General features: G+C 56.0%; 56 protein-coding genes and 1 rRNA gene (1 of these 57 only partly in view). 21 read left to right on the forward strand and 36 right to left on the reverse strand.

The window, feature by feature from the left end:
* The first annotated feature begins 24 nt into the window (after positions 1-24).
* Together rrf and OC597_RS24805 are read left to right on the forward strand one after the other, a co-directional pair.
* Positions 25-140, forward strand: a 5S ribosomal RNA gene (gene rrf, locus OC597_RS24800).
* A gap of 234 nt (positions 141-374) precedes the next feature.
* Positions 375-1,685 carry an MFS family transporter gene (locus OC597_RS24805; protein ID WP_261285987.1) on the forward strand — a complete coding sequence of 437 codons (1,311 nt, stop codon included), beginning with the start codon at positions 375-377 and terminating at the stop codon, positions 1,683-1,685.
* A gap of 1 nt (position 1,686) precedes the next feature.
* Here OC597_RS24805 and OC597_RS24810 read toward each other — a convergent pair whose 3' ends face one another.
* From OC597_RS24810 to trxC, 5 genes are all read right to left on the reverse strand, one after another.
* Positions 1,687-2,019, reverse strand: coding sequence for a YfiM family lipoprotein (locus OC597_RS24810; protein ID WP_261463782.1), 333 nt, complete (start codon positions 2,017-2,019; stop codon positions 1,687-1,689).
* A 79-nt stretch (positions 2,020-2,098) separates the two neighbouring features.
* Positions 2,099-3,454 carry a CDP-diacylglycerol--serine O-phosphatidyltransferase gene (pssA, locus tag OC597_RS24815; RefSeq protein WP_261285985.1) on the reverse strand — a complete coding sequence of 452 codons (1,356 nt, stop codon included), beginning with the start codon at positions 3,452-3,454 and terminating at the stop codon, positions 2,099-2,101.
* A gap of 153 nt (positions 3,455-3,607) precedes the next feature.
* Entirely contained in the window at positions 3,608-6,256 is a 2,649-nt protein-coding gene (locus tag OC597_RS24820; protein WP_262210938.1) for a bifunctional acetate--CoA ligase family protein/GNAT family N-acetyltransferase, read from the reverse strand.
* A 33-nt stretch (positions 6,257-6,289) separates the two neighbouring features.
* Positions 6,290-6,994 (reverse strand): tRNA-uridine aminocarboxypropyltransferase, encoded by a 705-nt coding sequence (locus OC597_RS24825; RefSeq protein ID WP_207979489.1) that lies wholly within the window; start codon positions 6,992-6,994, stop codon positions 6,290-6,292.
* A gap of 118 nt (positions 6,995-7,112) precedes the next feature.
* Positions 7,113-7,532 carry a thioredoxin TrxC gene (gene trxC, locus OC597_RS24830; RefSeq protein WP_261258827.1) on the reverse strand — a complete coding sequence of 140 codons (420 nt, stop codon included), beginning with the start codon at positions 7,530-7,532 and terminating at the stop codon, positions 7,113-7,115.
* Between the two features lie 208 nt (positions 7,533-7,740).
* Here trxC and OC597_RS24835 point away from each other — a divergent pair, with 208 nt between their 5' ends.
* The gene (locus OC597_RS24835) at positions 7,741-8,841 is read left to right on the forward strand and encodes a tRNA/rRNA methyltransferase (RefSeq protein WP_261258828.1); all 1,101 of its coding nucleotides are present in this window, start codon (positions 7,741-7,743) and stop codon (positions 8,839-8,841) included.
* Positions 8,842-9,023: 182 nt separating this feature from the next.
* On the opposite strand, the gene emrB is transcribed toward OC597_RS24835, so the two are convergent.
* The 7 genes from emrB to OC597_RS24870 all read right to left on the reverse strand — a co-directional run bounded on the left by emrB (position 9,024) and on the right by OC597_RS24870 (position 16,336).
* Positions 9,024-10,559: a multidrug efflux MFS transporter permease subunit EmrB gene (gene emrB, locus OC597_RS24840; protein ID WP_261258829.1), complete on the reverse strand. Its 1,536-nt coding sequence runs from the start codon at positions 10,557-10,559 to the stop codon at positions 9,024-9,026.
* Positions 10,560-10,576: 17 nt separating this feature from the next.
* Positions 10,577-11,749: a multidrug efflux MFS transporter periplasmic adaptor subunit EmrA gene (emrA, locus tag OC597_RS24845; protein WP_261258830.1), complete on the reverse strand. Its 1,173-nt coding sequence runs from the start codon at positions 11,747-11,749 to the stop codon at positions 10,577-10,579.
* Between the two features lie 25 nt (positions 11,750-11,774).
* Positions 11,775-13,226, reverse strand: a complete 1,452-nt coding sequence (locus tag OC597_RS24850) for an efflux transporter outer membrane subunit (RefSeq protein ID WP_261285983.1) — start codon at positions 13,224-13,226, stop codon at positions 11,775-11,777.
* 21 nt (positions 13,227-13,247) lie between these two features.
* The gene (gene mprA, locus OC597_RS24855) at positions 13,248-13,769 is read right to left on the reverse strand and encodes a transcriptional repressor MprA (protein ID WP_085118444.1); all 522 of its coding nucleotides are present in this window, start codon (positions 13,767-13,769) and stop codon (positions 13,248-13,250) included.
* A 159-nt stretch (positions 13,770-13,928) separates the two neighbouring features.
* A complete protein-coding gene (ygaH, locus tag OC597_RS24860) occupies positions 13,929-14,282 on the reverse strand; it encodes an L-valine transporter subunit YgaH (RefSeq protein WP_262210943.1) in 354 nt (117 codons plus the stop codon).
* Positions 14,272-15,018, reverse strand: a complete 747-nt coding sequence (locus OC597_RS24865) for an AzlC family ABC transporter permease (RefSeq protein ID WP_261258833.1) — start codon at positions 15,016-15,018, stop codon at positions 14,272-14,274. The genes ygaH and OC597_RS24865 overlap by 11 nt, the downstream gene beginning before the upstream one ends.
* Positions 15,019-15,136: 118 nt before the next feature.
* Positions 15,137-16,336: an MFS transporter gene (locus tag OC597_RS24870; protein WP_261258834.1), complete on the reverse strand. Its 1,200-nt coding sequence runs from the start codon at positions 16,334-16,336 to the stop codon at positions 15,137-15,139.
* Between the two features lie 104 nt (positions 16,337-16,440).
* Between OC597_RS24870 and OC597_RS24875 the strand changes: the two genes are divergently transcribed.
* Positions 16,441-17,319 carry a LysR family transcriptional regulator gene (locus OC597_RS24875; RefSeq protein WP_261285979.1) on the forward strand — a complete coding sequence of 293 codons (879 nt, stop codon included), beginning with the start codon at positions 16,441-16,443 and terminating at the stop codon, positions 17,317-17,319.
* 37 nt (positions 17,320-17,356) lie between these two features.
* Here OC597_RS24875 and proX (OC597_RS24880) read toward each other — a convergent pair whose 3' ends face one another.
* From proX (OC597_RS24880) to OC597_RS24905, 6 genes are all read right to left on the reverse strand, one after another.
* A complete protein-coding gene (gene proX, locus OC597_RS24880; protein WP_085118435.1) occupies positions 17,357-18,358 on the reverse strand; it encodes a glycine betaine/L-proline ABC transporter substrate-binding protein ProX in 1,002 nt (333 codons plus the stop codon).
* 51 nt (positions 18,359-18,409) lie between these two features.
* The gene (gene proX / locus OC597_RS24885) at positions 18,410-19,405 is read right to left on the reverse strand and encodes a glycine betaine/L-proline ABC transporter substrate-binding protein ProX (protein WP_262210947.1); all 996 of its coding nucleotides are present in this window, start codon (positions 19,403-19,405) and stop codon (positions 18,410-18,412) included.
* A gap of 62 nt (positions 19,406-19,467) precedes the next feature.
* Positions 19,468-20,586 (reverse strand): glycine betaine/L-proline ABC transporter permease ProW, encoded by a 1,119-nt coding sequence (gene proW, locus OC597_RS24890; protein ID WP_261258837.1) that lies wholly within the window; start codon positions 20,584-20,586, stop codon positions 19,468-19,470.
* Positions 20,579-21,781: a glycine betaine/L-proline ABC transporter ATP-binding protein ProV gene (gene proV / locus OC597_RS24895; protein ID WP_262211058.1), complete on the reverse strand. Its 1,203-nt coding sequence runs from the start codon at positions 21,779-21,781 to the stop codon at positions 20,579-20,581. The genes proW and proV overlap by 8 nt, the downstream gene beginning before the upstream one ends.
* A gap of 407 nt (positions 21,782-22,188) precedes the next feature.
* A complete protein-coding gene (locus tag OC597_RS24900; protein ID WP_261258838.1) occupies positions 22,189-22,875 on the reverse strand; it encodes a response regulator in 687 nt (228 codons plus the stop codon).
* Between the two features lie 11 nt (positions 22,876-22,886).
* On the reverse strand, positions 22,887-24,485 hold the full coding sequence (locus OC597_RS24905) for an ATP-binding protein (protein WP_261258839.1): 1,599 nt from the start codon (positions 24,483-24,485) through the stop codon (positions 22,887-22,889).
* A gap of 327 nt (positions 24,486-24,812) precedes the next feature.
* Between OC597_RS24905 and OC597_RS24910 the strand changes: the two genes are divergently transcribed.
* Both OC597_RS24910 and OC597_RS24915 read left to right on the forward strand, forming a co-directional pair.
* A complete protein-coding gene (locus OC597_RS24910; RefSeq protein WP_261258840.1) occupies positions 24,813-26,168 on the forward strand; it encodes a 2-hydroxycarboxylate transporter family protein in 1,356 nt (451 codons plus the stop codon).
* Positions 26,169-26,298: 130 nt separating this feature from the next.
* Positions 26,299-27,243 carry an MBL fold metallo-hydrolase gene (locus OC597_RS24915; RefSeq protein ID WP_262210950.1) on the forward strand — a complete coding sequence of 315 codons (945 nt, stop codon included), beginning with the start codon at positions 26,299-26,301 and terminating at the stop codon, positions 27,241-27,243.
* A gap of 28 nt (positions 27,244-27,271) precedes the next feature.
* On the opposite strand, the gene OC597_RS24920 is transcribed toward OC597_RS24915, so the two are convergent.
* The gene (locus OC597_RS24920; RefSeq protein WP_262210952.1) at positions 27,272-28,165 is read right to left on the reverse strand and encodes a LysR family transcriptional regulator; all 894 of its coding nucleotides are present in this window, start codon (positions 28,163-28,165) and stop codon (positions 27,272-27,274) included.
* Positions 28,166-28,289: 124 nt separating this feature from the next.
* Between OC597_RS24920 and OC597_RS24925 the strand changes: the two genes are divergently transcribed.
* The gene (locus OC597_RS24925) at positions 28,290-29,030 is read left to right on the forward strand and encodes an SDR family oxidoreductase (RefSeq protein ID WP_262210954.1); all 741 of its coding nucleotides are present in this window, start codon (positions 28,290-28,292) and stop codon (positions 29,028-29,030) included.
* Positions 29,031-29,102: 72 nt separating this feature from the next.
* Positions 29,103-29,315 carry a DUF1289 domain-containing protein gene (locus tag OC597_RS24930; protein WP_262210956.1) on the forward strand — a complete coding sequence of 71 codons (213 nt, stop codon included), beginning with the start codon at positions 29,103-29,105 and terminating at the stop codon, positions 29,313-29,315.
* Positions 29,316-29,354: 39 nt separating this feature from the next.
* Here OC597_RS24930 and nrdF read toward each other — a convergent pair whose 3' ends face one another.
* From nrdF to OC597_RS24955, 5 genes are all read right to left on the reverse strand, one after another.
* Positions 29,355-30,326 (reverse strand): class 1b ribonucleoside-diphosphate reductase subunit beta, encoded by a 972-nt coding sequence (gene nrdF, locus OC597_RS24935; RefSeq protein ID WP_262210958.1) that lies wholly within the window; start codon positions 30,324-30,326, stop codon positions 29,355-29,357.
* An 8-nt stretch (positions 30,327-30,334) separates the two neighbouring features.
* Positions 30,335-32,479: a class 1b ribonucleoside-diphosphate reductase subunit alpha gene (nrdE, locus tag OC597_RS24940; RefSeq protein WP_262210960.1), complete on the reverse strand. Its 2,145-nt coding sequence runs from the start codon at positions 32,477-32,479 to the stop codon at positions 30,335-30,337.
* Complete coding sequence (nrdI, locus tag OC597_RS24945; RefSeq protein WP_099062737.1) at positions 32,461-32,865, reverse strand: class Ib ribonucleoside-diphosphate reductase assembly flavoprotein NrdI; 405 nt, start codon at positions 32,863-32,865, stop codon at positions 32,461-32,463. Before nrdI ends, nrdE begins: the two co-directional genes overlap by 19 nt.
* Before the next feature lie 8 nt (positions 32,866-32,873).
* Positions 32,874-33,110 (reverse strand): glutaredoxin-like protein NrdH, encoded by a 237-nt coding sequence (gene nrdH, locus OC597_RS24950; RefSeq protein WP_262210963.1) that lies wholly within the window; start codon positions 33,108-33,110, stop codon positions 32,874-32,876.
* 280 nt (positions 33,111-33,390) lie between these two features.
* Complete coding sequence (locus tag OC597_RS24955) at positions 33,391-33,822, reverse strand: carboxymuconolactone decarboxylase family protein (protein ID WP_261425822.1); 432 nt, start codon at positions 33,820-33,822, stop codon at positions 33,391-33,393.
* 96 nt (positions 33,823-33,918) lie between these two features.
* On the opposite strand from OC597_RS24955, the gene pdxR reads away from it, so the two are divergent.
* Positions 33,919-35,352, forward strand: coding sequence for a MocR-like pyridoxine biosynthesis transcription factor PdxR (gene pdxR / locus OC597_RS24960; protein WP_262210965.1), 1,434 nt, complete (start codon positions 33,919-33,921; stop codon positions 35,350-35,352).
* A 63-nt stretch (positions 35,353-35,415) separates the two neighbouring features.
* Here pdxR and OC597_RS24965 read toward each other — a convergent pair whose 3' ends face one another.
* Both OC597_RS24965 and OC597_RS24970 read right to left on the reverse strand, forming a co-directional pair.
* On the reverse strand, positions 35,416-35,724 hold the full coding sequence (locus OC597_RS24965) for an ElaB/YgaM/YqjD family protein (protein WP_261258851.1): 309 nt from the start codon (positions 35,722-35,724) through the stop codon (positions 35,416-35,418).
* 123 nt (positions 35,725-35,847) lie between these two features.
* A complete protein-coding gene (locus tag OC597_RS24970; protein WP_262210967.1) occupies positions 35,848-36,828 on the reverse strand; it encodes a nickel/cobalt transporter in 981 nt (326 codons plus the stop codon).
* 188 nt (positions 36,829-37,016) lie between these two features.
* Between OC597_RS24970 and asr the strand changes: the two genes are divergently transcribed.
* Positions 37,017-37,490 (forward strand): acid resistance repetitive basic protein Asr, encoded by a 474-nt coding sequence (asr, locus tag OC597_RS24975; protein ID WP_262210970.1) that lies wholly within the window; start codon positions 37,017-37,019, stop codon positions 37,488-37,490.
* A 183-nt stretch (positions 37,491-37,673) separates the two neighbouring features.
* On the opposite strand, the gene OC597_RS24980 is transcribed toward asr, so the two are convergent.
* Together OC597_RS24980 and OC597_RS24985 are read right to left on the reverse strand one after the other, a co-directional pair.
* A complete protein-coding gene (locus OC597_RS24980) occupies positions 37,674-38,054 on the reverse strand; it encodes a DUF4440 domain-containing protein (RefSeq protein ID WP_262210972.1) in 381 nt (126 codons plus the stop codon).
* Positions 38,051-39,436 carry an MFS transporter gene (locus OC597_RS24985; protein ID WP_262211003.1) on the reverse strand — a complete coding sequence of 462 codons (1,386 nt, stop codon included), beginning with the start codon at positions 39,434-39,436 and terminating at the stop codon, positions 38,051-38,053. The genes OC597_RS24980 and OC597_RS24985 overlap by 4 nt, the downstream gene beginning before the upstream one ends.
* 106 nt (positions 39,437-39,542) lie before the next feature.
* On the opposite strand from OC597_RS24985, the gene OC597_RS24990 reads away from it, so the two are divergent.
* Positions 39,543-40,439, forward strand: coding sequence for a LysR family transcriptional regulator (locus tag OC597_RS24990; RefSeq protein ID WP_262211005.1), 897 nt, complete (start codon positions 39,543-39,545; stop codon positions 40,437-40,439).
* Here OC597_RS24990 and OC597_RS24995 read toward each other — a convergent pair.
* Positions 40,399-41,439 carry an alpha/beta hydrolase family protein gene (locus OC597_RS24995; protein WP_262211006.1) on the reverse strand — a complete coding sequence of 347 codons (1,041 nt, stop codon included), beginning with the start codon at positions 41,437-41,439 and terminating at the stop codon, positions 40,399-40,401. The genes OC597_RS24990 and OC597_RS24995 overlap by 41 nt on opposite strands.
* Positions 41,440-41,567: 128 nt before the next feature.
* On the opposite strand from OC597_RS24995, the gene OC597_RS25000 reads away from it, so the two are divergent.
* From OC597_RS25000 to OC597_RS25010, 3 genes are all read left to right on the forward strand, one after another.
* Entirely contained in the window at positions 41,568-42,581 is a 1,014-nt protein-coding gene (locus OC597_RS25000) for a helix-turn-helix domain-containing protein (protein WP_315902349.1), read from the forward strand.
* 94 nt (positions 42,582-42,675) lie between these two features.
* Positions 42,676-43,866 carry an MFS transporter gene (locus tag OC597_RS25005; RefSeq protein ID WP_261463763.1) on the forward strand — a complete coding sequence of 397 codons (1,191 nt, stop codon included), beginning with the start codon at positions 42,676-42,678 and terminating at the stop codon, positions 43,864-43,866.
* A gap of 102 nt (positions 43,867-43,968) precedes the next feature.
* Positions 43,969-44,307, forward strand: coding sequence for a DUF2002 family protein (locus OC597_RS25010; protein WP_261258860.1), 339 nt, complete (start codon positions 43,969-43,971; stop codon positions 44,305-44,307).
* 29 nt (positions 44,308-44,336) lie between these two features.
* On the opposite strand, the gene OC597_RS25015 is transcribed toward OC597_RS25010, so the two are convergent.
* Positions 44,337-44,783, reverse strand: a complete 447-nt coding sequence (locus OC597_RS25015; RefSeq protein WP_085118398.1) for a DUF1198 family protein — start codon at positions 44,781-44,783, stop codon at positions 44,337-44,339.
* A gap of 66 nt (positions 44,784-44,849) precedes the next feature.
* The gene (locus OC597_RS25020; protein WP_085118397.1) at positions 44,850-45,188 is read right to left on the reverse strand and encodes an MbeD/MobD family mobilization/exclusion family protein; all 339 of its coding nucleotides are present in this window, start codon (positions 45,186-45,188) and stop codon (positions 44,850-44,852) included.
* A gap of 172 nt (positions 45,189-45,360) precedes the next feature.
* Between OC597_RS25020 and smrA the strand changes: the two genes are divergently transcribed.
* The gene (gene smrA / locus OC597_RS25025; protein ID WP_261425813.1) at positions 45,361-45,933 is read left to right on the forward strand and encodes a DNA endonuclease SmrA; all 573 of its coding nucleotides are present in this window, start codon (positions 45,361-45,363) and stop codon (positions 45,931-45,933) included.
* Here the strand turns inward: smrA and OC597_RS25030 are convergent.
* On the reverse strand, positions 45,930-46,853 hold the full coding sequence (locus OC597_RS25030) for a LysR family transcriptional regulator (RefSeq protein WP_262211011.1): 924 nt from the start codon (positions 46,851-46,853) through the stop codon (positions 45,930-45,932). The genes smrA and OC597_RS25030 overlap by 4 nt on opposite strands.
* A gap of 136 nt (positions 46,854-46,989) precedes the next feature.
* On the opposite strand from OC597_RS25030, the gene OC597_RS25035 reads away from it, so the two are divergent.
* From OC597_RS25035 to maiA, 4 genes are read left to right on the forward strand one after another with little or no spacing between them, the layout of a single operon-like run.
* Positions 46,990-48,330: an MFS transporter gene (locus OC597_RS25035; RefSeq protein WP_262211013.1), complete on the forward strand. Its 1,341-nt coding sequence runs from the start codon at positions 46,990-46,992 to the stop codon at positions 48,328-48,330.
* A 27-nt stretch (positions 48,331-48,357) separates the two neighbouring features.
* Entirely contained in the window at positions 48,358-49,395 is a 1,038-nt protein-coding gene (gene gtdA, locus OC597_RS25040) for a gentisate 1,2-dioxygenase (RefSeq protein ID WP_261258866.1), read from the forward strand.
* Positions 49,396-49,427: 32 nt separating this feature from the next.
* A complete protein-coding gene (locus OC597_RS25045; protein ID WP_261258867.1) occupies positions 49,428-50,129 on the forward strand; it encodes a fumarylacetoacetate hydrolase family protein in 702 nt (233 codons plus the stop codon).
* A 10-nt stretch (positions 50,130-50,139) separates the two neighbouring features.
* Positions 50,140-50,784 carry a maleylacetoacetate isomerase gene (maiA, locus tag OC597_RS25050; RefSeq protein WP_262211016.1) on the forward strand — a complete coding sequence of 215 codons (645 nt, stop codon included), beginning with the start codon at positions 50,140-50,142 and terminating at the stop codon, positions 50,782-50,784.
* 110 nt (positions 50,785-50,894) lie between these two features.
* Here the strand turns inward: maiA and OC597_RS25055 are convergent, their stop codons facing one another.
* On the reverse strand, positions 50,895-51,308 hold the full coding sequence (locus OC597_RS25055; RefSeq protein WP_261258870.1) for a DoxX family protein: 414 nt from the start codon (positions 51,306-51,308) through the stop codon (positions 50,895-50,897).
* A 357-nt stretch (positions 51,309-51,665) separates the two neighbouring features.
* Here OC597_RS25055 and OC597_RS25060 point away from each other — a divergent pair, with 357 nt between their 5' ends.
* The gene (locus OC597_RS25060) at positions 51,666-51,944 is read left to right on the forward strand and encodes a GNAT family N-acetyltransferase (protein ID WP_261258872.1); all 279 of its coding nucleotides are present in this window, start codon (positions 51,666-51,668) and stop codon (positions 51,942-51,944) included.
* An 81-nt stretch (positions 51,945-52,025) separates the two neighbouring features.
* Here OC597_RS25060 and OC597_RS25065 read toward each other — a convergent pair whose 3' ends face one another.
* Together OC597_RS25065 and OC597_RS25070 are read right to left on the reverse strand one after the other, a co-directional pair.
* Entirely contained in the window at positions 52,026-52,760 is a 735-nt protein-coding gene (locus tag OC597_RS25065) for a class I SAM-dependent methyltransferase (RefSeq protein ID WP_262211019.1), read from the reverse strand.
* A gap of 120 nt (positions 52,761-52,880) precedes the next feature.
* Positions 52,881-53,744, reverse strand: a complete 864-nt coding sequence (locus OC597_RS25070; protein WP_262211021.1) for an aldo/keto reductase family oxidoreductase — start codon at positions 53,742-53,744, stop codon at positions 52,881-52,883.
* Between the two features lie 110 nt (positions 53,745-53,854).
* Between OC597_RS25070 and OC597_RS25075 the strand changes: the two genes are divergently transcribed.
* On the forward strand, positions 53,855-54,763 hold the full coding sequence (locus OC597_RS25075) for a LysR family transcriptional regulator (protein WP_262211023.1): 909 nt from the start codon (positions 53,855-53,857) through the stop codon (positions 54,761-54,763).
* A 12-nt stretch (positions 54,764-54,775) separates the two neighbouring features.
* Here the strand turns inward: OC597_RS25075 and OC597_RS25080 are convergent, their stop codons facing one another.
* On the reverse strand, positions 54,776-55,626 hold the 3' portion of the coding sequence (locus tag OC597_RS25080) for a LysR family transcriptional regulator (RefSeq protein WP_262211025.1). Its footprint extends 85 nt past the window's final position; only the last 851 of its 936 coding nucleotides appear in the window; its start codon lies off the right edge, out of view; the stop codon is at positions 54,776-54,778.

The following is a 55,626-nucleotide window of genomic DNA, read 5'->3' on the forward strand; positions in this document are numbered from 1 at the left end:
GCGGTTGGAATGAAACAGAATTTGCCTGGCGGCCATAGCGCGGTGGTCCCACCTGATCCCATGCCGAACTCAGAAGTGAAACGCCGTAGCGCCGATGGTAGTGTGGGGTCTCCCCATGCGAGAGTAGGACACTGCCAGGCATCAAATAAAGCAACAAGCCCTACGTGAAAGCGTAGGGCTTGTTGTTTTGTGCGCTATAAAGCATTGCCGCGATCCCACTCAATTTTCACCCCAGTCTTCAATGCGCATCACATAAATCACGCTATATTCTTCGCCCGCTATTTGTTTTAATCGTTAACTAAATACTAACAATTAAATTACATTTAAACGGCGGGACGCCGACTTCACGGTTTATCTGGCTCGGAGAATATAAAATGACAGAAACAACCTCGGCCATTGAGGGTGGGGATACCGCCGATCTGGCAGTTCAGGACAAAAAGAAACGTATTTTCGCGATTGTTGGGGCTTCATCAGGGAATCTGGTGGAGTGGTTTGATTTTTACGTCTATTCCTTTTGCTCTATCTACTTTGCCGCTTCGTTTTTCCCTGCCGGCAACAGCACTACTCAACTGCTGCAAACCGCCGGTGTGTTTGCCGCTGGTTTCTTTATGCGCCCGATCGGCGGCTGGTTATTCGGTTATATTGCCGATAAGCATGGCCGTAAAAACTCGATGTTGATTTCCGTCTGTATGATGTGCGCCGGATCCCTGGTGATCGCCTGCTTACCGACCTATGAGTCGATTGGCAGTTGGGCGCCGGTGCTGCTGCTGGTTGCCCGCCTGTTCCAGGGGCTGTCGGTTGGTGGCGAATATGGCACCAGCGCTACTTATATGAGTGAGGTGGCCATAAAGGGGCGGCGCGGCTTCTATGCATCTTTCCAATATGTCACGCTTATTGGCGGCCAGCTGTTGGCGCTGCTGGTTCTGGTGGCGTTACAGCAAATCCTTTCTACCGAAGAACTCAAAGCCTGGGGCTGGCGCGTTCCCTTTGCAATAGGGGCGGTATTGGCCGTAGTGGCGTTATATCTGCGCCGCTCACTAAATGAAACTTCCGATGCTAAAACCCGTAATCATAAGGATGCCGGTTCGCTGAAAGGGCTGTGGAAGAATCGCAAGGCCTTCCTGATGGTACTGGGCTTTACCGCTGCTGGTTCGCTGAGTTTCTATACGTTTACCACCTATATGCAAAAGTATCTGGTCAATACCTCTGGGATGGATGCCAAGCTGGCCAGCGGTATTATGACCGCTGCCCTGTTTATCTACATGTTGTTGCAGCCGTTGGTTGGGGCATTATCGGATAAGATTGGTCGTCGTAGTTCAATGCTGATCTTTGCTTCGTTCGCCACCTTACTGACGGTACCAATCCTGCTGACGCTGAAAAACGTCACCAACCCCTATGCGGCGTTTGGCCTGATCGTGCTGGCCTTATTCATCGTCAGTTTCTATACCTCGATCAGTGGGTTGCTGAAAGCCGAGATGTTCCCGCCAGAAGTGCGGGCGTTAGGGGTTGGTCTGTCTTATGCGGTGGCTAACGCGATGTTTGGCGGGTCTGCAGAATATGTTGCGCTGTCGCTGAAGTCGTACGGCATCGAAAACGCCTTCTTCTGGTATGTTTCCGGCATGTGTCTACTGGCGCTGATCGTTTCGCTCCGTTTGCATCGCAAGGGGAAAGAGATCCAACTGTGAATCAGCGGGTAGCGTGGTACAGGCTATAACCGGTAGCCGCGCCCGCTACGTCCCAGGCAAAATCCTTCCAGCTCCAGCCGGTGCCACCTTCGCGACTGTCATACAGTTCTTTGGCGGCACCGAGCCCGATTGAGAACATCAGGCCAAAGCTACGGCTGCGGGCCTCACTCCAGTTTTGATGGTCACCATAAGCGGCACCGGCGGCGGCAAAGACGGCGGAAGAGACAAAATGCTGAGCCTTGTCTTTCCCGGTCCAGCGGTCATTGGCCAGATGAGTACAACCACTGGTGAACAGTAAAAAGGGCAACACAGCCAGGCAGCGAAGTAGGCGCATAATGAAAACATCCTGTTGTCATGACACATAAAAAACCCCGGCATGGGCCGGGGTCTGCGATAGCTGAATTATAGCGCGGTTACAGTATACGGCTAATCAATCGGTCGATGCGGATACGGCGCAGACGACGGATCAACTTACGCACTTTGATCGGATATTCCTGGATGCTTTGCAAGTCCAGGTAGTTTCCCACCACGGTGGTATGGGTACGGATGCACTCTAGCTCTTTGTGCCGCTGCTCACGCAGTTCCTGCTTGGGATCGTGGATCAGAATGGCATTCTCCAGATCCAACCGCCAGGCGCGTGGGTTAAGGTTATTGCCGGTAATCAACTGCCATTCGTCATCTACCCACATGCCTTTCAGGTGGTAGCTGTTATCACCGTCTTTCCACAGCCGAACAATCAGCTGACCGGTATCGACATAACGCTGCAGGCGGCTGAGAAAGCGTCGCAGGTTGATTTCGTACAGATAAGGCAGCGCACCGATAATTTTGAACGGCTGATCTTCCGGAATATAGAAGTCATTAGCGGTTTTGTCACCGACAATGATTTCCACCTGTTTGCCCTGGCGCAGCAGATAGATGATATTACGCACCAGCAAGGCAGGTAGGTTGAAGTAGGGGGTACACAACGTCAGTTTCTGATCTGCGCTGGACATCAGGTGGTGAATGGTTTTATTCAGCACGCTTTGTTTACCCAGCCCAACCAGCGGTGTTACCGCCAGCTCATCGTTGCTCGCCTTGTTACTAAACTGATAGCCGGCGCGGCGCAGGCCAAAGCGGAACAGGCGAGTTTCGTTTTTGATCTCTGGGCTTTTGGGACGATCGTCACGATCCAAACGCTGTACGGCACCGGCAGTCAGCAGGTGTTGTTTGATGTAATCGATCAGGGTATTGGCCAACGGGTTGTTGGTGATCAACTGGTAGCGATCGTAGCGGTATTTCTCATGCTGATGCAGGTAAACGTCGTTGATACTGGCACCGCTGTAAATCACGGTATCGTCGACAACAAAACCTTTCAGATGCAACACGCCCAAGGCTTCACGGGTATTGACCGGCACGCCGTATATTGGCACGGGCAACCCCGGATGCTGGTCTGCCATGGCGCAGTACCAGTCAGCATTGGTATTGGCGGCCGCGGCACCGATGCGCCCACGCTGGGCGCGATGCCAGTCGACCAGAATGCAAATCTCCAGCTCGGGACACCGCTGCTTCGCCTGATAAAGTGCGTTGAGAATATCGCGCCCGGCGTCGTCGTGCTCCAGATACAGAGCGACCAGATAAATGCGTTGGGTGGCGTTAGCGATTAATTCCAGCAGGGTGGCGCGGTAATCAGACGGCGTGTACAAAGTGCGTACATCAGCTACCGTCTGGGGGAGTTTGGGCAGTTGTGCAAGGTGTTGTTGATGTTTGCTACGTTTAAATTTTGACAACATCACAGTGCGCTTCTTCTCTCATGATTAGATGGCCAGAACGCCAAATACGGAAAAACAATAAATCGAATAATCGGGCGATAATACCACTAGTTGCCTCGATTGTGCGTATGTTTTGGCGTTAAGTGGTGGATTCGTAGCGCATTGCGACACAGGTCACTGCGCTTCCTCCGTCTGCAGCGGCAGGGTCAAATTGACGATACCGTCCTCCAGTTGCACATCGATACCGAAGCCCAGCCGTTGTGCCAGTCCTATCATGCCGCGGTTGTTTGGCATGGTGATCCCGGTCAGACGGGTCAGCCCGTGGGCACGGGCATAGGCAATCATTTTTTCCAACAGTTGACGGCCCAGTCCCAGCCCTTTCAGGTCGGAGCGCACCAGCACGGCGAATTCCGCGTCGGTATTGTCCGGATCGGACAGGGCGCGCGTTACGCCGATAATCTGCTCATCGCGCACGGCGACAAAAGCCATCTCCCGATCGTAGTCGATCTGCGTCATGTTAGCCAAATCGTCATGGGTAAACTCGTTGATCTCACTGAAGTAGCGATAGTAGAGATCTTCCTTGGTTACGCGATCGATAAAGTGTTTCAGTGCAGGCTCATCCTCCGGCAGGATAGGCCGGAACAGGCATTGTGAACCGTCTTTCAAGCCAATGGTCTCTTCCAGCTCATGGGGATAGGGGCGGATGGCCAGCCGTGCCTGCGGGTCACCCTCAAACGGAGCAAGCTGCATGGAAACGTCCAACAGGGTGAATTCGCTGCCGGAAGCCAGTACCGGGTGGATATCCAGCCGGGTGATTTCCGGGCAGTCGAGGATCAGGTTGGATACCTGAACCAGCAGGCGGCTCAGTCCGGGAATATCCAGAGGCCTCAGGGCACTGCGCCCGCGGATCTTGCCACCTTTCACTGCCTGCAATACCAGATAGCGCGCCAGCGCCATATTCAGCGGCGGTAACGCCACTGCGACCTGATTTTCCTGCCGCCATTCGATGCCGCCTTCACCCAGCATGATCAGTGGGCCAAAAATGGCATCCTGTTCCACCGCTATACGCAATTCCTGAGCGCCGGCGCGGTTGGCCATGCTCTGTACCAGCAGGCCATGAATACGCGCCTGCGGATAGGTGCGTTTTACCCGATCCAGAATAGCCTCTGCGGCACGCTGCACCTCGGTGGCGGTGCGTAAATAGAGCATAACGCCCTGGACTTCAGACTTATGGGGAATATCCGGCGAACGCAGTTTCAAGGCGACCGGGTAGCCAATTTGTTCGGCTATATGCACCGCTTCGGCGCTGTCTTCGGCAATCCAGGTCGGCAGCGTCGTCAGGTCATAGGCCTGCAGAATGGATTGCACCTCGTGAGTATCGAGCTGCGTAGCGCCTTCGGCCAGCGCCTGCTGAATCAGCCTATGGGCATCGGCGGTGTTGGCGGTCAGGCCGACCGGCAGCGCCGGTGTCTCTTTTAGCTGTTTCTGATTACGGCGATATTCCACCATATGCATAAACGCGGTCACCGCGCCTTCCGGGGTACGGTAGGTTGGAATGCCGGCCTCGGTAAACAGTCGCCGGGCTTCCTGCGAAGAGTATTCGCCGCACCAGTTGGTGAGCAGCGTAATACGTTTACCACGCGGGTGTTGGCGCACCGCCTCGATAATCCGTTCGGCGGTGAGGGTGCCCGGGGCCGCTGCGCTTGGCGCGTGGATCAGCAGCAGGGCGTCGTAGTCATGACTGTCGAGCAGCGTTTTGACCGCCGCCAGATAACGTTGTGGCGTCGCATCATCACGCAGATCGATTGGATTCCCCGCGTGGATAAACTCGGGCAAGCTTTCGCCAAGCCGAGCCAGGATCTCATCCCCTAACTGCGCCAGCTTGCCGTTGCGGCCCAGCAGTTCGTCCAGGGCCATTGCGGCAGGAGCGGCACCGTTGCTGACGATCATCAACCGCTCTCCGCGCAGCGGGTGCATATGGCTTAGGGTTTCTACTGCCGAGAACAGCTCATGGGTATCCTGTACGCGCAACAAACCGGCGCGCTGGATGGCGGCATCGTAGGCGGCATCCAACCCCTGTTGGCTGTTGAGCAACAGCTGGGCCTGCTGGCTGCGGCCGCTTTTAACCACCAGAATCGGCTTGTTGCGTGAAGCGCTGCGCGAGGCGGATAAAAAGCGTCGTGCGTCGCTGATATTTTCCAGGTACAGCAGGATGGCGCTGGTTTTACTGTCGCGCGCCAGAAAATCCAGCAGGTCGTCGACGTCAATATCCAGGCTGTCGCCCAGCGCGATAAAATAGGAAAAGCCGACTTCACGCTGTTGCGCCCAGTCGAGAATGGTGTTGGCCACGGCGGCAGACTGGGAAATAAACGCCAGCTTGCCCTTGAGGATAGGCACCGGTGAAAAACTGGCGTTGATACCTTGCCACGGCGCCAGCAGACCCAGACTGTTTGGCCCCAGTAGGCGCATCGAATAACGCTGCGCGCAGGCTTTCAGCTCGGCGAACTGTTCCGGCGGGGAGGAGAGCACAATGGCGGTTTTGCAGCCGCGTTGCCCCAGATCTTCAATCAGTGCCAGGTTGCGCTGTGCATGGGTGCAAAGTATCGCCAAATCGGGGCTGATTGGCAGGCTGGCGACGTCCGGGTAGGCCATGACACCGCACACGGCCTTGTAGCGTGGCGTCACCGGCATCACCGGCCCGTTGAAGCCACCGGCCAGCAGGTTGCTCATCATCAGGTTACCGGCGCGGCCGGGCTGTTGTGAAGCGCCGAGAACGGCAATCGATTTAGGACGTAAAAGCGCTTCTAACCCTCGCTGGCTCATGCACGACTCCTTTAGGCAACGTTACGCCTGATTTTAGGCGTTTTGCGACGGCTTTGCTGTGACCGGTGCCTCCGGCCGGGTAGGTTTCCCTGCCAGATACTGTTGACGGAAATAGTGAAAATGCTGGGCCAGCCCGTCGGCGGCGGCCACATCACCGGCCTGCTGCAACAGCGCTGTCGCCACTTCAGCCGTGCAGTGCTGCTCGGTGCGGCTGGCTTCGCGCAGTTGGTAGTTGGAAGCGGCGGTCACGTTGAGTGAGAACACCGGGAACTGATTGAGGTACGGGCTTTTACGGAACATTTTGCTCGCCTCGGTCCAGGTGCCGTCGAGCATAATAAACAGCGGCGGTTTGCCACCGGCGGGCAGTTCGCTGAATACTGGCCGCTCGGGGGCGGCATAGGACGCGGGAAACACCACGTAAGGCTGGCGTTCGGGATCGTTAATGGCCGCCAGCAGGGCTGGGTCTACTTCAGTGCGCGACCAAAGAAATGCCTGAGTCTCCGGCAGAATATCGGCGATCAGTCGGCCGGTATTGCTCGGCTTCAGCGGCTCTGCACCAAACATGATCAGGCAAAAACGGCTGGCGGCCGGCTGCGGCTGAATAGTGTCACACAGGCAGTTCTTATGGGGCAGCAGGCAGCCCTGACAACGCGGTACGCGGTTGCCACGCGCCAGAAAGGGGCGGGTAGAGCGTTCCAAGCGAATTTGGCGCAGGCGAAGTACGGCGTTGTCGGTCATAAAGATCTCGGGGAAAACCGCCATTGTAACGCAGAAAAAAGCCCGACGGGAACAGTCGGGCTGGATTGGATCCTAGCGGTGTCATCCACAATGGGCAACACCGCCTATACTTTCTGCGTTAAACTAGTTCATTGAGCCAGTTATCGAACGGCGTTTTTGGCATGGCACCGTTGAGCATGTCGACCATTTTCCCATCGCGGAACAGCATAATGGTCGGAATGCTGCGAATGCGGAAGCGGGCGCTCAGTTCGGGTTCGGCCTCGGTATTGACCTTCACGAAGCGGACTTTGCCGGCGCGCTCTTCGGCGACGTCTTCGAAGGTCGGGGCAAAACTGACGCAAGGGCCGCACCAGGGTGCCCAAAAATCGACCACCACCGGCAGGCCATCCTGCAACAACGCGTCCAGTGTGGCGGCGGTGGCGTTGATCACCTCGCCGTCAAAGAGCGCATGGCCACAGCGGCCGCATTTCGCACCGTCAGCCACTCGTTCTTCAGGGACGCGGTTGGTGGCATTACAAGCTGGACAAACTGTATTCATGATGACCTCGGATACTGAGAAAGCACGACACACCGCACTCGGGTTGCGGATATGTTTCTTTAATGCTGCTTATTATCGTTAAAAGTGGGGCAATGAACAAAGAGGTTTGTTCGATGAATACGATAGTTGTTAGCTTTTAGCGCAAGTAGGTGGCTTAGCACCCTAACATCAGGTAATCTTCGCGCCCTGCGCGTTGGTGGAGAAGAAAATGAACGATTCATTTAGTGGCAAGAACGGTAAAGTTAAAGTGATGTACGTCCGCAGTGACGACGACAGCAGCAGCGACGACCGTAACAAGAATAAGCGTCCGGCCGGCAAAGGCCGTCCGGCAGACGGTGCGCGCACTTCGGGCCGTACCGGTCAGGACAAGCCGCGCGGTAATAATGATCGCCGTGGCTCTGGCTCTGATTCCCGCCGCAGTGAAAGCGATCGTCCTCGCCGTCCAGCGCACACTGAAGACCGTGGCGGTTATGATTCGCCGTGGAAAACTGTGTCACGTGGCCCGGAAGAAGAGCCGGCGTTTGATCACGGTGGCATCAGCGGTAAAAGCTTTATCGATCCAGAACAGTTGCGTCGTCAGCGTGCGGAAGAAACCCGCGTTTACGGTGAAAACGCCTGTCAGGCCCTGTTTGCCAGCCGTCCGGACGCTATCGTCCGCGCCTGGTTCGTACAGTCGGTCACGCCACGTTTTCGTGAAGCACTGCGCTGGATGGCGGCGAACCGCAAGGCCTACCACGTGGTGGATGAAGAAGAGCTGGCCAAAGCGTCCGGCACCGAACACCACGGCGGCGTCTGCTTCCTGATTAAGAAGCGCCAGGGTCTGGATGCGCAAACCTATCTGAAAGAAGCTCCGGCGAAAGACTGCGTGCTGGCGTTGGAAGAAGTGGGTAACCCGCACAACCTGGGTGCTATCGTCCGTTCTTGTGCTCACTTTGGCGTTAACGGCGTATTGTTGCAGGATCCGGCGGTGCTGGAGTCTGGTGCAGCAGTGCGTACGGCTGAAGGCGGCGCGGAACACATCAAGGCAATTAACGCCGATGATTTCCTGTCGGTGCTGGATACCTTCCGCAAGGCGGGTTACGCCATCGTCACCACCTCGAGCCACAAAGGGACCCCACTGGCGCAGGCTAAACTGCCGGCCAAAATGGTACTGGTACTGGGTCAGGAACGTGACGGTCTGAGCGACAGTGCCTGGCAGCAGGGTGACATGAATGTGTCTATCGGCGGTACCGGCAAGGTGGAAAGTCTGAACGTATCGGTCGCGACCGGCATTTTGCTGGCTGACTGGTGGCGTCAAAACCAAGCTTGATATACCCGTCGCCTTTCAAGCTGCAGCGTTGTTACCTGCACTAACTCACCCCAGTTACTTACTAGAGTAAGCGTCTGGGGATGAGTGAGTTGGTCGCCTAGCTACAACTTGAAATTCATAGGGTATACATAATATGTCATAAAAAACGGGCGCCTCAGGGCGCCCGTTTTGTTTTCTGCTGTTTAGTGAGCGCCGCCGCCCCCACCGCCGGAGCTGAATGGCGGTTTCGCCACCCAGACCAGCGCCAGCAGGATCAGGAACACCCCAGCCGACAGCCAGAATATCTCGTTAGCCGAGATAATCAGCCCCTGTGCGGTGATCTCGTTGGCGATATAAGCCGACGCCTGCTGCTTGCTCATGCCAATCTGTTCCAGTTGCCGGTACATATCCTGCGACTGCGGGCTGTAAGGATTCACAAACTCCGCCAGCTGTGAGTGATGCTGCGATTCGCGCTGCGTCCACAGGGTGGTGGTGATCGACGTCCCGATCGACCCCGCCAGCGTACGGGTAAAGTTCGACAGGCTCGATGCCGCTGCCATACGTTCCGGCGGCAGGCCGGACAGCGTAATGGTGGTCAATGGCATAAAGAAGCAGGCGATGGCGAAGCCCTGGACAAACTGCGGCCAGGCCGAGGCGCCAAAATCCATTCCCGGTTCAAACGTATAGGCGCGCCAGTAGAAGCACACGGCATACATAATGAAGCTGAAGGTCACCAGTCGGCGCATGTCGAGCCGGTTACCGAACTTACCGATGATCGGCGACAGCAAGACCGGTATCAATCCGATCGGTGCCGAAGCCAATCCTGCCCAGGTGGCGGTATAGCCATATACCTCCTGCAGCAACTGTGGCAATAGCACAATGGCACCGAAGTACAGCATATAGGCCAGACTGATACACAGGCAGCCGACGGTAAAGTTGCGTGACTTGAACAGCGACAGATCCACCACCGGGTGGTCGTCCGTCAGTTCCCAGATTATCAGGAACACCAGCGCCACCACTGCCACTACCGTCAGCACGATTATCTCGGTTGAGTTGAACCAGTCCAGCTCCTTACCCTGATCGAGCATCACCTGCAGCGAGCCAATCCCGACGATCAACAGCACCAGACCGACGGTGTCGATCGGTTTGATCTCGGTTTTGGTTTCCCTGCCTTTCAACGTCGACATCGCCACCAGGATCACTACGGCGCCAATCGGGATGTTGATGAAGAAGATCCAGCCCCAGTGATAGTTGTCACTGATATAACCGCCGAGGATCGGCCCGAATATGGGCGCGACGATCACCGTCATCGACCATAGCGCCAGGGCCATCGCTCGCTTGGCGGGCGGATAGTTGTTCAGCAACAGGCTCTGCGACAGCGGGATCAACGGCCCCGCGACCACACCCTGGATCACGCGGAAGAAGATCAGCATGCCCAGGCTGTTGGAGATGCCGCACAGCCAGGAAGCGAGCACGAACAGCGCGGTGGACCACAGGAACAGTCGCACTTCACCGACGCGCTTCGCCAACCAGCCGGTAATCGGGATCGAGATGGCGTTCGCCACGCCAAACGAGGTGATCACCCAGGTGCCCTGCGAGTTGGAAGACCCGAGGTTCCCCGCAATGGTCGGGATCGCCACGTTGGCAATGGTGGAGTCCAGTACCTGCATAAAGGTCGCCATGGCGAGCGCGACCGTCATCCAGGCGAGCTGGGCACCTTCAAGCGGTTTCTGTGCCAAGGTAGCCTCCCACGCGCTTAGCCGGCATTCGCATGGATCACGTCAGCGATCATCTGGTTAACCGGCGCCAGGTTCAACGCCAATGCGTTGGTCTGGTACAGCGGCTTGTCACGCACCACGTCAGACAGCACGCGGCCATCCAGGTTGGTGGTGTCAACTTTCACCAGCGTTGACAGACCGATACGCAGCGGATGATCGGCGATTTGCTTGGCATCCAGCTCAATACGTACCGGCAGACGCTGAACCACCTTGATCCAGTTACCGGTGGCGTTCTGTGCAGGCAGCAGTGAGAAGGCGCTGCCGGTGCCCATATCGATACCGACTACTTTGCCGCTGTACACCACGTCGTCACCGTAAATGTCACTGACCACGGTGGCCGACTGACCGATGCGCATATTGGCGATCTGAGTTTCCTTGAAGTTGGCGTCCACCCAGATGTGATCGGCAGGCACCACCGCCATCAGCGGGGAACCGGCGGCGATTTGCGCGCCAACCTGTACGCTGCGGCGAGACACATAGCCGGTGATCGGGCTGATGATTTTGGTACGTTGCAGCGCCAGCCAGGCGTCACGCATTTGCGCAGCGGACTGTTGAATCGCCGGCTGTTGCTCCAGCGGGGTGTTCAATACCATCGCCTGGTTGGCGTTGTATTGTTGAACCGCCACTTCCAACGCCGCTTTGGCGCTGTCGACCGCATCACGCGCATGTTGCAGTTCTTCACGGCCGATGGCGTCAAGGCTGCCCAGTACCACGCGGCGTTTCAAGTCGCTTTCGGCCTTGCTCAGGTCAGATTTGCGCAGGGCAATGTTGGCCTGATACTGCTTGCTGTTGATGATCAGCTGGTGGGTCTGACGCACGCTGTTGGCCAGGCCGGTTTTGGCGCGTTCGAGCGCCTGTTCGGCATCGGTCGGATCCAGCGTGAGTAGCACATCCCCCTGCTTCACGTAGTCGGTATTGTCGAAGTTGACGCTGTTAACGCTACCGTTCACCTGGGCCATGATCTGCACCTGGTTGCCGGCCACATAGGCGTCGTCCGTTTCCTGATGATGACGCAACACCAGGAACCAATACACTAAATATGCCACCCCAATAACAACGAAAATAACCGTCAGCAACAGCAGCCAAAATTTACGCTGTTTCTTTTTGCCGGCCGGTTGTGGCGGGGTCTGAGTCTCCGCACTTGCGCTCATGGTGTTCTCCAAGCTCTCTATTTTATTATGCTTTTGAATCCGCAGTGACCGGGGCCTGATAGCCACCGCCCAGCGCACGGATCAGTCCTATCTTCGCCTGCAGCAAGTTGCTGTTGGCATTCAGTTCCGCCTGTTGCTGCTGCAAGAGCTGCGTCTGGCTGGTTAACAACTGGTCGCGCCCGATAATCCCTGCCTGGTATCGAGCGTTAGCGACGCGGTACACCTGTTGCATCGATTGGGACGCAGATGCCGCCTGCAGCTGCTGTTGCGCAGTGCTTTGTTGGACGGTAATGGCATCGGCGGTTTCCTGCACGGCATTCAGGATAGTTTGGTTATAAGATTCCACTGCCTGGTCATACAGCGCGGACTCTTCACCCAGCTTGCTGCGCAGTGCACCAGCGTGGAAGATCGGCAATGAAATTGCCGGCACCACGTTCCAGGCCTGGCTGGCCGCTTCAAACAGATTCGGGCTGGTACCACTGGTGTTAGTGGTGGTCAGGCCGGCAAAGGCTGAAATGGTCAGGCTGGGGTAAAATTCTTTACGGGCTGCGCTGACGCGTTGGTTATAGGACTCCACCAACTGACGTTGCGCGGCGATATCCGGGCGTTTGCCCAGCAGATCGGCGGTCAGCTCACCTTTTGGCGCCATCAGAGTGTTGGCGGGCAGAGCCACCGGGCGCAGGTGTTGCATGGCGCTCGGGCCCTGGCCGGCCAACGCGGCCAACTGGTGTCTAAGTTGTTCAATCTGCGATTGCAGTTGCAGGATCTGCTGTTTGGCGCCGTCGGCCTGCGCCTGACTTTGCTGCGGAACATCAACGCCGGTGATGCCGGCTTTATATTGCTGTTGACGCAAATCCGTCAGGCTTTGGTTGTTGTCCACTTCCTGCTGCAGCAGTTTTTCCAGCGCGAAATTGCTCTGCAACTGGTAATAGGCAGAGGCCACCGAGCTGGTCAACGTCAGCGCAGCCTGTTCCTGCTCGGCGCGGGCTGCATCGACCTGTGCCTTGGCGGCGTTAACCTGATTGCGGTATTTACCCCACCAGTCAAACTCATAGGCCAGGTTCAGCCCCAGCGAGTTGGACGTCTCGTAGATCGGCTGATGCGGGTAGCCCAGTCCCAGGTTGACGTTCTGCGGGACTTTCTGACGGTTGCTGCTGGCGTTCAGATCCAGATTCGGGCCGTTGGCCGCACTGGCTTCACCCACCACGCTCTGTGCCTCACGCACGCGACCGGCCGCCTGTCTCAGCGTCGGCGAGCTTTGCAGCGTCTGGGTCATCAGGCTGTCGAGCTGCGGATCGTTAAGCGAACGCCACCACTGTGGGCTAACGTTCAGCGAGCTGACCTTCGGCTGTGACAGTTGCAGGCTCTGCGAGTCCATCAGGGTGGATTGCGGGGCAATATTGTCGGTAGAGGCGCACCCGGCCAGCAGCAATACGGCGAACAGCGGGGTGAATCTCCAGTTAAACGGGGATCGCATAGTCGGTTACCTGAACAGAAATTATTGGGATAACTGTCCTGAAACTTCCATCTGGTCCAGACGCGTTAACAATTTGCGCGTCAGCTGTTCCAGCTGCTGCTGTTCATCATCGTTCAGCGTGGACCACAGGAAATGCAGACATTTGTGCTGCGGTGGCAGCAATTGGTTGAGAAACTCTTCTCCCTGCGGCGTCATGTGCAGATGCAGGCAACGACGGTCATGGTCGCTTTCCCGGCGTTCAATCCAGCCGCGTTTTTCCAGTTCATCGGCAATCCGCGTGGCATTGGTGCGTGACGAGCCCAGAGCAGAGCTTAGCTCAGAAGGCTGAATGCTGTGACTCTCCTGCGCATCCAGAGTAATCAGCGCCATAAACAGTGTTTCGTTAATCCCTTGTGCCTTGAGCATTTTATTGCGGTTTTCCAGCAGCTTGCTTTGCATATGCATGCACAGCCGGGTCAACAGAATTTCCTGATAAGGAAAATCTTTCTGACGTTTTGCACGGAAATTAAGCATTTGTTCAATGGGAGTAAACGAGCTTTCCATAATTTTGGGCCTCATTAATTTCGTTCGAGATAGTAACGATAGTGATTAATAATGTAAATCTTCAGCCGTGCGAATAATTTAGCAATTCGTGTCATTTGTAAGTTGTTTGTCAACGACCCATTCGCGAACGACTGCTTAGCCTGGGGATGACGGACAAAATCAAAGGCTGGCTGGAGCGAGAATCATAAATATTTTTAACGTGATGCCAAAGGCGACTGCGCCACACAGCGTGGACAGAATGATGCTTTTACTGCGGTAAAAGCACAGCCCCAGCGCCGCAAAACCGATCAGCGTCGGCCACAGTTTGTCCGGTTCGCGCATCACCACCGGCGTGCTGGAAACCACCAACAGTGCACAAATCGAGGCGATACCAATGCTGTCGAGCAACAGTGCGGTTTTACCGCGCTTGATCCCCGGTTGGGCACGTGCGGGTGCCAGGCGTAAGGGTAAGTAGCGAAACAGGTAATTTGCGCAACCGACCACCAGGCCAATCATCACCACATCAGTGTTCATCAATCGCCTCCGTTACAGTGGGTTGGAACAGGGCGGCAATACAGCCGGCGCTGATGCCGGCTAAAATGGCGACGGGGATAGAAAACAGCACCACGCCGAGCAGTGCGCCAGCCAGTGCGGCGGCGATAGTCAGACTTTGCGGACGCCTGAAGGCTGCCAGCAGGAAGCTGAGGAACAGCGCCGGCAACATAAAGGACAACGAGGCTTCAATCACCGGGTATTGCTCCAGCGGCCCGTTACCGAACAGCGCACCGATGGCGGTTCCCGCCACCCAGGAAAGCCAGGAGCACAGTGAAATACCGATCATCCAGTTCTCGCTCCAGCTGCGGTTATTACGCATCAGCTTGGCGGTAGCGGCGGCGAACACCTCGTCGGTCAGGCCAAAGGCCCAGAGTGCGGTTTTACCGCCCGACATGCGTGAAACGATACGGTGGCGCAGAGCGGGGCCATACAGCAGATGCCGTATGTCCATTGCCATCACTGTCAGCGCGGAAACCCACAGCGACATACCGGCACTCAGCAGGGCGGTGATCACAAACTGGCTGGCACCGGCATAGATAATGCAGGAAAAGAAGATGCTCTCCAGCGGGGAGAATCCCAGCTTAACGGCGCTCAGGCCAAAAGCAAAAGCCACCGGCACATAGCCGATGACGATCGGTAAACTGTCGACGACGCCGTGGGTGAAGGTAGAGCTGACGGCAGGGGGATTAAGGCTTTCTGCAGCTTGGCTTTGCATTTTTATTAGTGTCGCAGGATAGAGATTAATAGTTCATCTGCAGAACATTACCAGAGAGTGAGTAATGTTTATACCCTGCGGCGCTAATAAATTTCGACTATGACTATTCGCTTGCTAATCAGATTGTCGCCGGTCCTTGCGGATCATGGTGCTTGCCGCGCCACCAGGTCAGCAGGTTGAGAAGACATAAAACGCCCCCGGCAGCGGCAACGCCGGTCCAGCCTGCATGTTGATAGGCCGAGGCTGACAGCAGTGAGCCGAGCGCACCACCGATGAAATAGCTGGTCATGTAGCCGGCGGTCAGGCGGTTACGCGCCTCCGGCATAATCCGGTAAATCACGCTTTGGTTAGTGACGTGTACGGCCTGTACGGCCAGGTCGAGGATCAGGATGCCGGCGATCAACGCCCACAAGGATTGTTTAGCGAAAGCGATGGGTATCCAGGAAAGCAGCAGCAGCACCAGGCCAACGGTGGTGGTTAAACCGCCCTTACCCTGATCCGCCAAATGCCCGGCTCGTGAAGCCGCCAATGCACCGGCAGCGCCTACCAGGCCAAACAGGCCAATCACCCCTTCGGAATAGCCAAACGGCGGTGCCGCCAGCAGGAAGGCCATCGAAGTCCACAGCACGCTGAAGTTGGCGAACGACAGTGCCCCGAGTATCGCGCGGGTGCGCAGCAGGGGGGTACCGCAAAACAGGGTGAAGATAGATTTCAGCAACTGCGGGTAATTCAGCCCCGAATGCTGCTTGTAACGCGGCAGTGCGCGCCACAGGATCAGTGCCATCAGGATCATCAGCACGCTGGCTACCCAGTAAATGGTGCGCCAGCCGCCAATCGACGCCAGCGCTCCGGCCACGGTGCGCGCCAACAGAATGCCGAGCAGTAGGCCGCTCATAATAATACCGACGGTTTTGCCGCGCTTCTCCGGATGGGCCAAGGTGGCAGCCAGTGGTACCAAAATTTGCGCCACCACCGAGAACAGTCCGGTGAGCGCGGTACCGAGGATCATCATCGGCAAGGTGGTGGAACTGGCGGTGATCAGCATGCCGCCCGCGGCCAGCAGCGTCATAAAGACGATCAGCCCACGGCGTTCAAACATATCGCCGAGCGGTACCAGCAGCAGCAGACCAACGGCATAACCCAACTGGGCGGCGGTAACGATAAAACCGGCCTGATTCACCGACAGATCAAAGTTTTGGGCGATGGTTTCCAGCAGCGGTTGTGCGTAGTAGTTACTGGCGACGGCCAGACCGGTAGCGATGGCGATCAGCACGATCAGCGCCGGGCTGAGACCCGGCTGTGAATGTTGTTGGTTCATAAGATATTAATCACAGGGAAAAGTTAGCCGAAGTATCGGGCACGACAGCCGGCGAAACCAATGTATAATTTTCATTTGATCAATCTCATTTTGCGATAGATACCATGAACCTGAAACAGATCCGCTTTGCGCTGGCGGTAGCCGAAGAGCAGAGCTTTACCCGGGCGGCCCAGCGCTGCCATACGGTGCAGTCGGCCCTCAGCCACCAGATCGCCAAACTGGAAGAGGAACTGGGCTGTACATTGTTCGAGCGCACCTCGCGTCGGGTCAGACTGACCACCGCCGGGCAGGCGTTTATTCAACCAGCGCAACGGCTGCTGGCGGCGAAACAGGCGCTGGTGGAGGAGGTGGTTGCCGCCAGCGGCACGGTATCCGGTACCCTGACCATCGGCACCATTTCAACCATAAACGCGATTGATCTGACGGAAAAACTGGGCAACTTTCATCGCCATTATCCGGCGGTGAATATCCGGCTGTACGTGGGTATGAGCGAAGCATTGCTGGAAGACGTGCGCCAACAAAAGACAGACGTGGCGTTTGTCGGTATCTGGCCGGGGGATATCGATATGTTGCCAGTGTCGCATCGGCAGCTCACCGATGAGCCGCTGGTGGCGCTGGTGGCGACGCAGCATCCGCTGGCCAGCCGTCAGCGGGTCAATTTGCAAACCCTGTCAGAGGTGCCGCTGGTGGACTTTTACAGCGGTACCGGTGCCCGGCGGCAGACCGACCGAGCGTTTCAGGCGGCTGGCATCAAACGGCATGTCAGTTTTGAAATTGACCATATCGAATGGCTGGAGAATCTGGTGCGGCGTGGGTTGGCGGCAGGTATTGTGCCTATTTCGACGGCGCAGCGTTTAAGTTCGCTGGTGTCGATCCCGATTGAGGATGGTCCACGGCGACAGGTGTACTGCGTATGGCCGCAGCCGCTGTCAAGAACCGCCGAGCGGTTTTTGCAGTTTAGTGGGATAGGTATTGCTGAATGAAGAGAGTCGGGGCGCAGTGGCCTGCGCCCCGGAGCTATTACTTCTTCGCGGCTTCTGCGGCGGTTTTCACCCAGCCGTCGAAGGTGGCCTGATGTGCCTTGATCCAGCCGTTAACGTGATTCTGGATATCGGCTTCGGACGCCTGACCTTCATGCATACGCAGGTTCTGCGCATTCACATCGCTAATCGGCAGCTTCATGATGGCAAACAGCTCGGCAGCGGCCGGGTTGGCTTCGGCCCATTTTTTGTTGGCAACGATGCGCATGACACTTACTGGGAACCCATAGTTAGCGCCGTTAGGCAACTTGGTATCGATATCTTTCTGACTGCCCGGCAGGGAGGAGAAAGGGACCTGTAACCAGACAACGTCGCGCCCCGTGACCAGTACGTCGCTGAGCCAGTATGGTGTCCAAGTGTAGTACAGCACCGGTTTGCCTTCTTTGTAACGGGTAATAGTATCGGCAATCATCGCCGCGTAGTTACCCTGATTGTGCTCGACGGTTTTATCGAGGCCGTAGGCCTTGATGTGATTATTAATCACCGCTTCACAACCCCAGCCTGGTGTACAGCCAGTCAGATCGGCCTTGCCGTCTCCGTTGGTGTCAAACAGCTTGGCGATCTTCGGATCTTTCAACTGCTCAATGTTGGTGATGTGATACTTATCGGCGGTTTTCTTGTCGATCAGGTAACCCTGCGCAGCGTTATCTACGTAAATGCCTTTGCGGTAAAATTTAGCGTCGCCGCCGGCGGCCTTGTATTGATCATTGTGCAGCGGCTGCCAGTTCACCGCCATGAAGGTGGCATCGCCGGCAGCGATCGAGGTGTAAGCGACGTTATAGTCGACTTCACGGGTCTCCTTGACGTCATAGCCCAGCTTTTCCAGCGCTTTGCTGACCAGCAATGTCTGGAAGGTCTCTTCCGAGATGGTGCTCTGCACCGGCTGAACGGAGATGCCTTTGCCTGGCAAGTCTGCGGCGGAGACCGCCTGTGAGCTAATCAGTGTGGTAAGGGCAACCGCCCAGATTCCTGTAGTGCGCATAGTGAAATACCTTTTTTATGTTATGAAGCCGGGATTTCCGGCACGTCGGGATTATTTCGCTGCCGCAGCAGCGGTGCTGACCCAGCCATCAAAGGTGGCCTGATGGGCTTTAATCCAGCCGTCTACGTGGCGTTGTATATCGTCGGCGCTGTTCTCGCCCTTGTGCATACGCAGGTTCTGCGCATTTACGTCTGCCAACGGCAGTTTCATGATGGCAAACAGCTTGGCGGCAGCCGGGTTGGCCTGGGCCCAGGGCTTGTTGGCAACAATGTGTTCGTTATTGACGAAGAAGCCGTAATTTTTGCCGTTCGGCAACGCGGTATCCTTGTCTTTCAACGAACCCGGACTGGCTGAGAACGGCACGGTCAGCCAGACCACATCGCGGCCGGGCACCAGTTCGTCGCTGACCCAATACGGCGTCCAGGTGAAGTACAGCACCGGTTTGCCCTGTTTATAGCGGGTCAGGGTGTCGGCGATGATGGCGGAGTAGTTACCCTGGTTTTGAGTAACCGTGTTGCTCAGGCCATAGGCTTTGATATGGGTGTTGATCGCGCTGCCGCACACCCAGCCAGGCTCACAGCCGGCCAGATCCGCCTTGCCGTCACCGTCGGCATCAAACAGCCTGGCCAGCTTGGGATCTTTCAACTGGGAAATATCGCTGATGTGGTATTGATCAGCCGTTTTCTTGTCGATCAGATAACCCTGCGCCGCATTAGTGATATAGGCACCCTGACGATAAAACTTTTTGTCGCCGCCGGCGCTTTGGTACATGTCGGTTTGCAGCGGATCCCAGTTCACCGCCATGTAGGTGGCGTCACCGGAAGCGATAGAGGTATAGGCAATATTGTATTCCACCTCGGCGGTAGGCTGGACGTTATAGCCCAGCTTGACCAGCGCACGGTTGACCAGCTCGGTCTGAAAGCTTTCTTCGGCGAGGGTGCTTTGCAAGGGTTTAACCGTGATGCCTTTGCCGGGAAGTTCGACGGCGAACGCCTGTGTGCCAAGCAATGAAGTCAGGGCTAAAGCCCAAATTCCTGTCGAGCGCATAGTGGTTCCTTCGATTTTATTCGTGCTGTCGGTGCCCCCGGCCAGCGCCGGGGGCAGGGCGATTAAGGCTTTTTGATGAAGGGCCGGGTGACCAGGCCGATCGGGCCGTGTGCGTACCAACGTCCCATGCCTTTGCTGCGGCGATCGCGCCCCAGCGACTGGGTAAGGCGGTCGAGAATAATTGCCAGGATCACGATACCGACCCCGCCGACGGCGGCCAGCCCCATATCGAGACGACCGATACCGCGCAGCACCATCTGGCCCAGACCGCCGACGGCGATCATCGAGGCGATCACCACCATCGACAGTGCCAGCATCAGCGTTTGGTTTACCCCGGCCATAATGGTCGGCATCGCCAGTGGCAACTGCACTTTAAACAGCAGTTGGCGCGGGCTGGCACCAAAGGATTCAGCGGCTTCGATCAGATCTTCCGGCACCTGTTTAATGCCCAGGATAGTCAGACGCACGATCGGCGGCAGGGCGAAGATAATGGTGACCACCACCCCAGGCACGTTACCGATACCGAACAGCATGACAATCGGCACCAGATAGACGAAGGCCGGCGTGGTCTGCATGGCGTCAAGCAACGGCCGTATGACTTTGCCGGCGTGCTTGCTGCGCGCCAGCCAGATGCCGAGCGGCAACCCGATGACGATACAGAAGAACAGGGCGGTCAATACCAGCGCCAGCGTCACCATGGCCTGCGACCAGGCACCAATAGCGCCGATGGCTATCAGCGAGACCAGCGTAGCGGCACCCATGCTGAGGCTGGAGAGCTGCCAGGCAATCAGCGAGAACAGCAGAATGGCGATCGGTGCCGGCATACCGAGCAGCAATTGTTGAAAACCGCTGAGGATAAAATCGACCGGTACGCGGATCCCCTGGAACAGCGGGCGAAAGTGCAGCACCAGCCAATCAATGCCGTGGGTGACCCAGGAGTCAAAGGGTATCCAGGTCTTGTGGAACGGATCCAGCAGGTTGAAGTGCTCCGGTTGGACCGGGGCGCTATTCAGCCAGTCTGAGCCTTGAGCGGCCTGACTGGCGGCGTCGTGGGTTGCCGCTGGTGGCGTACTGGACCAGGCATCGCCGGCGGGAGCCGCCGAGTTGGCAGCGTCAGCGGCCGGTGCGGCACTGGGGTCGACAGGCGCAGTGGCCCAGGGATCTTGTGTTGTATCACTCATTCGTTGGGCCCTCTTTATCCAGGGCCTGCAACAGCATGGCCTTGGAAATGATTCCGATATAGTTGTTTTCTTCGCAGACCACAGGTACCGCGCAAGGCGCCAGAGCGACCAATGAAATCAGTTCGCTTAGCGGCATGTCGGCCGGTACCGGGGCGGGTGCTTCCAGCAGGGCGTCATCCAGCGTCAGATTGGCCGCCAGCGCCTGCTTGAGCGAATCTACCGACACCACGCCGATAAATTTCTTTCCGCGTTCAACAACATAACCATAATCGCGGTCTTCATCGCGCAGCAGCTGTAACGCCGACCGCGGACCAAAACCGGGGGTTTTACGAATAAGCGCCACCGGACGGCGCTTGGCGATATCCTTGGCACTGAAAACATGGCTGACATCTACGCCACGGAAGAAGGTACGTACATAATCGTTGGCCGGATTATTTAATATTTCCTCAGGCGTGCCGACCTGAATCACTTCACCGCCTTGCATAATGGCAATACGATCGCCAATACGCATAGCTTCGTCCAAATCGTGAGAAATAAAGACGATGGTGCGCTGATGCTGGGCCTGTAATTTGACCAGCTCATCCTGCATTTCGGTACGGATTAAGGGATCGAGCGCTGAGAAGGCTTCATCCATCAATAATATATCCGGATTATTTGCCATGGCACGGGCTAATCCCACGCGCTGACGCATGCCACCGGAAAGTTCATCAGGATAAGCATGGGCATAATTCTCCAGTCCGACCTGACGCAGGGCTTCCAGCGCTTTATCCTGGCGCTCCTGGGGAGGAATGCCGGCTAATTCCATGCCAAATGCAGTGTTATTCAATACATTCATATGTGGCATTAAAGCGAATGATTGAAACACCATGCTGATCTTATTACGACGTACGGTACGCAGTGCGCTGTCGGATATTTTCGATATATCCTCGCCGTCAATCAGCACCTGTCCGCGGGTGGGTTCTATCAGACGATTGAGAAGGCGTACCAGGGTGGATTTTCCAGAACCGGAAAGCCCCATGATGACAAATATCTCGCCTTCTTCAATGGTCAGAGAGGCGTCTTTTACGCCTAATGATAACCCGGTTTTTTCAAGCAGTTGGTCTTTTGTCAGACCTTTCTCAATCAGTTTGAATGCGCGATCCGGATGTTCGCCAAATATCTTATACAGGTTCTTTACTTCGAGTTTAATTGCCATGCAATTTGCTGTTTCCTCTGATGAATTATCAAACGATAAAAAATGTCCCAATAGAAAATAATAGTCCCCTATACCCTAACACAGTGAATATCTGAGACAACCCTCAATGTCCGCTGAATGGGATATTAGCGATTTACATCAACATCTCTATTGGTTATGGTAGTGCGGTAAATATTCAATTATTTTCGTCTGATATTCCCGATAAGCGCCTGGTTTTAAGTAAGAATAATCCTGCTGAATTAACGTTATTATTTACTCGTTTGGCTCTCTTCTCTGGCAATAAAAAACCCGACCAGAGGTCGGGTAAAAGTCATCAGTATTTCATCAGTTTTTAACGACAGGTGCCGATATCGAGGGGATATCGTCGCAGGCATATTATCCGCTTAATATGACAGCCAGATGTCAGCCTAAGCCTTGCGATACAGGCGGCGTGGATGGCCGATATTGCCGTACATCATCTCTACGCGTACGAATTGGGTAGCGACACAATATTCCAGATAACGGCGGGCGGTGGTTTTGCTGATACCGACCTGTTCGACCACGTCCTCCACCGCGTGCGCCATCTCTGGCCGTTTGATAAACAGCGCCTGAACCAGCTCCAGCGTGTTGGTTTCAATGCCCTTGGCGCTTGGCTCGCTGGAGAACTGTTTGGATTGCAGGTTATACAGTGCGTCGACGTTGCTTTGGTCGATCACCTTGAAGGTGCGCTGGGTTTGAACAAACTGCATAAAGCGTTCCAGCGAGTTGCGCAGCCGTTTGTAGGACACCGGTTTAATGATGTAATCGAAAGCGCCGTTGCGGATCGCCTGGCTGCAGGTGTTCATATCGCTGGCGGCGGTAATGAAGATCACCGAACAACCGGGATTTTTCACTGCGGCTTCCTCCATTAGCTCAATACCCTGGCCGTCCGGCAGAAAGTTATCCAGCAGGATCAACCGTGGCTGGTGGCTTTTGACCTTGGCTCTGGCCTCGGCCAGCGTGGCGGCATAGGCCACCACCCGCAGAGCAAAGTTCTGCTCAATGAACTCGGCGTGCAGCGTCGCCAACTGTGGCTCATCTTCCACGATCAAAACGTCCAGTGCTTCTGGTTGCATTATTCGGGTGCTCAAGATTGTTTAGGGATAAACAAAGAAAAAATGGTGCCGTGCGGCTCGTTGTCCGACACTTCTATGCTGCCATGCGCCTGCGCTACGTGGCTGGCGACCAAATGCAGGCCGATGCCGTGGTCACCTTTGTCATCTTTGGTGGTGACGCCTTGTTCGAACAGCGTATCACGCACCTCGGGGGCGATGCCGGTACCGCGATCGGCCACTTCAATCACCAACTCATTGCCGTTATCGCTAATATAGAGTTCTACCGCTTCATGCGGCGCATCGCAATGCAGCGTAGCGTCAACCGCATTATCCAGCAAATTGCCGATGATCGACATCAGTTCGGTTTCGTTCAGCGCCGCCGGGATTTGCCCCAGCTGACAGGCGGGATCGAAGCGCAGCTCAACGCCTTTTTCCTTCGCACTGGAGTACTTGCCCAACAGCAGACCACAGAGTGCCGCAGAACTGAAACGCTGAGAAATAAAGTCGAGGATCTCCTGCGCGCCTTCCGACTGAGCCTCAACATAACGGATCGCCTCGTCGTAGCGCTGCATATGCAACAGTCCGGCGAGGGTGGCGGTCCAGTTGAGCTGTTCATGGCGCATGATACGCAGGTTGTCAGCGTAGCGTTTGACCTGGCTGAGCTGGCTGCTCAGGGTATTGATGTCGTTCTTGTCGCGGAAGCTGATCACCCAGCCTTGCAGCTCTTCTTCCTGCATAATCCGCACCCGGCTGGCGATGACCCGCACGTGGTTGAAGCGGCAAACCTCATCATGGGTATCGTGCCCCAACTGGGAAGCGCCGAAAAAGTCCGGCTGCGACTGGATCACTTCACCAATCTCGCGCCCCATCAGGGCCCCGGCGGGTTGACGCAGATCCAGCAATTCACGTGCCGCGTGGTTGATGGTGATGATCCGCAATTGAGGGTCGACGGCAATCACTCCCTCATAAATTGCTTCCAACAGGGCTTTTTGTTGGCGCACCAGCAGCGCAATTTCCTTCGGCTCCAGCCAGAACATCTGGCGTTTTAAATTCTTCGATAACAGCCAGGAAAAAACAAACAGGGCGATTAATAACATCACAATCGACACCACAATTTGCGTCAGGGTTCTGGCATTCAGATTGTCGATATGTGATTTCAGATAGCCGACCGAAACAATGCCGATAACGTTATTATTGTCGTCCATAATCGGCGCTTTACTGCGCAATGAAACACCGATGCCGCCTTTGCGGATGGAAATAATACTTTTCCCCTCCAAAACCTCTTTGTTATCGCCACCGACCATCGGGGTACCGATACGATCAGTATATTCAGAGTGGTAAAGATGCCGGGTTTGTTTATCGCCGATCACGATATAGCTGGCATCACTGCTGGCGCGTATTTTTTTCATCAGCTCGGCGATTTTCACCGGGTCGTTTTTTTCCACTGCGGTGATCAAGGAAGGGATCAGGGCAATCTCCCGCGCCTGTACTTGCGCCCGCGCGCCGAGGTCGCGGTGCAACTGAGCATCCAGCTGGTAGTAAGTGTAGGCACCAATAAAGGTTAGCAGCACACAGGAAAAGGCGACCAGGCACAGGAATAGCTTGATTTGAAATGAGAGTTTTATGCGCATGGCCTGGGGGTTGCCCTGAGAGATCCTGAGTGCTTACCCTATCATGAGTCGGGGTTAATGTAATATTGCGCCCGATCAACTTGTGATCGCCGCCACGGGTTTATCCTTGGTGGGTCACAGTATTCAGCGACTGCAATAAAATTGATAAGCTTTAAAGTTAAAATAACATTAACACCATTAAAACCACGTTCTATTTTACATAACCCTAATTAACACCATAGAAACCATAACCACCATTAAAAACCCTTTTTAATTTTGAACAAAATCACAGCAGGTAATCCGTGCGTTTCTCTATGATGGCCGAACAAACTAATAAGAGGCCAGATTATGAGCACAACAGATGATTCTTACCTCGTCGCCAAAGACAAAACGGCTGAAATACCGTTGCGTGAAAAATGGTGGCACATACTGGACAATTACAAAGTAGGGATTATTCCGTTACCGTTCTTCGTTCTGGCCGGCGTACTTATTTTACTGGATTGCCTGGAAGGGAAATTACCCAGCGATATCGTGGTGATGGTCGCGACACTGGCCTTCTTCGGTTTTGCCTGCGGCGAGTTTGGCAAACGCCTGCCGCTGATCGGCAAAATGGGGGCCGCAGCCATTTGCGCCACCTTTATTCCTTCCGCGTTGGTGCATTACGGTCTGCTGCCGGACGTGGTGGTGGAGTCGACCACCAAGTTCTACAAGTCGACCAATATTCTCTATCTCTATATCTGCTGCATTATCGTCGGCAGCATTATGAGTATGAACCGTCAGGTGTTGATCCAGGGCTTCCTGCGCATCTTCGCGCCGATGCTGTGCGGTGAAGTTGCCGGCATGCTGGTGGGTATGGCGGTCGGCATGGCGCTGGGGCTGGAGCCGTTCCAAATCTTCTTCTTCCTGATCTTGCCGATCATGGCCGGGGGCGTCGGTGAGGGCGCGATCCCGCTGTCGATGGGCTACGCAGCAATCCTGCATATGGATCAGGGGGTAGCTCTGGGTCGTATCCTGCCGATAGTGATGCTCGGTGGTCTGACTGCCATTGTGCTCGCCGGCTTGCTCAACCAACTTGGTAAACGCTACCCGCACCTGACCGGTGAAGGCAGCCTGATGCCCAACAAGCAGGGTGACAGCGAAATGAGTGCGGTGGAAAAAGTCAGTGGCAAGGTGGATGTCAGCACCATTGCCTGTGGCGCGCTGTTGGCCATCCTGCTGTACATGGTGGGGATGTTGCTGCATCGCCTGATTGGCCTGCCGGCACCGGTTGGCATGCTGTTCGCGGCGGTGGCGGTGAAGCTGGCGCACGGTGTTTCTCCACGTATTCAGGAAGGCTCGCAGGTGGTGTACAAGTTCTTCCGCACGGCGGTGACCTACCCAATCCTGTTTGCCGTTGGCGTAGCGATCACCCCATGGCAGGAACTGGTTAACGCTTTCACTATTCAAAATCTGGTGGTGATCGTCAGCACCGTTTGCACGCTGGTGGCGACCGGTTTCTTTGTCGGCAAGAAAATTGGCATGCACCCGATCGATGTGGCGATTGTCTCCTGCTGCCAGAGCGGGCAGGGCGGCACCGGTGATGTTGCTATCCTGACCGCCGGTAACCGTATGTCGTTGATGCCGTTTGCCCAAATCGCCACCCGCATCGGCGGCGCGATTAACGTCTCACTCTCTTTGTTAGTGCTGGCCAAATTCTTCGTATAACAAAAAAACCTTAGTTTTCTTTGCCTTTCCCCGCCCCCGCGGGGATTTTTTTTATTCATTTTCCCCTCCTGCAGGCGTCATTTCCGCTTTGGGTTAATACTTAGCGCTTAAATGACAATCGGGAGTCACTATGTTCTGGAAATCTTACCTGCTGGGGGCGACGCTGGCCGTCATGTCGCTGCAAACCCTGGCCGCCGCACCACAGGTGAAAACCCCCGCGCCGGGTTTTTATCGCCTAATGCTGGGCAGCTATGAAGTCACCGTCTTGTCCGATGGGATACTCCGTTTGCCGGTGGATAAACTGCTGCTGAACAGCACGCCAAAACAGATCGAAACCGCGCTGGCCGAGCACCATCAGAGCCTGCCGGTAGTGACCTCGTTCAATTCGTACCTGATCAATACCGGCAGTAAGTTGATCCTGATCGATACCGGGGCCGGTTCGCTGCTGGGCAAGGATCTGGGTAAATTGACCGCTAATCTGAAGGCGGCCGGCTATCAGCCGCAACAGGTGGATGAAATTTATCTGACGCATATGCACCCGGATCATCTCGGCGGCTTGATGCAAAACGGCCAGGCGGTGTTCCCAAATGCGCTGGTGCGTGCTGGTCAGCAGGAGGCCGATTTTTGGCTGAGCGAGAGCCGTTTGAAACAGGCGAAGGCGGAAGATAAAGCGTCATTTGAGAATGCCATAGCGGCGATCAAACCTTATCAGGCCGTCGGGCACTTCAAACCTTTCAACAGTGACGGCGAGTTGTCGCCAGGCATCAGCGCTTTTGCGGCCCACGGTCATACGCCGGGGCACAGCATTTATCAGGTGGAGAATCAGGGTAAGAAACTGCTGTTAATTGGCGATCTGATCCACGTGGCAGCGGTGCAGTTTGCCGATCCGAATGTCGCGATCAGCTTCGACAGTGATGCCAAAGCAGCGGTGACCCAGCGACTGCGGGTCTTCGGTGATAGCGCCCGACAAAAGGAGCTGGTGGGCGGGGCGCATCTGTCATTCCCCGGATTGGGCTATCTGAATAAGCAGGGTGAAGGCTACGGCTGGGTACCGCTGGAATATGGCGCCCTGTAAACCAATGGCCGCTCTGACGGGCGGCTTGTTAACCGTTGCGTGCGGCAAAAGCCTTGCTGAACCAGTCGATAAATACCCGCACCCGGGGTGAAAGTTGGCGATTACGCGGATACAGCAGCGAGACCGGCATCGGTGTGGAAGGGTATTGCGGCAACAGCGGCAGCAGGCTGCCGTTAGCCAAATCGTCGCGCAGGTGATAGCGCGGCACCTGAATAATCCCCAACCCCATGCGTGCTGCGGCCACCAGGCTTTCCGCCGCGCTGACCGACACCGTGCAGGGCAGCATCACCTGTTGCGGCTGACCTGCGACGTTAAATTCCAAAGGCATAATGGTGCCGCTGGCTGAGGAGCGAAAACCCACCATGCGGTGCCCTTCAAGTTCATCGATACTGAGCGGCGTCCCGAAGCGTTGCAGGTAGTCGGGGGCCGCGCAGGTCACTTCCTCCAGTTCACCCAGCCGACGCGCTACCATATCGCTGTCTTTCAGCTTGCCGACACGCACCACGCAGTCGATACCTTCCCGCACCGGGTCTACCAGCCGATCGCCTTCGCTCATGAACAATTCGAGATCCGGATAGTGCGCCAGAAAATCGGGCAGCCCGGGCAGCAGAAAGTGACGCGCCAGCGTGCCGTGCACATCGATACGCAGCAGCCCGCGTGGCTTGGCCCCGGCAAAGGCCATCTCGGCATCTTCGATATCCGCCAAAATAGTCAGGCAGCGCTGATAATAGGCCTCACCATCCAGCGTCGGGCTGACGTGACGGGTGGTGCGTTGTAACAGCCGTACCTGCAACCGGGCTTCCAGCTGTTTGATGGCGTCGGTCACCGTGGAACGCGGTAGGCCCAGATCCTGTGCGGCCTGGGTAAAACTACGCTGTTCTACCACGCGGGTGAACAGACGCATGGCGTCAATTCTGTCCATGGTGATTGTTCGCTTAATTCGGATAGTGATAACGAAGAGTAGGGGATTATTCGCCGCTGTGAAAGGTGCATGATGATCCCACGCCAGCAAGCCTGCCGGCGCATCGTCGACGAGGAGAGATCAGATGAACACCACTAGCCAACAAGTTGCCATCGTAACCGGCGCATCACGCGGCATCGGTGCCGCCATCGCCGAACGCCTGGCTGCCGACGGTTTTACTGTGATCGTCAACTATTCAGGTAACCAGGCATTGGCCGATCAACTGGTACGCAAAATTGAGCAGAAGGGTGGCCGGGCGCTGAGCGCCAAAGCGGACGTCAGCGATGCCGCTGCGGTAGTCCAACTGTTTGACCGTGCCGAACAGGCCTTCGGCGGGGTGGATATATTGGTGAATAACGCCGGGGTGATTGCATTGGCTCCGCTGGCAGAAATGAGCGATGCCGATGTGGATCGGCTGATCGACATCAACCTGAAGGGCACCTTCAATACTCTGCGTGAGGCGGCGAAACGCCTGCGTGACAATGGCCGTATCATCAACTTTTCTTCCAGTGTGGTCGGGCTGTTGCAGCCGGGTTACGGCATGTACGCTGCCAGCAAGGCCGCCGTCGAGGCGCTGACCAGCGTGCTGGCGAAAGAGCTGCGCGGTCGTAATATCACCGTGAATGCCATCGCACCCGGGCCCACTGCCACCGGGTTGTTCCTGGACGGTAAAACGCCTGAGCTAATCGAGCGACTGGCGAAAATGGCGCCGCTGGAACGGCTGGGCCAGCCGCAGGATATCGCCGCAGCAGTGTCATTCTTGGCCGGTGCCGACGGCGCCTGGATTAATGGCCAAACCCTGCGTGCCAACGGTGGCATTATCTGATGCTGGCAGGCGGTTTTTTCGCGGCAGGATCGGGTATCCTGTGGCGAGAAATCCACCGCGAGGAAGCATTTAATGGTAGGGCGCAGCAGAAGAAGGAAAACGGGCAGTCAGATTGACGATAGCGTCCGTTCACCTTGCAATAATGTTTGCCAGATCGACACCGAAAAAGCGTGGTGCCGTGGCTGTTGGCGCACGCTGGATGAAATCGCTGCCTGGTCGAGCGCCGATGACCAGGAAAAGCGGGCCATCTGGCAACGCATCCGGCAGCGTTCCGGGAATATCTAAACAGTAGGGGCGCTGCATGCTGCGCCCGTTCAACTGTCCTCAGAAATCCCAGTCGTCATCCTCGGTATTGACCGCTTTGCCAATCACGTAAGACGAGCCGGAGCCGGAGAAGAAGTCGTGGTTTTCGTCGGCGTTCGGTGACAGCGCCGACAGAATCGCCGGGTTGACCTCCGCCATCGACGGTGGGAACAGCGCTTCGTAACCCAGATTCATCAGCGCCTTGTTGGCGTTATAGTGCAGGAAGGTTTTCACGTCCTCGCTCCAGCCCACCCCGTCGTACAGCTCTTCGGTGTACCGCACCTCGTTGTCATACAGATCCTGCAGCAGATCGAAGGCGAAGTTTTTCACCAGTTGCCGACGGGCGGCGTCGACTTTCTCCAACCCTTTCTGGAACTTATAGCCAATGTAATAACCGTGTACCGCTTCATCGCGGATGATCAGACGGATCAGATCGGCGGTGTTGGTCAATTTGGCGCGGCTCGACCAGTACATCGGTAGGTAAAAGCCCGAATAGAACAGGAACGACTCGAGGAACACGCTGGCGACTTTCTTCATCAGTGGATCGTCGCTGCGGTAGTGGGCCAGAATGATATTGGCCTTTTTCTGCAATGCGCGGTTTTCCTCACTCCAACGGTAGGCGTCGTCGACGTCCGGCGTCTGGCACAGCGTGGAGAATATCGAGCTGTAGGAGCGGGCGTGTACCGCCTCCATAAAGCATATGTTGGAGTACACCGCCTCTTCGTGCGGCGTAATGGCGTCAGCGATCAGCGCCGGGGCACCGACGGTATTCTGAATGGTGTCCAGCAGCGTCAGGCCGGTGAACACCCGGATGGTCAGCTGCTGTTCTTTCGGTGTCAGCGTGGCCCACGACGGAATATCGTTCGACAGCGGTACCTTTTCCGGCAGCCAGAAGTTGGAGGTTAGGCGGTTCCATACCTCCAGATCCTTGTCGTCTTCGATGGTATTCCAGTTGATTGCGCGCACCAGCTGCGCCGGTTTAATGCTATTCATATTTTGCCTCACAGCGCGCAGGACACGCAGCCCTGCACCTCGGTGCCTTCCAGCGCCATCTGGCGCAGACGGATGTAATAGATGGTTTTGATGCCTTTACGCCAGGCGTAAATCTGTGCGCGGTTGATGTCGCGCGTGCTGGCGGTATCGCGGAAAAACAGCGTCAGCGACAGCCCCTGATCGACGTGCTGACTGGCGGCGGCGTAGGTATCAATGATCTTTTCCGGCCCGATGTCATAGGCATCCTGGTAGTACTCCAGGTTGTCGTTGGTCATATAAGGCGCCGGATAATACACGCGGCCAATCTTGCCCTCTTTGCGGATCTCGATGCGTGACACAATCGGATGGATGCTGGAGGTCGAGTTATTGATGTAGGAGATGGAGCCGGTCGGCGGTACCGCTTGCAGGTTCTGGTTGTACAACCCGTGCATCATCACCGATTGGCGCAGCGCCAACCATTCCTCGCGGCCCGGAATGGCGATATTGGCGTCGGCGAACAGAGCGCGCACTCGCTCGGTCTGTGGCAGCCATTCCCGTTCGGTGTATTTGCTGAAGTACTCACCGGAGGCGTAGGTGGAGTCTTCAAAGCCGGCGAATGCGCTACCGCGCTCAATAGCCAGTTGGTTAGAGGCACGAATAGCGTGGTAAGCGACGGTATAGAAATAGAAATTGGTGAAGTCGATGCCTTCCTCTGAGCCATAGAAGATGCGTTCGCGCGCCAGATAGCCATGCAGGTTCATCTGGCCCAGGCCGATGGCGTGCGAGCTGCGGTTGCCTTCGGCGATAGAGGGTACCGAACGGATGTCGCTCATGTCCGCCACCGCAGTCAGCGCGCGGATCGCGGTGTCGACCGCTTTGCCGAAGTCCGGCGCATCCATGGTTTTGGCAATGTTTAGCGAGCCGAGGTTGCAGGAAATATCCTTGCCGACCTGGTCATAGCTCAGATCATCGTGATAAGTGCTGGCGCGGTTAACCTGTAAAATCTCCGAACACAGGTTGCTCATATTGATCCGTCCGGCGATCGGGTTCTCACGATTGACGGTATCTTCAAACATCATGTACGGGTAGCCGGACTCAAATTGGATCTCGGCCAGCACCTGGAAGAACTCGCGGGCATTGATGCGCGATTTGCGGATGCGTTTGTCATCCACCATTTCGCGGTACTTCTCGCTGATGCTGATTTCCGAGAACGGCACGCCATACACTTGCTCGACGTCATACGGTGAGAACAGGTACATCTCTTCGTTATTTTTGGCCAGTTCGAAGGTGATATCCGGGATCACCACCCCCAGCGACAGGGTTTTGATGCGGATCTTCTCGTCGGCATTTTCACGCTTGGTATCGAGGAAACGCAGAATATCCGGGTGATGAGCATTGAGGTACACCGCACCGGCTCCTTGACGCGCACCCAGTTGGTTGGCGTAAGAGAAGGCATCTTCGAGCATTTTCATGATCGGAATGACGCCGGAGGATTGGTTCTCAATACGTTTGATCGGCGCGCCGACCTCACGGATGTTGGTCAGCAAAAACGCCACGCCACCGCCACGTTTCGACAGTTGCAGCGCAGAATTCACCGCCCGGCCGATCGACTCCATGTTGTCTTCAATGCGCAGCAGGAAGCAGGACACCAGTTCGCCGCGCTGCTGTTTGCCGCAGTTGAGGAAGGTGGGCGTCGCCGGCTGGAAGCGGCCGGAAATCATTTCTTCTACCAGAGCTTGCGCCAGTGCGGTATCGCCTGCGGCCAGCGTCATGGCGACCATGCACACCCGATCCTCGTAGCGTTCCAGATAGCGTTTGCCGTCAAAGGTTTTCAGCGTGTAGCTGGTGTAGTACTTAAAGGCGCCGAGAAACGTCTCGAAGCGGAATTTTTTCGCGTAGGCCTGCTGGAACAACTGCTTGATAAAGGCGAAGTCGTACTGCGCCAGCACGCTCTGCTCGTAATAACCTTCTTCCACCAGATAGCGCAGCTTCTCTTCCAGGTTGTGGAAGAACACGGTGTTCTGATTGACGTGCTGCAGGAAGTAGTGTCGTGCCGCCAGTCGATCCTTATCAAACTGGATACGGCCTTCGGCATCATAAAGATTGAGCATCGCGTTGAGCGAATGGTAATCCAGCGCGCTGGTAGCGGGCCTGGTCAGTTCTGTCGTTGCCAAAATGCGGTTACTCCCTGTCGAACGTTTGCAACGTCTTGTGTGGTGCCGAGCAGCTCAAAACGGTAAAGAAAAGGCACCTGACATTTTTTGGCGATGATATCGCCGGCAATGCCGTACGCTGCGCCGAAATTGGTATTCCCGGCGGCGATAACGCCGCGCAGGAAAGCGCGATTCTGCGGATCGTTGAGAAAGCGGATCACCTGGATCGGCACGGCTCCCACGGCGCTGCCGCCGCCATAGCTGGGCACGATCAAAATATAGGGGCTTTCCATCAGCAGTTTGCTACGGGCACCGGCGATCGGTATGCGCATCGCCGGTAAGCCCAGCTTTTCAACGAACCTGTGGGTGTTCTCCGAACTGCTGGAGAAGTAGACCAGCGGGTTCATGGCCAACCTCAGGACGCGACGGCGTGAGCCAGCGCGCCAATTTTGTCTGGCCGGAAACCGGACCAGTGATCTTCACCGGCAATAATTACCGGAACCTGTTGATAGCCAAGGGATTTGACATGGTTCAGCGCCTGCTGATCCTGGGTGAGGTCGATCACCTGATAACCAATCCCTTGCTTATCGAAGGCGCGATAGGTGGCGTTGCACTGGACACAGTCCGGTTTACTATAAATAATAATGCTCATGATTCGCATTTACCTTTTGGGCTGAAGGAAAGGCGGACAGGTCAGATAACGGAGCATTGAACGGCGCTTCTGACGGCGTTACCAACCGCTACATGTTCCCTGCGGCTGATGGAATAAATACTATATGTAGATATTTAATTTATCAACCACGCTATATATGGTGTTTTGATGGGTTTCGCGCGCAGGCCGCAGCGGGGCTGGAAAAGCGGTGGGGAAATTTTTTTTGCGGGGAGTTAGTGACGAAAACCCCTCTCGCAGTGAGAGGGGAAGTGCGGTTGGATCATTGGCGCATGCTGATGGCCAGGCGATTAAAGGCATTCATGATGCTAATGGCGAAGGTCAAATCAGCAATTTCTGCGTCGCTAAAGTGCGCCTGTAACGCTTCAAACGCACTGTCCGGAGCGCCGGTAGCGGCGATCAAAGTGACAGATTCTGCCCATTCCAGTGCTGCGCGTTCACGCTCACTGAACGCATGGCTGACGCGCCAGCCTGCCAGCTGATCCAGTTTGGCGTTGTCGACGCCACTTTCGCGCAGGGCTTTACCGTGCATATCCAGGCAGTAGGCGCAGCCGTTGATCTGCGAAACACGCATAAACATCAGTTCAATGGTCGCTTTATCCAGCGCGCCTTTTTCCAGCGCCATCAGGGCGCTCACCATATTTTTGTACGGAGCCGGTGAAAGTTCGGAATAGTTCAAACGTTGCTTAATCATGGTCAACCTCGGTTAGCGAATAGCAGAATCATGGTGCTACTTTAGCGGTGATATGGACTATGCTATAGGGCCATAAAGTGATTATTTAACCGGGCCATGATGCGTCAGTTTCTTACCTCCTTGCGGCTGGACAGCCGGCTTGCCGACCCCTTGTACCGGCAGATCTATTTGCGGATCAAAGACGCCATAGCGCAGGGAACCCTGCAGGCGGGCAGCCGGTTGCCTTCGGTTCGCGGCTTGGCGAGCGATCTGGGCGTGGCCCGTGCCACGGTAGAAAGTGCCTATGCACAGCTGATTGCCGAAGGTTTCCTGCAAAGCCGGGGGCAGGCGGGCACCTATGTTTCGCCGCAGTTGCAGAACCTGCCGGTGCGTGCAGCGCTGACGGTGGAGCCTTTGCCGACGGTGACGGCAAATCCGCTGCATCCGAACGGGGCGACGCCGCCGTTTCAACTGGGGCTACCCGCGCTGGATGCGTTTCCTCGCGCGCAATGGCAGCGAATTGTCGGTCGCCAGTTACGCACTGCCCCGTTGGCCTCTATGGCACATCCGTCAACTCAGGGCTTGCCCGAGCTGCGTGCGGCAATCGCCAATTATTTGCAGCTTTCGCGCGGCATCAGTTGCCGCCCGGAACAGGTGTTTATCTGTGCCGGTTATCAGGCACTGCTGGATCTGGTGATCGGCACTTTGCTTCAGCCGGGGGAAGCGGTATGGCTGGAGGATCCGGGCTATCCGGTCACGCTGCCGCTGTTTCGTGCCGCCGGTATGCGGCCAGTGGCGGTGCCGGTCGATGAGCAGGGCATGAACATTGCCGCCGGTTTGGCCTGCGCCCCCCAGGCACGGATGGCGGTGCTGACGCCGACCCATCAGAGTCCGCTGGGGGTCACACTCAGTCTGGCAAGGCGTATGGCGCTGCTGGAGTGGGCGCAGCAGCAGCAGGCGTGGATCCTTGAAGACGACTATGACAGCGAGGTTCGTTATCACGGTCGGCCGCTGCCGCCGTTGAAAAGTCTCGATCGTCAGGGGCGTGTGCTGTACGCCGGTACCTTCAGCAAAACGCTGTTCCCGGCCTTGCGTATGGCTTATCTGGTGGTGCCTACCGGGCAGGTAGAGGCTTTTGGCCACAGCAGCCGGCTACGCGGCTGCGGTTGCCCGCCGTTGCTACAGGCCAGCGTGGCAGATTTTATTCATCAGGGGCATTTTTATCGCCATTTGAAGCGGATGCGGCCCATTTATCGCCAACGGCGCGCATGGCTGGCACAGGCACTGGAACAGCAGTTGGGGGAGCATTTGACGGTCGCGTCACAGGCCGGTGGCATTCAGTTATTGGCCCGGCTGAAGGGGGAGGGGCAGGATCGGCTTTTGGCGGAACTGGCCTGGCAGTGCGGCTTGTCGATACAGGCGCTATCCGACTGGCGTATTGCGGAACCGGCGGGTTCGGGCCTGTTAATGGGCTTTGCCAACTTTACACAGCAGGCGGATACGGAGCGAGCGGTAGCCCGGTTGGCCGGGTTAATCAAAGGCACAAATTAAACGGCCCGCGGTTTCCCGCGGGCCAGACGCACATCTGTTTTATCTTTATGACTGCAAGGGGTGTTAACGCCGGGCCAGCAGCACGCCGAGGACGATGCCAACGGCGGCCCCGATCCCTACGCCCTGCCAAGGTTTGTCGCGCACGTAGCTGTCGGCTTGTTCGACGGCATCGCGCGCGTGCTGTGTCAGACTGCTGGGACCATTAAAGCGTGCCCGGGCATCGCGTAATACGCCTTTTGCCTTACTGTGCAGCTCTTTCAGTTCCTCTTTGGTCTTGTCACCGGATTCACGTAGCACCTCATCCAGCGTATCCGCCAGCAGGGTGACGTCTTGATCGATGTCGCGTTCTACTTTTTCTGATCTCTTAAACATTCGATTCTCCGTTTCGACACATGTCTTTTAAGTGTAGACCATTTTTTAAAATGTGTTGGAGATCACGGAAAAAACGCCCATGAGGTTCTGTTTTCGTGGCTGATAGCGACGTGATGGTCGCCGTCAGCAACCGGCGGCAATAAAATCGCCGTTGGCACTGACCGGGATGACCGAACTGAACAGCACCAACGCGAATAACACCAGCAGCACGCCGCCGACAATAACCGCCATCCGTGATGCCTGCGCCAGGTGCTTGCCCGTCAGGTGATCGTTAGCGGCGATCAATTTTTCACGCGCATGGTGCACCAGGGTGGCGAGGATCATGATCGACAGCGCCGTTCCTAACGCCATGCTGATGGCTGAAATCACCCCCCAGGTGAACATGCCGACGGCGTTGGCGAATACCAGGATAAGGATCGCACCGCTGCAGGGGCGGATGCCAATGGAAAGGATAAGCCACAATGCATTGCGCCAGCCGCCGGTCAGGTCTGCCGCGTTGGGCAGATGCCGATGACCGCAGGCGCAATCATCGCCAGGACTGTGCTGCGCCGTCTTGGCTATCGGTCTCAGGGTTTTTATTTTCGGCAGGCGACGCCGGTGTAAACCTATGGCCCGCCCTATCACCACCAGGCCAAAAGCGGCGATAAACAGCGCACTGCCTTTTTCCAGCCAGTAACGACTCAGGCTCAGATCACCCATTGACAGGTTCAACGCCACCGCCAGAATCAGCACGAAGAGGATGGCGACAATGCCTTGCATCAGGCTGCCGAGCAGGGTGATAAGTCGGCTGGCGTTCAACTGTCGACGATGGGTGGCCAGATAGGTGGTGATGACAAATTTGCCGTGGCCCGGGCCAACGGAGTGTAAAAAACCGTAGATAAAGCTGCCCAGTGCCAGCATCACGCCACCGCTGTACTGGTGATTGCGCTGTTGCAACAGGTACAAAACCAGATAACGATGCATATAGATCTGAGCATTGATGCAATATTGGACGAACTCTGCCCAGTGGCGGATAAACAGATAGAGTATAGCCAGCAACAGTAGGGCACCCGCGCCCAGACCGGCAAAGTTCGCCAGTGTCACTTTGATTGAAGAGGTTTTCATGGCGTTGTCCGCCTGTGACAAAAGAGATCATCAGTCTCCAGCATAGACTTGTGTACGCAGTTCACAAGCGCTGTACATTTGGTTACTCGGCGAAACCAATCACTCACGGAAGCGGCTCATCGATTCCTCTAGTATCTGCTTCAACGGCCCAACGGGGCTTACTGAAAAAACACTCTGAGGAATTAAAGATGAAAAAAGTATTAGCCCTGATCGTTGCTGCTACCATGGGTCTGTCTTCTGTTGCTTTCGCTGCTGATGCTGTAGCTCCGGCGGCTGCTGCTCCGGCTGCAACCACTACCGCTGCACCAGTCGCTGCTGCTGAGAAGGCTCCTGCTAAAGCCACTCATCATAAGAAGACGCACCACAAGGCAACCAAAAAAGCGCCAGCACAGAAAGCTCAGGCCGCTAAAAAGCACCACAAAGCGACCAAGAAAGCCCCAGCCCAGAAAGCTCAGGCTGCTAAAACTCACCACAAAGTGAGCAAAAAAGCCCCAGCCCAGAAAGCTCAGGCTGCTAAAACTCACCACAAAGTAAGCAAAAAAGCGCCAGCTCAAAAAGCCCAGGCTGCTAAAAAACACCACAAAAAAGCACCAGTGCAGAAAGCTCAGGCCGCTAAAAAACACCACAAAGCCACCAAAAAAGCAGCTCCAGCCGCTAAATAAGTGAAGTCTGCGGGTACCGCAGCATCCAGACGCTATGTAAACACCCGGTTTTGCCGGGTGTTTTCTTTTGAGGGCTAGCTCATGATGATCAATCGTTATTTATTCGAAGTGATTTTCAGCGCCGTTACCCTGTGTGGGCTGATTGTCGCCTGGGAGCTGTTCCTGGCAGACGGTTTTCTCTGATTACTGTGCCAGCGTGGTTTCATGCAGGTGCCGCCAGCCCAGCCCGGTTTGGGTTTGCTCGAACACCACGGTGGAGTTGCGTAGCGTTACCGTCTGTCCAGGCAACATTTGCTTTTCACGATAGCTAACCACCGCGCCCGTTGGCCATTCGGCCACTAACGTCATCTCTTCTATAGTGATTTCCAGCCCTGGTTTAGCGGCGCGATGCGCGTGGAAAAAGGCACTCAGTGCGGCGAAATCCAGTCGGCTGCCGTTCAGCGCGATCATGCTGAAGGCCGGATCAAAACGCGCCAGCAGCGTTGTTTCCTCCCCCATTCCTTTTTCCAGCCAGTTTTCAATGGCGACGTGAGCGTCGATCACTTCGGTAAAATATCGGTTCATGGAGCTTCCTGTTGAGTGTTGAGACGGTGCACGATGGCACGGTTAGCGATACGCAGGCACAGCAACAGCGGCACTAGCGTGCTGGCGGCGGCCAGGTAAAAACAGATTTTGTAGGCGGCAGCGGGCGAAAAATGCTCAAGCAGCAGATTTAACAGCAGGCTGACCAGGGCGACACCCAGGCAAAAGCTGAGCTGGCGATTGATATTCCACAGTGCACTGGCATCCGCCAATTGTTCATCGGCAATCTGCAGGAAAGCGCTGCTCTGTGCGGTGCTGCTGCACAGGCTACCGCCAAAGCCCATCAGGGCGAAGGCCGTCAACTGCAATCCGTGGTCCCCGGCGTGAGCAATCTGCGACAGCGTCAGAATACCCAGCCCCTGCAGCAGACAACCGACGATAAACAGCGGCCGCGGGCCAAGGCGATTGAATTTCTTGCCGGTCAGGGTGATGGCCAGAAATGAGGCCAGCGACCAGGGCAGCATCAGGCTGCCGACCTGTGCGGCGCGCATGCCCAATTGGTTTTGCAAATACAGCATGGCCACCAGACTGACGCCGATAAACAGGCCGGGAATACACTGATAAATCATCATCGAGGTGCGCAGCAGCGGATCTTGCATCAGCCGCAGGTTCAGCAGCGGTTGGGCGATGCGCAGGCTGCGCCGCAGGTAATAAGCCAACATCAGCACCCCGGCGGCTAACAGCAAAGCGCCCTGTAGCAGGCCATCGGCATCACCCAGCCGGGTCAGGCCCAGCAGGATCAGCGTCAGAGCGGTGCAGGCGCTGAGCAGCCCGTTAACGTCGAGCGGCTTGCGTTGTAGCTCGGCTGCTGCCTGAGGGCGCAACCACAGCGCGGCGAGCAACAGTGCCAGCGCCGCCAGCGGCAGGTTGGCGAAGAACACCCAACGCCAGTCAAGGCTGTCAACAATCAGCCCGCCCAGCGCCGGTGACAGCGCGGGTGCCAGCAGGCCAACCAGCATAATGGCGGCGGAAAGCCCGGCGCGTTCGTGGCTGCGATACAGTTGATAGGTTAGCGTTTGACCGATCGGGATCAGCAAACCGCCCCCCATACCTTGTAGCACTCGCCAACCAATCAACTCGCCGATTGAGTCGGCATAGCCCGCTGCCGTCGTTGCCAGCATAAACAGTGTCAGCGACAGCAAAAACACTCGCCGTCCGCCGATGCGCTGTGCCAGCCAGGCGCTGAGCGGGATCACCAGCGTCAGGCCGAGAATATAACCGTTGCTGACCCAGGCCAGTTCACCGACCGAAGCCTGCAACGCATGACCGATCGACGGGTAAGCGACGTTGGCGATAAACATGTTGATCAGATCGACAAAAAATCCGAGCAGATAGACGATTGCGACTTTGATGCGATAGGGCATGGGGCCTCCGGTTGAAGGCCCGCAGTGTAGCGGGTGGGAAACTGCGGATAAATCAGCTGCGAACGATTACACTGTCAAAATAATTTTGACAATAAGGCGTGACACTGTGCTTAACCTGCAGCGTTTGGCGATATTTGTGGCGGTGGTGGATGCCGGCAGCTTCACTGCTGCGGCGGTGGCGTTGGGGCAAACCAAGGCGGTGGTCAGTTTCAATGTCAAACAGCTGGAAAGCGAGTTGGGGGTGTCGTTGCTGGTGCGCACTACCCGGCGGTTGGCGCTGACCGATGCCGGTGAACGCTTCTATCAGCGCTGTCTGCGGCTGTTGCAGGATGCGGAAAACGTGCTGGATGACGTGCGCCGCGATCACCACGGTCTGAGCGGCGTATTGCGTATCACCACTACGCCGGAATACGGTGCACAGGTGGTGGTACCGGCGCTGGCGGCATTTTCCCGGTTGCATCCGCGCTTGCGTATTCAGCATGTTTCTTCTTCTTATCATGCCGATTTAATTTCGGAACGCTTCGACGTGGCGATCCGACTGGGGCAACTGGCGGATTCCAGCCACCACGCGGCGCGGCTCGACAGCTTTGCCATCCTGCCTGTCGCCTCACCGGCGTATCTGACCCGCCATCCGGTTGGCTCGCTGGCGCAACTGGCGCAGGCGCAGTGGATCGCCCACAGCCGCCTCAGTTCACCGTTGAGCTGGCAGGTAATTACCCCGGAACGGCAGGCGGTGCTGTTTAAGGTTGAAGACGCCGCCACATTAATGGGCGACAGTGCCTCCGCGCTGCTGGCGTTTGCCCTGCACGGTGCCGGGGTGGCATTACTGCCCGAATGGCTGGTGCGGCCCGCCATTGCCGAAGGCAAGCTGTGCCCGCTGCTGGCAGACCATCAATTTCCGGCACAAAGCATTTATGCGCTGTACCCCAATACCCGCCATGTGCCGGAGAAGGTGCGGGCGTTTATTGATTTCCTGCGGGCGCGGGTAGCCACGGGTGGATAAACGTCATTATTGCTGTCAATGTTTTCTGGTGAACCCATTCACGCTGTGTATTGGAGGAAGCGCATAACACCTCTGCATCTTCTTCCTCTGCAGCCAGAATTTGACGTCCATTCGGCTGACAAAGTGGAATAAAATCGAAATGGTTACCGTCCGACAGCCGTAGTGCATCAATCGGTTGCTGTCCTGCGTCTTTGGCCAGTGCGGCACCGCCAAGACCGGGGGTCTGGCTGTCTGGTTCGAAACCTTGAGGTTCGATAACCAATAAAGGGGCGTTGAGCCGATGCAGGCTGACAGGCAGCAAATAAGGCACCATGCCGGGATCGAGGGCGACGGCAAAGCGGATGCGCGGGTCGGTATAATCGGCATCAAATTGTCGGGCGGAGAGCGCGCCTAAATCAACCTTGGCCCGGGTATAAAACTGGCAGTTGGGTGACTGTGGAGCTTGTTGGCAGCCGCGGATGAAATCGGCCAACCGGACTCGCCCACCGATGGCGGCAATGGCACTGTAACCGCCCTTGGAGTGGCCGATAACGCCAATCACCTGGCGATTAACGACTTTATTCCACTGGGGATCGGCGGTGATGGCGCTGATCAGGCCGGAAATATCCTCTGTCTGTAACCACAGTTTGGCGGAGAGCGCCGGAACAGAGTTGCCGGTGGTGCTGCCTGGGTGGTTGGCCGCCACGACAATCATTCCCTGTTGGACTAACGCCGCCGCCAGCCAGGCCTGACTGCTGTTATTGCCGCCGCTGCCGTGGCTGATCACGATCAGCGGAAAGTGTCCGTTCGCCACTGGCGCATCTGGCCGGCTGCTGATGCCGGTAAAGACCCTATTTGCACCGGTGAGCCTTTGCCCATCCATCTCGGCGGTGGGGTAGTAAATTCGGCTGTTCAACGAACGTGAACCGGCCTGAAAGACTTGATCGCGGGTGGCAACCTGATAAGGGGTGGCGCTGGCAACGCCGCACAGCAGTACCCACAACAACAACGCTCTGTTCATTTTCACTCCTCAAATGTTGACCTCTGGAGGGTGGCATAGGGGGCGTTATCCGGCGACCTCGATCGCGATCCGGGTCGTTAAAGGTTTGTTTTAACAGTACACTGCCGTTTCTGTATGAACACAACAAGATGCCGACGATGCCGCTTATCCCCCTCACTTTTCTGTTTGGTTTGCTGTGCCTGGGGCTGCTGTATCGCCTGGGGCGACCCCGGCCGCAGCGCTGGGTCTTCCAGTTATTGCTGTTGCTGTGCGCCTGGCAAAGCCTGCTGGTGGGGATCCGCTATGGCTATGGCGTGGCGCAGTTTAATGGACTGCAACCCTTCGGTGCGGTGGCGATCCCCACGCTGACTTATCTGGCCTTTCTGGTCAGCACCCAGGGCAGGCTGCGGCGACGTGAACTCGGGCACCTGATGCCACTATGCCTGACGCTGCTGGCGAGCTTGTTCGCGCCTTTTTGGCTGGATATTCTGATTGTTAGCGCTTATTTGGGTTACGGCGCGGCACTGCTGTACGCGCTGCGGCACGGTGAGAACGCCTTACAGCAGGTGGCGTTGGCGGAAAGCTGGCTCAGTTACCGGTTGTGGCGCGGTCTGGGTATTCTGTTGATAACCATAGCGTTTGCCGAACTGGTGATTGCACTCGATTTTTCACTGTTCGATGGTCGACACGCCGGTGTGCTGGCGACCATTGTTAACCTGCTGGTGGCCTTGAGCCTTTACCTGGTGTTGTCCCGCAGCCGCCCTTCGGACAGTCCGGTAGAGCCGTTGCCGGAGAAGACGGAAGAGGTTGCCGAAGATGAAGATCAACTGGCCGAGTGGTTTGAGCGGGTGCAGCAGCGGCTGCGGCAGGACGACCTCTATCTGGAGCCCGAACTGAATCTGGCGCGCCTGGCGCGTAAGGTCGGTTTGCCGACGCGGCGGGTTTCACAGGCGATCAACCGCCATACGGGCATGAATGTGTCGCAATATGTGAATCAACTGCGCATTCGCCAGGCGGCACAGTGGCTGCTGGACGGTGAGGATCCGGTGACCGATATCATGCAAAAGGCCGGATTCACCACTAAATCGAACTTTAACCGTGAGTTTCTGCGCATTCAGGGCATTAGCCCGAGCGAATGGCGCAGGCAGCAAAAGTTGGGTTAAATAATAATTGGTTATAACTCGCAGATTTATGATCGAACCCCGACCGGGTATGCTGAGTGCTGTTGCCTACCCGGTTTAATGCGAGCCACCTTCGATGACCGCCGTCAGTTCTAAAGAAAACAACTTTCAGCTTAACCAACGGATCCTGTCCGTGGTGATGTTTACCTTTGTCTGTTACCTGACTATCGGTTTGCCGTTGGCGGTATTACCGGGGTTTGTGCATAACGATTTGGGGTACAACTCGGTGCTGGCCGGTTTGATCATCAGCGCCCAGTATTTCGCCACCTTATTCAGCCGGCCGCATGCCGGGCGCTATGCCGATCAGTTTGGGCCGAAAAAGGTGGTGCTGTTCGGGCTGGCCTGTTGCGGGGTGAGTGGCCTGTTTTACGCCATGGCCTTTTGGTTCGTCGGTATACCGCTGTTGAGCCTGATTTTGCTGTGTATTGGCCGGGTATTTCTTGGCGTCGGCGAAAGCTTTGCCAGCACCGGTTCCACGCTGTGGGGCATTGGTCTGGTGGGGCCGCTGCATACCGCCCGGGTGATTTCGTGGAACGGGGTGGCGACTTACGGTGCCATGGCGGCCGGAGCGCCGCTTGGCGTTTACCTTAACCAGCAATGGGGGCTGGCCGGGGTGGCGGCGCTGATCGTGCTGGCTGTCGCGGTTTCGCTGTGGCTGGCGAGTGCCAAGCCCAATGTTTCGATCACTGCCGGTAATCGCCTCGCCTTTAGCGCGGTCTTCGGCCGCATCTGGACCTACGGCCTCGGCCTGGCGATGGGCACCGTGGGCTTTGGCGTGATCGCCACATTTATCACCCTCTACTATGCTGATAAGGGCTGGAGCGGGGCGGCATTCTCACTGACGCTGTTCAGCGTTGCCTTTGTCGGTATCCGTTTGATCTTCAGCCATACTATTAATCGCTACGGTGGCTTAAAGGTCACGCTGGTGTCGTTCCTGATCGAGATTGTTGGATTGCTGCTGATATGGCAGGCCAGCGATCCGTTGATGGTGCAGGCGGGCGCGCTGTTGGCCGGTGCCGGTTTCTCGTTGGTGTTCCCGGCACTGGGTGTGGAGGCGGTGAAACAGGTGCCGCAGCAAAATCAGGGTACTGCGCTGGGCACCTACTCGGCGTTTCTCGATCTGGCGCTGGGCATCACCGGGCCGTTGGCCGGGTTGCTGATGAGCCACATGGGCGTGCCGTCGATCTATCTGGCGGCAGCGCTGATGGTGTTTTTGGGCGTGCTGTTGACGCTGCGGTTACTGGTGCAAAACCGGCAAAACCCATAATTAAGGATTATTCCTAAACCCACATCCATACCGAAAAATTTATTGTTTCATCTCATGATTACGGTAAGGTCGCTCAGCGGTCCAGAACGAGAGGAGAAATCGATGTATTTACGGCCGGATGAAGTGGCTAGAGTGTTGGAGAATACTGGCTTTGAGCGTGATTATGTCACCGACCAGTCTTATGGTTACCGCAAGGGTGAGCACTACGTATATGTGAATCGTGAAGCGCGGATGGGCAGAACCGCGTTGGTGATCCACCCGGCACTGAAAGAGAAAAGCGTGCATTTTGCCACGCCGACCTCGCCGATACGCATCAGCAATCAGTACCTTGAGTTTCCCCTGGATTTAAGCAGCGATGCCCCGAGTGCGCGTTACGGCATTCCACACGGCTTCAGTTCGCGTGATGCGCTTTCGCGCTATATCTACAGCATGTTCCAGTAATGCCTCCCCCGCCTGCGGGGGACACATTGTTACCAATTCGCGATCGCTTCCTGATTAAAACGCTCATTGTAAGCGCGGCGAAACTGCGCCAGTTCGAAAGCGTCAATATCCAGATCGGCAAAGTAAAACAGCGCGGCCTCAGTGTGTTCGGCATGCAGCTCCGGCGACAGCCCGGCGCGCAGCAGCGTTTCGCGCCACAGGGCGATTTGCTGGTCATCCGCCTGCTTGATAAAGGTCAGATAGATAAACAGCAAATAGGCTGCCTGGTGCATCTCTTCGGTGTAACCGTTGTTCAGCACGCGGATAAAGGTCTGGCTGTTGCGACTGCCCATCTCCTGAATCATGGATTCAATCAGCATCGGTTTTACTTTCAGCAGGTGAGCCAGAGAGTCGATGGCTTTGCGGGTATCGGAAGTCAGAATGCGGTAGCCAATAATAAATACAACGATCAGGGCAGCAATGATGATCCAGGTCATTTATGATTTATTACACTCTCAGAACGCCAGTATTTGGCAGGAGGCGCTGCATGACAGCGCCCGGTGTCAACGCTGTTCGCCGCTGAAGTTGTCGGCTGCCCGCTGTTGATTGCGCAGGTGGTGGTTGAAGGTGGCGGCATCTTTGGCCAGCGCGTCCAGGTGAGCACCCAGCATTTTGATTTGCTTCACTAACGCGTGCTGTTCCGGCACTGAACTGGCGGTGCTCAGTTTGCGCACCAACTGTTCATTCTGCATACGCAATGCGACTTCGCGCTGTTTAGCCTCTTCCAGCAACTGCTGCAGTGCCTGATAGCTGTGCTGCCATTCACGGTGCTGCTTTTCGAAGCTGGCCTGCAGCTCACTCATGGCATTTTGAAACTGGGTTTCCAGCTCGCGCATTTTCATGGGAACGATCCTTTGCGGCACTCAATAATGGTTTTGCAGTATAACGAAAACTGCACAGAACCTCACCCGTTGACGACGATTGCGGAAAATTCCCGGCTTGCAACCGGGGCAAGGCGTCTTACAATCAGGGTCATTCCCGGCATTAAAGGCCCAGTCTAGGAGTGGCAAAGCGATGAGCAACCAGGACAAAGACTTTTTTGAACAGGCGATGGCGGACGTCATCCCGTTATCCAGCGCCCCCGAGACCCTGTACCTCAAGCCGCAAGAGACGGTGGATAAAAGCGCACGCCGTGAGGCCGAGGCGCTGCGGCAGGAAAACTTTCTCAGCACCGGTTTTCTTGAACTGATCCCTTGCGAAGTCCCGCTGGAATACAAAGGCGAGGGCATTCAGCAGGGCGTTCTGGACAAGCTAAGTCATGGCCGCTATCCGTCGCAGGCCAGTCTGAACCTGCTGAAACAGTCGGTAGAGGCCTGTCGACAAGCGCTGTTCCGTTTTATTCTGCAGGCGGAAAAGCAAAACTTGCGCTCGCTGTTGATTGTCCACGGCCGAGGTCGCGAGGATGAAAGTCATGCCAACATCATCCGCAGCTATCTCGCCAAATGGTTGGCGCAGTTTGAACAGGTACAGGCCTTTTGCCGGGCGTTGCCGCGTGACGGCGGAGAAGGCGCCTGCTACGTCACGCTGCGTAAATCGGCGCAGGCCAAAGCCGATAACTTCGAACGCCACGCCAAGCGCAGTCGTTAGAGTGGCTTCCCGATGGAACTCTCGTTCAGGTGGGTGAGAAAGCGCTGTAACACGATGGAAGGAATATCATTTTTTCGCCAGAAGACGCCTACGCTGCCTTTCTGCTCGATACGTGGCAGCGGCAGAATGCGTAATTGTCCCTGCGCCGCATAACGTTCCGCCAACCGCCATGACAGAATCGAAATCATATCGCTGCCCTGCACCATGCCAAGTGTCACGTTCATTGACGCCGATTCGATATGGTCGGCGGGCATCATCACCCCCTGTTCGACCAATGCGTTGTCGATGCTGACGCGGATCGGTGTGCCGGTCGGCCAGACGATCCAACGGTAAGCTACTAACTCTTCCCAGCCGATGCCAGCGCGTGCTGCCAATGGGTGCCCGGTACGGGCGACAAAGCATACTGGCTCGGTGTACAGCACCCGGTAATTGAGCGGCAGCTGTAGCGCATGGCCGCCAATGCGGCCAACGACGACGTCAATTTTCCCTGACAGCAGGTTTTGCAGCAGGGGCGTCATCACATTCTCGATGATTTGCAGGTGGGCGCTGGGGTAATCCTCTATCAGCGGCAGGATCGCTTGGGTGACACAGTCGGTTGCAACCGGAGAGCACCCGATCAACAGGCTACCTTGGCTGCCTTGTTTAAAGCGTGCGATGTCCTCACGAGAACGATCGAGATCGTTAAGAATGCGACGTGCATGCTCGAGCAGCAATTTCCCGCCTTCCGATGGCCTCAGCCCTTTGCTGTGGCGTTCAAACAGCGTCAGACCGACCTCTCCCTCTAACGCCGACAGCCATTTCGACACGGCGGGTTGAGTGATGTTCATCATTTTTGCCACCTGGGTCAGGTTGCCCTGTTCGCCTAAGCACATTAACAAGCGTAGATGATGTATTTTCAGGCGCTGTGTCCAATCTGCCATTTGCCATAACCTCCAGGTTATCTCACGGGTCAAAATGCCATTATCTTTTCACATTGCTCTCGCACATAGTATTAACAAATTAGTAACGTGCATCACAAAAACAATAAAAGACCCTACACCCAAGAGGCAATCAGCCATGAAGCATTCCCGTCGGATTAATATCCAGGATGTTATAGATGCGGCGCCAGTCTCGGCCTTCCAATGGCGCGTTCTGGCATGCTGTTTTCTGGTAGTGACAGTGGATGGTTTTGACACTGCCGCCATCGGTTTTATCGCCCCGGCTATTCGTCAAGAGTGGCAGTTGGATGCGGCGCACCTGGCTCCACTGTTTGGCGCTGGGCTACTCGGCCTGGCGCTGGGCGCACTGATGTTCGGCCCGCTGGCAGACCGCTGGGGACGCAAGACTGTCATGTTGCTGTGCGTCGGTTTTTTCGGCTTGACCAGCCTGCTTTCTGCCATGGCGCCAGATATGAATACCCTGACGTTATTGCGTTTTTTGACGGGGTTGGGGTTGGGCGGGGCGATGCCCAATACCATTACGCTGACCTCCGAGTTTCTGCCTAAACGCCGCCGTGCAGGCTTGGTAACGCTGATGTTCTGCGGCTTTACGCTGGGATCTGCACTCGGCGGCCTGGTGAGTGCGCAACTGGTGCCGCACATCGGTTGGCAAGGGATTTTGGCCATTGGTGGCATTGCGCCATTGCTGTTGCTGGTTGCGCTGGCTTTTGTTTTGCCGGAGTCACCGCGTTATCGGGTATTGCGTAAACGCCAGCCGCAAAAGGTCGCGGCGTTATTGCAGAGGATAGACGGAGAAAATTACGACAACGCGTGGTTTTATCTTCCGGAACAACCGGCGACCACCGGTTCTGTGATGGCGCTATTCCAGCGTGGTGTCTTACCGGTAACGTTGCTGCTGTGGTGTGTGTTCTTTATGAGCCTGATGATTGTTTATTTGCTGTCGAGTTGGTTGCCGACCTTACTGAATAACAGTGGCATTGATCTGCAACATGCCTCATGGGTGACGGCGATGTTCCAGGTGGGTGGCACACTCGGCGCTATTGTTGTCGGTCAGTTGATGGATCGACACAATCCTTATCGGGTGCTGATGATCAGTTATGGGGTGGGCGCGTTGTTTATCCTGTTGATCGGCTTTTCGGAAGGGTCGCTGTGGAGCATGGCGTTTATGGTGCTGGGCACCGGCATCGGCATCAGTGGTTCACAGGTCGGGCTAAACGCGCTGTCGGCCATGCTGTATCCGACGGGTTGCCGGGCTACCGGAGTCAGCTGGGCAAATGCGATAGGTCGCTGTGGAGCGATACTAGGTTCACTCAGCGGCGCGGTGATGTTGTCTTTCAACCTGTCTTTTCCCACCATTTTTATGCTTATCGCCATACCGGCGCTGATTGCCGTATTGGCTCTGGGCCTGTTGTTTGCACAGGTTCGCGGCGGGCAACAGCCTGTACCGGTACGCGGATGAACGCTTAACGCTGACAAGGAGAATGTTATGTCCGAATTAACACCGTCATTACAGCAACAAAGAGCGAGTTTCTATCAAGAAATCAATGCAATGGGCCTATCCCCGTTGTGGGAATCGCTGCACAGTTTAGTGCCGCATTCGCCGAACCCTGCGTGCGTTGCTGCATTGTGGAAGTATGCGCAGCTTCGGCCATTGCTACTGCATAGCGGTGAGCTGATAGGTGCTCAAGAGGCGATACGGCGGGTGCTGGTGTTGGAGAATCCGGCTCTACGCGGCAAAGCCTCAATAACGCCGTCGCTGTACGCTGGCTTGCAATTGATCATGCCGGGCGAGGTGGCACCGAGCCACCGACATACTCAGTCGGCGCTGCGTTTTATCGTGGAAGGAGAAGGCGCGTTTACCGCCGTTGATGGTGAGCGCACAGCTATGCGACCCGGCGATTTTATCCTGACGCCGAACTGGCGCTGGCACGATCACGGTAACCCGGGCGAGGAGCCAGTGGTGTGGATGGATGGGCTGGATCTGCCGTTAGTGAACCTCTTGGGTTGTAGTTTTGCCGAGGATCATCCACAGCAACAGCAGCCGGTGACTCGGCCGGAGAGCGACTATCTGCCACGCTATGCCGCCAATATGCTGCCGGTGCGTCATCAGGTGGGCAATGCCTCGCCGATTTTCAATTACCGCTACGATCGCAGCCGTGAGGCGCTGGAGCAATTACTCCGCAACGGCCCGTTGGACGCGTGCGAAGGTATCAAGTTGTGCTATGTCAACCCGACAACTGGCGGAGCGCCGATGGCCACTATCGCCGCTTTCCTGCAACTGCTGCCCAAGGGGTTCAGCAGCGAAAAAATACGTAGTACCGACAGCACGATCTACCATGTGGTGGAGGGGGAAGGCAGCGTCGTCATCGGCGATGAGCATTTTACCTATGCCGCCAAAGATATTTTTGTTGTGCCGTCCTGGCAGCCACTGAGTTTTGTCAGCCACAGCGAGACCGTGCTGTTCAGCTTTTCTGACCGGCCGGTGCAACAAGCGCTGAGCTTATGGCGCGAAGCGCGCGGCTGATTTGTCACAAGACTATTTAAAGGAGAGCAACCATGAGCCAGTATCTATTTACCCCGCCAGCAGTGACCGCCGTTCCGATCGTAGGCAGCGACCGATTGTTCCCGGTACATCGGGTGTATTGCGTTGGGCGCAATTACGCTGCCCATGCGCGGGAAATGGGTTTCGATCCCGATCGTGAGCCGCCGTTTTTCTTCTGTAAACCGGCGGATGCAGTGGTACCGGTGGCTGCGGGTGAAAGTCTGACATTGGCTTACCCATCGCAAACCGATAATTACCATTACGAAATTGAGCTGGTGGTGGCGATAGGCAAACGCGGCAGTGATATCCCGATCGAAAAAGCGCTGGATTATGTCTACGGTTATGCTACCGGGTTGGATATGACACGCCGCGATCGTCAGATGGAAATGCGCAAAATGGGGCGGCCGTGGGAAATCGGTAAGGCATTTGATCTTTCTGCGCCGATCGCGCCGATCCACACCGCGGCTGAAATGCACGATATCGATCGGGCGGCGATCTGGTTGACGGTCAACGGTGTGGAGCAGCAGCGCAGTAGCATTGGCAGCCTTATCTGGTCGGTGGCGGAAACCATCAGTTATCTCTCCGGCTTTTTCGAACTGCAACCGGGGGACCTGATTTATACCGGTACGCCGGAGGGGGTTGGGCCGGTGGTTCGCGGTGACCGTATTGATGGCGCCGTCGAAGGATTGACCCCGTTGCAGGTCAACATTGCCTGAGAGGTAACAGATGAGGCTTTACAGCTTTTTTAATAGCTCTGCATCTTATCGGGTACGTATTGCGCTGGCGCTGAAAGGAGTGGATTACCAGAGCGAAGGCGTCAACATTCGCGCCGGAGAACAGTCGACTGCAGGTTATTTGGCGATGAACCCTATCGGTCTGGTACCGGCACTGGTTAACGATCGGGGGCAGGCGGTGGGACAGTCTCTGGCGATTATCGATTATCTCGATCGCCGTTATCCGCAGGTGCCACTACTGCCGCAGGATGAGGTGAATCGCGCCAGAGCATTGGAGATTGCTTATGCTATCGCCTGTGATATCCACCCGATAAACAATATGCGGGTATTGCGCTATTTGAGTGACGAATTGGGTATTTCTGCGGTACAGAAACAGGCCTGGTACGCCCATTGGGTGACTGAGGGGATGATGGCGGTGGAAGCACTGTTGGTACGGGGGGACTCCGGAGATTTTTGCATTGGCAATGCGCCGACGTTGGCGGATTGCTGTCTGATCCCGCAGTGGGCCAATGCATTGCGTATGGGCTGTGATCTGACTGCCTACCCACGCTGTGCGCGGGTCTATCAGGCTTGCAGCACGCTGCCGGCGTTTATCGCCGCCGCACCGGAACAACAGCGGGATGCGATATTGGCCTGAATGACGGTGTTAAGATTTAAGCGGATACTGTGTTTTAGTCGTCTATTGATGACCGAGGCGTGCCGAAAGAGCAGCCGGTGGCGTTGCCACCGGCTGCTGGCTGAAGTGAACTATTTATTAAAGAATTTATAATCCAGAGAATAACGCCCGGCACCGGTGACCGCCAACAGCAGCAGCCCGCCGATAATGCTGATATTTTTAAAGAAGTTTATTTCATTGCCCATCATTTCCATACCGGTCATTTTCCAGAATGGGTGACCGATAAAGGCGGTGCCGAGAACATAAACGGCAAAAATAACCGCGATAGGGCGGGTAAATAACCCGAGAATAAGTGCGATACCAAAAAAGAATTCCACCACCACGGCAATGATCGCCGCTAAATAGGGCATTGGCGTACCATAACCCTCCATTGAGGTCACGCTGGCACCAAAGTTGGTCAACTTCATCCAGCCAAAAATGATAAACAAGATCATCAACAATATTCGGGATAGCAGAATTACGCCGTCTTTTGAGCCGTCACCCATTTTGAACTCCTCAGCCACTGTCACAATTATGTTGTAGTACTGATTAAATAGTAGACTAATATCAGGTTTGTTCTAGACCCGTCATCTTTCAAGCTGCAGCGTTGTTACCTGCTTACAAGGCCCATCCATGGTCCTTGCCCTTTCAGGGCCGCTGCAAGCAGCGTTCAAATCTGTTCCCGACAGATTTGTCGCTCACCCCAGTTACTTACTCAAGTAAGCGCCTGGGGATGAGCGAGTTGGGCACCTGGCTGTGCTGTACAGGGATGTACAAATGCCGCGAGCGCATGGACGCGCTAGAGCGGCCAGCTTGAAAGCTATAGGGTATAAATTTATGTATTTTTAAAATGGGATAAATGTATGGATCTTAAAATTCTGTCAGACGAGAAACGTTTCTATATAAACGATCAGCAGGGAAAAATGATCGCCGAGATATCCTTTGTGCCGAGTGGGGACAAATTAACCATTATCGATCACACCTGGGTGGATGAGGTGTTGAAAGGTCAGGGCGTCGGCAAAAAGCTGGTGGCGCTGGTGGTGGCAAAAATGCGGGCGGAAAATCGCAAGATTATCCCACTGTGTCCGTTCGCCAAACACGAATTCGACACCACGCCGGAATATCAGGATATCCGTGCCTGAAGGTTGGGTAACAGGATACTTTGGGGGGAGGTAACCTCCCCAATATTGGATGTATTAAGAATTTACTGTGACGAGGAATAACTACGCGGGTTTATGGGCGGCGAGAATAAAGATCATCGGGCGTTCTTGTTCTTCGTCGAGCGCCGGATTTTCTGCGATTTGTTGCGCCGAAGGGCCCCATTCATTCAGATAGGTGACGACGAACCCTTGCTGCACCAGCAGATTCAGGTAGCTGCCGAGCATACGGTGCTGCTTGATCACTCCTTCCGCCAGCCAGTTTGAAATCCGTTGACCTTCCTGCTGATAACCATTGACCGGCCAGGATTTTTGCCCGTTTGCGTCTACCAGCCAGCCTTGGTGTTTTGGCGCGGTATAGATCGGATGTTCGGCGGTAAAGATAAACTGCCCACCCGGCACCAGCGCCTGATAAACCGTGGCGAACAGCCGCGCCAGATCTTCGATGTAGTGCAGCGTCAGCGAACTGTAGGCCAGATCAAAAGTGGCCGTCGGCAGTTGAAGCTGTTCCAGATCCTGCTGGTGATATTCGATACCGGCGTCTTGTGTCAGCGTGCGGGCTTTGTTGAGCATTTTCTCTGACAGATCCAGACCGAGAACCCTGGCAGCGCCCTGTTCACGCGCGCTGCGACAGAACCAGCCATAGCCACAGCCCAAATCGACCACCTGTTTGCCATGTAAATCCGGCAGGATGCTGCGGATGGTCGGCCACTCCGGCGCGCCATCCAGCCCATTCACCGAGCGGCTGAGTTGTGCATAGCCGTCGAAGAAGACCTGATTGTCATAAATATTTTGCGTCATAACGACTCCTGTTTGAGTTAAACCGCTGCCGTATATTTAGGCAGCGTCGTCATGTTATCCGCACATCCCGCTGATTTCCATGTTAAATAAGGTAGGCATGATCGGGCGGTCAGCTTGCTGTCAGACAATAGCGTCCAGCGCTTGGACAATATCTTCTGTCCAGGGCAAGTCAGGGACCGCGAGATTTTCCCGCAGGTGAGCCACGGAGGAAGTCCCCGGTATCAGTAAAATATTGGGGGAGCGGTGATACAACCAGGCCAGGGCAGTTTGTAACGGTGTGGCCCCGAGGCGTTGAGCGATGTCGGATAAGGCCGACGACTGGATTGGACTAAAGCCGCCGAGTGGGAAAAATGGCACGTAGGCAATACCTTCACGCGCCAGGCTGTCAATCAGGGCGTCATCGCTGCGGTTGATCAGGTTGTAGTGATTTTGTACGCAGACAATACGGCAAATACTGCGCGCCTGAGCGACTTGCGTCGGGGTGACATTACTCAGGCCAATGTGCCTCACCAGACCCTGTTGCTGTAACTCGGCTAATGCGGTTAAAGGGGCTTCGATAGAGCCTTCTGCCGGACCATGGGCACTGAACATAATCCTCAGGTTAACCACATCCAGCGTCTCAAGACCAAGATTGCGCAGGTTGTCATGCACTGCACTGGTCAACTCTTCGGCAGAAAATGCCGGTAACCATGAGGCATCGGTTCCCCGTCGCGCACCGATTTTGGTAACCAGAGTCAGGTCGTCCGGGTAAGGCGCCAGCGCGGCTTTAATCAGTTGGTTAGTGACGTGCGGGCCGTAGAAGTCACTGGTGTCGATATGGTTAACGCCAGAGGCTACCGCTTCGCGCAGTACCGCCAGCGCCGCATCAGTATCCTTCGGTGGCCCAAACACGCCAGGGCCGGCCAGTTGCATGGCACCGTAGCCAAGTCGCTTGACGTTTCGATCGCCGAGGTTGAAGGTGTTGTGTTGATCGCGATTGAACATAACCAGTCTCCTAGAGGGTAAGCGGGGCTACCGCGTCTATTTATAATAAGCGTTGCCGCTGACGATGATAAGTAGCGGGGCAGTGGACGGGTTGTACGGGGAAACGGACAATGAACACTGATTTAGATGATTTGCATGCCTTTCTCGCCGTGGCGCGTACGGGGGGATTCCGTGAAGGTGCCAGAACCCTGGGGCGCAGCGCCTCCGGCGTTAGCGATGCGGTGCGTCGCCTGGAGAAACAGCTCGGTGTCAGGCTGTTTAACCGCACCACACGCAGCGTCACGGCCACCGCCGCCGGTTATGGCCTGCTGGAAAGGCTGGGGCCGGCACTGGCTGAAGTACAGGGGGCGCTCGATGTGGTCAATGGTTTTCGCGATAAGCCCGCCGGTTCGTTGAAGCTGAATGTGCCGACCAGCGTGGCGCGGCTGGTGTTGCCGGCGCTGATCCCGGCATTTCTCGCTGCCTATCCGGAGATCAAGCTGGAGGTGCAAACGGACGAAAGCTTTGTCGATGTGCTGGCCGCGGGCTGCGACGCCGGTATCCGTTATGAAGAACGGCTGGAAAAGGACATGATCGCGGTGCCTATCGGCCCGAGAATACAGCGCTTTGCCGCTGCGGCCGCGCCGGACTACCTAGATCGCTGTGGGCGGCCTGAACATCCGCAGGATTTGTTCACCCATGCTTGCCTGCAGGGGCGTTTTCCCAGTGGTAAAACCTATCCCTGGGAGTTTGAAAGACAGGGGGATAAACGGGTTATTCACCCGGATGGCCCGCTGACGGTGCAGGCGGGGGGCGCTACCGATCTGGCCATAGAGGCTGCCGTGGCTGGCGTGGGGATTATCTATTTATTTGAAGACTGGTTAAGACCCTATTTGACCTGGGGCGAGTTGGAGCCGGTGCTCGAAGCCTGGTGGCCGCAGTTTTCAGGGCCCTATCTCTATTATTCCGACCGACGATTCATACCCGCACCGTTGCGGGCATTTATCGATTTTATCAAACAGGCGCAGGAGAACGGCTGACCGGCGGTGGGGCTAGATCAAGCGGTACTCATGTATTTTGATGGTGTTCATGATGCTGTCCATCATCACCTGTACCCGGTGGGGGAGCACGCCACGTTGACGGTAAATGAGGTAAGCCTGCATATCGATGCAGCGCTCGCGCTCAATGCAAGGCAGCAGTGAACCTGACTCCAGTGCGGAAGCCACCGAGTAATAGGGGGCATAGACAATGCCCAGCCCTTGTTTGGCCAGCTCGATCGCCGGCAGGATATTGTCACAGATACTGGAGCCGTTGACCGCCACATCGACCAACTGGCCCTGCGAGTTGTAAAAGCTCCAGGTATTGCGGCTGCCGCCCAACACTCGCAGGGTAATACAACGATGTTGCACCAGCTCAGTCGGCTCGATAAGCGGTGAGCGGGCAATATAATCCGGCGATGCGAATAAGCCAACGCGGAAACGGGTCAACGGCCGGGCTATCAGGCTTTCATTCTGCGGCTGGAAGAGGCTAATCAGCAGGTCGCAGTCGCTATCAAAAACCGCACCGTATTTTTTCTCGCGTTCATCCGGGTTGCGGGTGACTAAATCGACGATCAGTTCGGGGGATCCACGCAGCAGGGGCGGCAGCAGATAACGGGTCAGGAAGGAGTGAATACCGATCGGCGCACCCAGGGTCACCATGCCGTTCAGGCTTTTTTTATAGGTGCCGGACATATCGAGCAGGTCGTTATGCTCATCCAAAAGCTGAGCGGCACGGCGTAAAAATTGCTCGCCGAACTCGGTCAAAGACAGCGTTCGCGGGCTGCGTAAAAAGATCTCCAGGCCAAGCCGTCGCTCAAGCGCTGTCAGGGTGCGTGACACATTGGACTGCGGCATATCCAACA

The sequence above is a fragment of the Serratia proteamaculans genome (assembly GCF_946227095.1).
Lineage (GTDB): Bacteria > Pseudomonadota > Gammaproteobacteria > Enterobacterales > Enterobacteriaceae > Serratia > Serratia proteamaculans_E.

Excerpts from the sequence above, each read along its gene's own strand:
- OC597_RS24805 (WP_261285987.1), top strand. The coding sequence starts at position 375 with ATGACAGAAACAACCTCGGCCATTGAGGGTGGGGATACCGCCGATCTG.
- OC597_RS24810 (WP_261463782.1), bottom strand. The coding sequence starts at position 2,019 with ATGCGCCTACTTCGCTGCCTGGCTGTGTTGCCCTTTTTACTGTTCACC.
- pssA (WP_261285985.1), bottom strand. The coding sequence starts at position 3,454 with ATGTTGTCAAAATTTAAACGTAGCAAACATCAACAACACCTTGCACAA.
- OC597_RS24820 (WP_262210938.1), bottom strand. The coding sequence starts at position 6,256 with ATGAGCCAGCGAGGGTTAGAAGCGCTTTTACGTCCTAAATCGATTGCC.
- OC597_RS24825 (WP_207979489.1), bottom strand. The coding sequence starts at position 6,994 with ATGACCGACAACGCCGTACTTCGCCTGCGCCAAATTCGCTTGGAACGC.
- trxC (WP_261258827.1), bottom strand. The coding sequence starts at position 7,532 with ATGAATACAGTTTGTCCAGCTTGTAATGCCACCAACCGCGTCCCTGAA.
- OC597_RS24835 (WP_261258828.1), top strand. The coding sequence starts at position 7,741 with ATGAACGATTCATTTAGTGGCAAGAACGGTAAAGTTAAAGTGATGTAC.
- emrA (WP_261258830.1), bottom strand. The coding sequence starts at position 11,749 with ATGAGCGCAAGTGCGGAGACTCAGACCCCGCCACAACCGGCCGGCAAA.
- OC597_RS24850 (WP_261285983.1), bottom strand. The coding sequence starts at position 13,226 with ATGCGATCCCCGTTTAACTGGAGATTCACCCCGCTGTTCGCCGTATTG.
- mprA (WP_085118444.1), bottom strand. The coding sequence starts at position 13,769 with ATGGAAAGCTCGTTTACTCCCATTGAACAAATGCTTAATTTCCGTGCA.
- ygaH (WP_262210943.1), bottom strand. The coding sequence starts at position 14,282 with ATGAACACTGATGTGGTGATGATTGGCCTGGTGGTCGGTTGCGCAAAT.
- OC597_RS24865 (WP_261258833.1), bottom strand. The coding sequence starts at position 15,018 with ATGCAAAGCCAAGCTGCAGAAAGCCTTAATCCCCCTGCCGTCAGCTCT.
- OC597_RS24870 (WP_261258834.1), bottom strand. The coding sequence starts at position 16,336 with ATGAACCAACAACATTCACAGCCGGGTCTCAGCCCGGCGCTGATCGTG.
- OC597_RS24875 (WP_261285979.1), top strand. The coding sequence starts at position 16,441 with ATGAACCTGAAACAGATCCGCTTTGCGCTGGCGGTAGCCGAAGAGCAG.
- proX (WP_085118435.1), bottom strand. The coding sequence starts at position 18,358 with ATGCGCACTACAGGAATCTGGGCGGTTGCCCTTACCACACTGATTAGC.
- proX (WP_262210947.1), bottom strand. The coding sequence starts at position 19,405 with ATGCGCTCGACAGGAATTTGGGCTTTAGCCCTGACTTCATTGCTTGGC.
- proW (WP_261258837.1), bottom strand. The coding sequence starts at position 20,586 with ATGAGTGATACAACACAAGATCCCTGGGCCACTGCGCCTGTCGACCCC.
- proV (WP_262211058.1), bottom strand. The coding sequence starts at position 21,781 with ATGGCAATTAAACTCGAAGTAAAGAACCTGTATAAGATATTTGGCGAA.
- OC597_RS24900 (WP_261258838.1), bottom strand. The coding sequence starts at position 22,875 with ATGCAACCAGAAGCACTGGACGTTTTGATCGTGGAAGATGAGCCACAG.
- OC597_RS24905 (WP_261258839.1), bottom strand. The coding sequence starts at position 24,485 with ATGCGCATAAAACTCTCATTTCAAATCAAGCTATTCCTGTGCCTGGTC.
- OC597_RS24910 (WP_261258840.1), top strand. The coding sequence starts at position 24,813 with ATGAGCACAACAGATGATTCTTACCTCGTCGCCAAAGACAAAACGGCT.
- OC597_RS24915 (WP_262210950.1), top strand. The coding sequence starts at position 26,299 with ATGTTCTGGAAATCTTACCTGCTGGGGGCGACGCTGGCCGTCATGTCG.
- OC597_RS24920 (WP_262210952.1), bottom strand. The coding sequence starts at position 28,165 with ATGGACAGAATTGACGCCATGCGTCTGTTCACCCGCGTGGTAGAACAG.
- OC597_RS24925 (WP_262210954.1), top strand. The coding sequence starts at position 28,290 with ATGAACACCACTAGCCAACAAGTTGCCATCGTAACCGGCGCATCACGC.
- OC597_RS24930 (WP_262210956.1), top strand. The coding sequence starts at position 29,103 with ATGGTAGGGCGCAGCAGAAGAAGGAAAACGGGCAGTCAGATTGACGAT.
- nrdF (WP_262210958.1), bottom strand. The coding sequence starts at position 30,326 with ATGAATAGCATTAAACCGGCGCAGCTGGTGCGCGCAATCAACTGGAAT.
- nrdI (WP_099062737.1), bottom strand. The coding sequence starts at position 32,865 with ATGAACCCGCTGGTCTACTTCTCCAGCAGTTCGGAGAACACCCACAGG.
- nrdH (WP_262210963.1), bottom strand. The coding sequence starts at position 33,110 with ATGAGCATTATTATTTATAGTAAACCGGACTGTGTCCAGTGCAACGCC.
- OC597_RS24955 (WP_261425822.1), bottom strand. The coding sequence starts at position 33,822 with ATGATTAAGCAACGTTTGAACTATTCCGAACTTTCACCGGCTCCGTAC.
- pdxR (WP_262210965.1), top strand. The coding sequence starts at position 33,919 with ATGATGCGTCAGTTTCTTACCTCCTTGCGGCTGGACAGCCGGCTTGCC.
- OC597_RS24965 (WP_261258851.1), bottom strand. The coding sequence starts at position 35,724 with ATGTTTAAGAGATCAGAAAAAGTAGAACGCGACATCGATCAAGACGTC.
- OC597_RS24970 (WP_262210967.1), bottom strand. The coding sequence starts at position 36,828 with ATGAAAACCTCTTCAATCAAAGTGACACTGGCGAACTTTGCCGGTCTG.
- asr (WP_262210970.1), top strand. The coding sequence starts at position 37,017 with ATGAAAAAAGTATTAGCCCTGATCGTTGCTGCTACCATGGGTCTGTCT.
- OC597_RS24980 (WP_262210972.1), bottom strand. The coding sequence starts at position 38,054 with ATGAACCGATATTTTACCGAAGTGATCGACGCTCACGTCGCCATTGAA.
- OC597_RS24985 (WP_262211003.1), bottom strand. The coding sequence starts at position 39,436 with ATGCCCTATCGCATCAAAGTCGCAATCGTCTATCTGCTCGGATTTTTT.
- OC597_RS24995 (WP_262211006.1), bottom strand. The coding sequence starts at position 41,439 with ATGAACAGAGCGTTGTTGTTGTGGGTACTGCTGTGCGGCGTTGCCAGC.
- OC597_RS25000 (WP_315902349.1), top strand. The coding sequence starts at position 41,568 with ATGCCGACGATGCCGCTTATCCCCCTCACTTTTCTGTTTGGTTTGCTG.
- OC597_RS25005 (WP_261463763.1), top strand. The coding sequence starts at position 42,676 with ATGACCGCCGTCAGTTCTAAAGAAAACAACTTTCAGCTTAACCAACGG.
- OC597_RS25010 (WP_261258860.1), top strand. The coding sequence starts at position 43,969 with ATGTATTTACGGCCGGATGAAGTGGCTAGAGTGTTGGAGAATACTGGC.
- OC597_RS25015 (WP_085118398.1), bottom strand. The coding sequence starts at position 44,783 with ATGACCTGGATCATCATTGCTGCCCTGATCGTTGTATTTATTATTGGC.
- OC597_RS25020 (WP_085118397.1), bottom strand. The coding sequence starts at position 45,188 with ATGAAAATGCGCGAGCTGGAAACCCAGTTTCAAAATGCCATGAGTGAG.
- smrA (WP_261425813.1), top strand. The coding sequence starts at position 45,361 with ATGAGCAACCAGGACAAAGACTTTTTTGAACAGGCGATGGCGGACGTC.
- OC597_RS25030 (WP_262211011.1), bottom strand. The coding sequence starts at position 46,853 with ATGGCAGATTGGACACAGCGCCTGAAAATACATCATCTACGCTTGTTA.
- OC597_RS25035 (WP_262211013.1), top strand. The coding sequence starts at position 46,990 with ATGAAGCATTCCCGTCGGATTAATATCCAGGATGTTATAGATGCGGCG.
- gtdA (WP_261258866.1), top strand. The coding sequence starts at position 48,358 with ATGTCCGAATTAACACCGTCATTACAGCAACAAAGAGCGAGTTTCTAT.
- OC597_RS25045 (WP_261258867.1), top strand. The coding sequence starts at position 49,428 with ATGAGCCAGTATCTATTTACCCCGCCAGCAGTGACCGCCGTTCCGATC.
- maiA (WP_262211016.1), top strand. The coding sequence starts at position 50,140 with ATGAGGCTTTACAGCTTTTTTAATAGCTCTGCATCTTATCGGGTACGT.
- OC597_RS25055 (WP_261258870.1), bottom strand. The coding sequence starts at position 51,308 with ATGGGTGACGGCTCAAAAGACGGCGTAATTCTGCTATCCCGAATATTG.
- OC597_RS25060 (WP_261258872.1), top strand. The coding sequence starts at position 51,666 with ATGGATCTTAAAATTCTGTCAGACGAGAAACGTTTCTATATAAACGAT.
- OC597_RS25065 (WP_262211019.1), bottom strand. The coding sequence starts at position 52,760 with ATGACGCAAAATATTTATGACAATCAGGTCTTCTTCGACGGCTATGCA.
- OC597_RS25070 (WP_262211021.1), bottom strand. The coding sequence starts at position 53,744 with ATGTTCAATCGCGATCAACACAACACCTTCAACCTCGGCGATCGAAAC.
- OC597_RS25075 (WP_262211023.1), top strand. The coding sequence starts at position 53,855 with ATGAACACTGATTTAGATGATTTGCATGCCTTTCTCGCCGTGGCGCGT.